This window comes from Streptomyces sp. NPDC002845, from assembly GCF_053591955.1.
In genome coordinates, this window is record NZ_JBSFUU010000023.1 from 1 (window position 1) to 56643 (window position 56643).

The following is a 56643-nucleotide window of genomic DNA, read 5'->3' on the forward strand; positions in this document are numbered from 1 at the left end:
GACGTCGCCAAACTCATGCCCGTCGCCTACGTCGTCGCCGGAGTCTTCATCTGCTTCACCCTCCTGGTACTCATCGCCGACGTAGTGAACCCGGTCAAGATCAGCTAGCCGAGCGGTTTCCCTTCGGAGCCACCAAAGCCCCGCCCTGATCAAGTAATTCGACGAAACCTTCCGTGAGACGGAAGAAGCATTGCGGCCCTGTGACGCCCTTGGGCGGGCCCGGCGCAACGCAAGGGCACCGTCGCGAAGCGCACATCCCAGTTCTCACCCGGCGTCCGAATGGATACGACGACATCCAGACTGCCGGCCTCCACCAGGGCGGCCTTCGTAGGGACTGGTCTCAGAGAGCTCCAGACCGAAGCCCAGCTCTGCGCTCCGGCCGAGGGCGGGCAGCACACAGCCCGCCATCACGGAGGGGAAGGCGCCCAGCTCGACGGAGCGCCGCCTGTTGCGTGTTCCCCCTTCGCGTCAACGGCGTGATGCCAACGCGCGGGGCGGCGAACGCCGGAGGGCATCGTCGGAGTCTGCTGCGGCAGCTCACGGGTCCCGGAACGCGGTGCCGCCAGGCCTACGCAGGCTTTGGACCCCAGGCGCCGGGCCGCTGGAGCACTGGTGTTGTGGCCGCTGTTGAGCCCTGGGCTTCGCGTTCGGCCTGGGCAGCCGGCTGGACCGTGACGACGAGGTCGGCGCGGGACCGGCCGCGGGCCACCACCTCGGCGTTGGTCTCATCGCTCCCGTGGGTCCAGGCGACGGCCAGGTCATGCGGCTTGCCGTGCGCTTCGTGGCGGGCCACGAGGCGTTGGCGTCTGAGGTCGTCGTCGGTGGCCAAGTACCAGGTCTCGTCGAGGAGTGCGGCGGCTCGGGGCCAGGAACCCTCGTCCGACAGCAGGTAGTTGCCCTCGGTGATGATCAGAGGGATCGTGCGTGGCACCGGCAGGGCAGAGCCGACGGACTCCTCGATGCCGCGGTCGAAGTCGGGTGCGTACACGACCGGTTCGGCACGGGAGCGGAGCCGGTGCATCAGGTGAACGTAGCCGTCGGTGTCGAAGGTGTCCCAGGCTCCCTTGCGGTCGTGGCGCCCCAGGGCACGGAGCACGGCGTTGGACAGATGGAAGCCGTCCATCGGGACCAGCGCGGCGGTCTCCGGCCCCAGTACCTCGACCAGGTGCCTGGCCAGGGTCGACTTGCCCGCGCCCGGTGTGCCGGTGATGCCGAGGATCCGCCGCCCACCCCGGCCGGCGAGGGTGCGGGCACGCTCGGCGAGCTCGGCGATGGACGCACGGACGGCAGCAGGCAGGGAACCGGGCTCGGCGGAAACCGTGGTCTCGCCGATGCGGACACACGGCGAGGGCGCCCCGTCGGCAGGGCTTTCGTGGGCAGCAGTCATCATCCGGCCTCCGCGGGAGCAGGGGTGCGCAGGCGCAGACCGTTCCTGCGCTGCGCCTCCGCCAGGGCGGACCAACCATAGATTCAGGAAAAATATCTCGCAAGATGTGTTAACAATGGCGCAGTCTCCTGCTAATAATTCCGCCATCGATATCGCGCCCACACCCCAGGGCCGCGTCCACGCCCCGCCTGCCCTTCCCCGCCGAGCCTCAGCCGAGGTCCCGGCGAACCCCGATGAGCGGCTGCTCCCGACGAGCGGCACCGCCGCGGGAGCCCCCTAATGCCGTTTCCCCGACCCACCCGCACGAGAGGTCCCGTCATGCCATCGACCAGATACGCCCTCATAGCCGGCGCCGCCGCCACCGCCCTGCTCGCCACCGCCTGTTCCGGAGCCGGAGCCCGCGGGTCCTCGGGCGGCGGCAAGAGCATCAATGTGCTGATGGTCGGCAACCCGCAGATGGAGGACATCGCGAAGCTCACGAAGGACACCTTCACCAAGGACACCGGCATCGAGGTGAACTTCACGATCCTTCCGGAGAACGAGCTGCGCGACAGGGTCACCCAGGACATCGCCACCCAGGCCGGCCAGTACGACGTGGCCACCATCGGCGCCTACGAGGTGCCCATCTGGGAGAAGAACGGCTGGCTGCACGAGCTCGGCTCCTACGCCGACAAGGACGCGAGCTTCGACAAGGACGACCTGCTCAAGCCGATGGTCGAATCGATGTCCGGCTCGGACGGCAAGCTCTACGCCCTGCCGTTCTACGGCGAGTCCTCCTTCCTCATGTACAACAAGGAGGTCATGGCGGAGAAGGGCATCACGGTGCCCGAGCGGCCGACCTGGCAGCAGGTCGCCGACATCGCCGCCGAGGCCGACGGCGCCCGCCCGGGCATGAAGGGCATCTGCCTGCGCGGTCTGGCGGGCTGGGGCGAGCTCGGGGCGCCGCTGACGAGTGTGGTCAACACCTTCGGCGGCACCTGGTTCACCAAGGACTGGAAGGCGCAGGTCAACAGTGAGAAGTTCAAGGAGGCGACGAACTTCTACGTCGACCTGGTGCGCAAGCACGGTGAGGCGGGAGCGGCGCAGGCCGGGTTCACCGAGTGCCTGAACGCCATGAGCCAGGGCAAGGTCGCGATGTGGTACGACGCGACCAGTGCGGCCGGGTCGCTGGAGGACGCCAAGTCCAGCAAGATCGCCGGCAAGGTCGGTTACGCCTACGCCCCGACCGTCGAGACGGACAGCAGTGGCTGGCTGTGGGCCTGGTCCTGGGCGATGCCCAAGACCACGAAGAACGCCGACGCGGCCTCGCAGTTCATGCTGTGGGCCTCCAGCAAGAAGTACGAGAAGCTCGTCGGCGAGAAGCTCGGCTGGTCGCGGGTCCCGGCCGGCAAGCGGGCCAGCACGTACGAGATCCCGGAGTACCAGACGGCCGCCGGGTCGTTCGGTGACATCACCCTGAAGTCCATCGAGGCGGCCGACCCGGCCGACCCGGGCGTCCAGCCCAGGCCGACAGTGGGCATCCAGTTCGTGGCCATCCCGGAGTTCCAGGACCTGGGCACCAAGGTCACCCAGGAGATCTCCGCCGCCATCGCCGGCAAGACCAGCGTGGACAAGGCGCTGAACGACGGCCAGAAGCTCGCCGAGGAAGTCGCCAAGAACTACCAGTGACCCGCACGAACCGCCCGGCCGGCCCTCCCCCCGGCCGGGCACCGCTTCCCCCTACCCGGGCCGTCACTGGCAGAGGAACGTCCATGACCACGCTCACCGCTCCCCCCAAGACAGCACCACCACCCGTCCGCCCTCGGACCCGCTCGGGCACAGCCAAGTGGCGGCGGCGCATTCCGCTGCTCCCGGCGCTGATCTTCACCATCGTCGTCACGCAGCTGCCCTTCGTGGCCACGCTCGTGATCTCCACCTTCCAGTGGAACATCCTCAAGCCGGGCGAGAGGCACTTCGTCGGCCTGTCCAACTTCACGTTCGTCTTCACCGACGAGCGGCTGCGCACGGCGGTGCTCAACACCATCGTGCTCACCGCGTCCGTGGTGCTCATCAGCGTGCTCCTCGGACTCGGCCTGGCCATGCTGCTCGACCGCCGGTTCGCCGGCCGCGGGCTGGCGCGCACCCTGCTCATCGCCCCGTTCCTCGTCATGCCGGTCGCCGCATCGCTGCTGTGGAAGCACGCCATCTACAACCCCGACTACGGACTGCTCAACGGCACCCTCAACGCCGTCTACCAGTTCTTCGGCGCCGACCACGGCCCCACGGTCGACTGGATCTCCTCGTACCCCATGCCCGCTGTCGTGGTCTCGCTGGTCTGGCAGTGGACCCCGTTCATGATGCTGATCCTCCTGGCCGGCCTGCAGGCCCAGCCCGGTGACGTCCTGGAGGCGGCGAAGGTCGACGGGGCATCGGCCATGGCGACCTTCCGCCACATCACCCTGCCGCACCTGCGCCAGTACATCGAGCTGGGCATCCTGCTCGGCACGATCTACGTCGTGCAGACCTTCGACGCGGTCTACACCATCACCCAGGGCGGCCCGGGCTCCCGGACGACCAACCTGCCCTACGAGATCTACCTGACCATGTTCCGCAAGTACGAGTACGGCGAGGCGGCCGCCGCCGGTGTCGTCGTCGTGCTCGGCGCGATCGTGATCGCGACGTTCGCGCTGCGCACCATCGCGTCGCTGTTCCGCGAGGAGGTATCCCGATGATCGCTGACGCAGCAGCCGGCGCCCCCGGGGCGAGGCTCAGGAAGCTCCTCCGCAGGCGCGACGACCACGGCGGTGCGCCCCGGCTGTCGCCCCTGTGGACCTTCGTCGCCTGGCTCGCCACGCTGGCCTTCTTCGCGCCGGTGGCGTGGATGGTGCTCACCTCCTTCCACCAGGAGGCGGACGCGGCCACCAACCCGCCGACCCCCTTCGCCCCGTTCACCTTCGACCAGTACGAAACGCTGTTCAGCCGGGACATCACCCCCTTCCTCCTCAGCTCGGCCATGGCCAGCATCCTTTCGACGCTCCTGGTGCTCGCCCTGGCGGTACCGGCGGCCTACGCGCTGTCCATCAAGCCGGTCGAGAAGTGGACCGACGTGATGTTCTTCTTCCTGTCCACCAAGTTCCTGCCGGTCATCGCGGCCCTGCTGCCGGTCTACCTGATCGTCAAGGACGCCGGGATGCTCGACAACGTGTGGACGCTGGTCGTCCTCTACACCGCCATGAACCTCCCGATCGCGGTGTGGATGATGCGCTCGTTCCTCGCCGAGGTCCCCAAGGAGATCCTGGAGGCGGCCGAGGTCGACGGCGCCAACCTGCTCACCGTGCTGTGGCGGGTCGTCGCGCCGGTCGCCATGCCCGGACTCGCCGCCACCTCGCTGATCTGCTTCATCTTCAGCTGGAACGAGTTCATGTTCGCCGTCAACCTCACCGCGACACAGGCCTCGACCGCGCCGGTCTTCCTCGTCGGCTTCATCACCAACGAGGGCCTGTTCCTGGCCCGGCTGTGCGCGGCCGCCACGCTGGTCTCGCTGCCCGTCCTCATCGCCGGTTTCGCCGCCCAGGACAAGCTCGTACGTGGCCTCTCCCTGGGAGCCGTGAAGTGAGAGCGGCCGTCATCACCCAGCCCGGAAGCATGGAGATCACCACCCTCGACGATCCCGCCCCCGGCCCGCGCGAGGTCGTCGTAGAGGTCGCGGCCAGCGGACTGTGCGGCACCGACCTGCACATCCTCCAAGGGGAGTTCGTACCCAAGCTGCCCATCGTCCCCGGCCACGAGTTCGCCGGGGAGGTCGTCGCGGTCGGCTCCGCCGTCACCGAACTCGCCGTCGGGGCGCGGGTCGCCGTCGACCCGTCGCTGTACTGCTTCGAGTGCCACTACTGCCGTACCGGCCGCAACAACCTCTGCGAACGGTGGGCCGCGATCGGGGTCACCCACCCGGGCGCCGGCGCCGAGTTCGTGGCCGCCCCGGTCGCCAACTGCGCGGTCCTGCCCGAGAGCGTACGGACCGAGGACGCGGCACTGATCGAACCGCTGTCCTGCGCCGTACGCGGCTACGACGTCCTGCGCAGCCGCCTCGCCTCCCGCGTGCTCGTCTACGGCGCCGGAACCATGGGGCTGATGATGCTCCAGTTCGCCAAGGCCACCGGCGCCGCGAGCGTCGGCGTCGTCGACGTGAACGCCGAACACCTGGCCACAGCACGGCAGTTGGGCTGCTCCGCCGGTGCCGCCTCCGCCGACGAGCTCGACCGGCCGCTCACGGCTGGAATCTGGTCGTCGACGCCGCAGGCAACGCCCAGGCCATCCAGGACGCCCTCGGCCGGGTCGGCAAGGGCGGCACCTACCTGCAGTTCGGCGTCGCCGACTACGCCACCCGCGCCACCATCGAGCCGTACAGGATCTACCACCAGGAGATAACGATCACCGGCTCGATGGCCGTGCTGCACAGCTTCGAACGCGCCGCCGACCTCTTCGCCACCGGCGTCATCGACCCGGACGTCTTCATCAGCGACCGCCTCCCCCTGGCGGCGTTCCCGGACGCGATCGCCCGTTTCCAGGCGGGCATCGGCCGCAAGATCCAGATCCAGCCCGGACTCAAGGACACACCCGGACTCAAGGACACATAGGACCCGCGGTCCATCCCTGCACGTCTCCCCCACCCGTCGAGCCGCGCGTCGACGCCCACCCCGCCGGCGCCGCCCGACCGCACCCGAAACGGAGCACCACCCCCATGTCCCAGCAGATCCGCCGTGTCCTCGTCCGGTCGATCGACGACATCACCGTCGAGCACATCCCCGCGCCGACCGCCGACGAGGGCGAACTCCTCGTCCGCACCGCCGTGGTGGGCGTCTGCGGCTCCGACACCCACGCCGCCCAGGGGCATCACCCGTTCATGCCCCTGCCCTACCACCCCGGACACGAGGCGGTCGGCATCGTCGCCGCCGTCGGTCCCGGCGCCGACGGGTTCGCCCCGGGCGACCGGGTGATCGTCGAGCCGAACCTCTTCTGCGGACAGTGCCCCCAGTGCCGTACCGGCCGCTACAACATCTGCGAGGAGCTGAAGGTCTTCGGCTGCCAGACCCCCGGCGCCATGACGGACCTGTTCACCATCCCCGCCGACCGCGTCCACCGCGTCCCCGAGGGCATGACCGACATCGAGGCCGCCCTCGTCGAACCGCTGGCCACTCCGGTGCACGCCGTGGCCAAGGCCGGTGACCTCACCGGACGTACCGTGGCCGTCCTCGGCGCCGGACCCATCGGTCTGCTCGTCCTCGCCGCAGCCCGGCACGCGGGCGCCGCCGCGATCGCCGTCACGGACCTGCTGCCGGGCAAGCGGGACCGCGCCCTGCGCCTCGGCGCCGACGCCGCCCTGCCCGCCGACGCCGCCGACCTCACCGAGCAGGCCAGGGAGGCGCTCGGCGGACCGGTCGACGTGGTCTTCGACTGCGTGGCCCGCGAGCAGTCCATGGCCCAGGCCACCGACCTGGTCGCCAAGGGCGGCCGGATCATCGTCGTCGGCGTCGGAACCGCCGGAACCACCCCCGTACGCCTCGACCTGATCCAGGACCGCGAGATCAGCGTCGAGGGCACGCTGATGTATACGGCCGACGACTACCGCACCGCCATCGCCCTGATCGCCTCCGGCGCCGTCGACACCGACGAGATCGTCACCGCCACCTTCCCCATGGAGGAGGCGGCCAAGGCCTTCACCGCCTCGCTCTCCCCGGAACATGTCAAGGTGTTGGTCACCGTGGAAGCACCCTAGTGGCCGGTGAGAGCGCCCGGCCGGGCCGGGCGGAAGCAGGTCGGCGTGGGCAGGCGACGGCTCCCGGCCCCTCCCGGACCGTATGCGAGACTTCGAGGTCGAAGCCTCCAGCCGTCGCCACGCACCGCGAGGCGGTCACAGCACGGCCCGCCCACAGCCGCGCCACGGACACGGAACACAAAGAGGGGGAGAGCTGTAGTGCCCGCCAGGACTCGGTCGTCGCAGGCCGCCGTGGAAGAGCGGCGTCAGTCCGTGCTGCGCCATGTCGTCGAACACGGCGAGACCCGGATCGACGAACTCGCCGACCACTTCGGCGTCAGCCTGATGACGATGCACCGCGACCTCGACGACCTCGTCCGGCGTTCCCTTCTCCGCAAGGAACGCGGCCGGGCCGTCCCCTTCCCCGCGGTCCTCATGGAAACGGCGACCCGCTTCCGTGAGAGCACCGCCCTCTCGGCGAAGGCCGCCGTGTGTCGCGCCGCGATCAGCCACATCAAGCCCGGCAGCACCGTGCTCATGGACGACTCCACCACCCTCTTCCCCCTGGCCCTCACCCTGGCGCGGCTCGACCAGCTCACCGTCGTCACCAACTCGGTGGGCCTGGCGCAGCACCTGGGGTCCGCCCGGAACGTGGACGTCACCCTGCTCGGCGGGCGCTACCACGGGGACTTCAACTCCTGCACCGGCCCCGAGGTCACCCGCACCCTCTCCCGCATACGCGCCGACCTGGCCCTGATGTCCGCCACCGCCGTCCTCTCGGGCCAGCTCTTCCACCCCCTGAGCGAGTATGTCGAGGTCAAGCTGGCCATGCTCGGCTCCGCCGAGCGGGCCCTCCTCCTCGTGGACCATTCGAAGTTCGGCAAGACCGCCACCCACGCCTACGGCACGGTGGCCGACTACCAGGCGGTCATCACCGACACCAGCACCCCCGACGCGGAGATCGCGGCCATCCGCGACCTCGGTGTCCCCGTCGAGGCGGTCGACCCCGGAGACACTTCCCCGTGATACACGCCCTGTTCGAAACCCCCAGCACCTACCGGCCCACCGCCACGGAGATGGCCGCCCCCGTCCCGCCGATCGAGGCCGTCCTCTTCGACTTCAGCAACACGATCTTCCAGATGATCGACCTGGAGATGTGGCTGCGCCGGGTCGGCGAGGCCGGCGACCGTGCCACCGTACTGAACGACGACGATGCCGTGGCCGAGATCACGCGGCAGCTGCGGGACGCCTTCCGGCTGCCCGCCGTCGTCGCCCTCCAGGAGGGCCGCGACCTCTCCCCCGAACGGCACCGCCGCGCCATGCGGGGCTGGTGGGAGCACGTGGACTTCCTGCGCGGCATCGAGGAAACCGCCTACCGGGAACTCACCGCCACCGACGCCTGGGTTCCCTACCCCGACACGGAACCCGCACTGCGTGCGCTGCGCGAGCGCGGCCTGCGCATCGGGATCGTGAGCGACTTCGCCTGGGACCTGCGGACCCACCTCGCCCATCACGGGCTGGCGGACCTGATCGACACCTGCGTCATCTCCTGCGAGGCGGGCCGCGAGAAGCCCGACCCCCACCTGTTCCTCAAGGCCTGCGCGGACCTTGGCGCCGATCCCCGCGCCACGCTCATGGTCGGCGACAACCCGGTACGGGACGGCGGCGCCACCGCCTGCGGCATGCGCGCCTACATCCTCCCGGCCGAACAGCGCACCGGCGACCGGGGCCTGGCCGAAGTCCTCCGGCTCGTGGCCTGACCCACGCCCGGCGGCGGGCGGAGACGGGGGTGGCAAACGCCACGCCACGACCGCGTCCGGGGCCCGGTACCGAAGGGGGCGGCGGCCGACCGCCGCTCCGGCACGGCACTCGCGACGTCGGGTCGGGTCGGGTCGGACTGACGGTGGTCTCGGTGCGCTCGACGGTGTGCCGGTGGGCGCTCCAGCGAGGCGAGGGCGAGCATGCTCCGGCCGGTGTGGTGACGTGCGATCGGTTCCGACGTGGACAGGCACCGGTCCGCCTTGGGACGTCCAGGCTGAGAGGGAAGCGGTCCCCGGATTCATTCCCACCGTCCCGGTTGAGGACCGTGCGGTCGGCCCGCACGGAGGCGTCAGGACGTCCCCGGCGCAGCCGGGCGGTCCCGTACCGCGCCGATGTCCCAGGCTCAGGCCGCGATCTCGACACGGTTGCGGATGCCAAGCTTGTCCTTGATGTTGGCGAGGTGCGTCGTCACCGTCCCCAGGGACACGAACAACTCGTCGGAGATCTCCTGGTTGGTACAGGTCCTTGTAGCCCAGGCACCGCAGCAGCCCGGCGCCCAGCACATGCACCTGGACCCGCAGCCGCTCCGACTCCTCCTGTCCAGGAGCCGGAGCAGTGGCGACCGCGTGGTCCGCCCTCTCGATCAGCTCCGGCAGCGCGAGAGTGTGCTCGTCGCCCGCCGTATCGGCCTGGGCGGCGGCCCGGGTCCTCGGCCAGCTCCTTCAGCAGCAGGCCGGCGGCCGTGTCCGGGTGCGGGCGGGCGATGCGGCGTCGCAGGTGGAAGGCGACCGCCCGCACCACCGCGTGCTCCGCCCCGCACGGCGGGTAGGGCTGCCCGGTCAGGTCCGCGACATCCAGCCGCAAGGCCGCGGCCAGCGCAGCCAACCGGCCGCGGCGGTCCACCCACTCCCCGCCTGCCTCCAGCCCTGCGACGTAATCGAACTCCAGACCGGTGCGGGCGGTCAGATCATCGCGGGTCAGTCCCCGGCGAAGGCGCAAGGCAGCCAGGCGGGCCCCGATGGGGCCGCCGACGTCCCTCTCGTCCAGCTCACGCATCAAACAGATTGCTCGCGCATACCCACTCACCCGGACGTCTGCTCTGCCAGGACAATGGCCCGCTCATCTCTCTCAGGGGATCTCCGTGGTGAGCGCGGATGCCCTTCGCGCGACACATTAGTCACACCGCTGAAGACCGTGCGAACCGGCAGGTGATGCGTCCGGTCAGGGCGAGGGACGGCCCGGGGCCGGCAGCACCGCGACGTTCTCGCCGGAGTGCCGCAGCCGTTCGAGTCTCGACGCCGATGATCTTCTGCTTGGTGCTGACCGCGGTGCCGGGTGAGAAGGAGCCGTGGGCGAACTGCGGCTCCTGTGCGGGGAAGTCGGCCACCCAGTCCCAGCCGTACTTCTCCACGTAGAGGACGAAGAGGTAGAGCGCCGCGTCGTCGTGCGGGTAGGTCGAGGCGATGGCCCCCTTCCAGCGCGGGTCCTCAAGGTCCAGCGGCGTCTGCGGCGCGTTCGCCCCGGCCGCCGCCACGTCGTACACGTGGCTGAAGGCGATGACCATCCCGGCCACCCAGGCACCGTCCGGGTCCCTGAACTGCTTGTGGAACCTGCGCGCGGAAGGTCTTCCGCCTGACAGAAGCCGCCTCGCCGAGCCACCGCAAGCGTCACGACCCTGGGTCCAACCACGGCACGCGGGGCGACGGCACCCCGCCGACAGGGACGGGAACCCCATGCCTCACATGACCGCCTTCGCCAGGAACCAGTGGTATAGCTAGCGCACCTTTCTGACCTGCACTTGTGTGGGGGCGATAAGGCTGTGACCTGCTAGGACGGGTTGCGGAGGCGATCGGAGGCAGTCAGAGGAATCCGCTCTGATTCGACCCCGGTTCGACCCGGGTCGCTCAGAGGCAGTCAGAGGCAGCGACCTCTGAAACTGGCCTCTGGGGGCTCTGAGTCGGCCGGTGTGGATCAGGGGTGGGGACTCTGGCGGTGCTCTGTTTCGACCTCGGTCGAGCTGCGATGGGCACGCCCGCCTCCACTCGGGGCCAGGCAAATGAGGGCCTCCAGGACGGCCATTCTGGAGACCTTTCTGGCGCCGATGGAGGTCGGTTCCGGACACCACCCATGGTTTTAGCGGGTCTGAGTGGCGTCCACGTTCTTGCGAGATGACCCCACCGTGCCAAACAGCACCCATCAAGCTCTCTCTCAACGAAACTCCACCGAATTCCGCGGCATTCTCAGCCCCGCCCCACTTCTGTCGGCCGCGACCGATCTCATTCTGCTCGGAGACCTCACCGGCCGCTACGCCACCGGCAGTTACAGCAGGATCGCCTCCGGCGGCCGGACCGTGGTCCTGCGCGCAGACCGGCAGGGGGCGGCTGAGCACGGTCACCGGATCACCGCGGCCATCGCCTGCCACGTGGCCCGCGCCGGCGGCACCGTCGACCAGCTGACGCAGCTCCTGCTGCACCCCGAGCACGAAGGCGGACGGCACACCCGCAACATCGCCCAGCGCTCCGGGCAGACACGCGCCCTGGACTACATCCGCCGGGTCTGGGCCAGCGCCTCCGAAACGGTCAGCACCACCAAGGCGCTGGACTCCCGGCACGACCCGCATGAGGTTCTCGCCGCGCTGCGCGACCGCATCGAGACCACGCCCTGGCGCGGTGAACGGGGACGGACCGCGCTGCGGGTACTGCGGGCGCATCTGACCCTCGCCGAGATCGCGGGCGGCCCCCTGCACCGCGCCAGTGAGCGGCAGACCGCCGAGGAAGCAGGCGTCTCCCGCACGACCCTTCGGGTCGTCTACGAGACGGTCCTCAAGCCACGAGGCTGGCTGCGCCGCCTGCGGGTCGGCCACGGCCGGGAGGGCTCCACCTGGTACCTCGCCGACGGCAGCGCCCACCGCCATGGCGTCCCTGCTCCGTTGTCTCGATTCCGGACCACTCAGTCCCCCCCCGACCCGGCACTTGAGGAGTGGCCCACCCCTGAGACAGGGACGGCGGCCGACATCGACTCCACCGTCATCGGCCGCCTCATGGGCCACGACGCCTTCACCCACCACGGCCTCGGCAGCTCCGCCCTCATGGTCATCGGCGCACTGCACGTCCGTCCGGCACAGACGGTCGGCGAGCTTGTCAGCTCGTCTTCGGTGTCCCGGGCCACCCTCTACAGGACCTTGCGACGCCTGGCCGACCACGGCCTCGTGCACCACAGCGGGGAGACCTGGAGCCTCGCGCCCCGCGCGCTGGAGGGCTTCGGTACCCGCCTGCCGGATGCGGTTCCCGGCCGGACCGCGCACCCGGCACAGGGCTGGGACGCGGTGGCCCGGCAGTACGGCACGGCGGGCGTCGCGGCCCGGCGCAAGGCGCTGCACGCGGTCGAGCGCGCGGCGTATCGGGAGGCGCTGGAGCGGCTGTCGGAGCACCGCAGCAAGGCCGTGGTGATCGTCCGCGACGGGCGCCAGGTCCTGGTCCCGGCACCTCGCCCCGACGAGATCCCCTCGGGCGTGGCGCGCCCCGGGCGGGCGCGTCCTCGACCCGGTCACGGGCCGCCCTGACGCCGACTGGCGGGTGGCCACCGACGGTCGGCTGATCCTCATCACCCTATCGGACCAGCGCAGTTACGACGAGCCGGCCGCCGCCCATGCCGAAGCCCTCAGCGAAAGTCGCATGAGGCGAGCAGGAATCGACGCTCACCGTGCGCCCAGCCGGGGCTGCCGTTGAGGTTGGCGCGTCGCACCAGCCCCGCGTCCAGCAGCGGCAGCCGGCTCCTGGCGTATCTCGTCGGGGTAGTCCTCGGTGGAGTTGGCGAATCACACCAGGCTGCTGCCCCGGCCCTCGAAGTCCTCGCCCTGGCAGGAGGGGTCGGGGGTGATGGTGACGGTCGAGCGGGCGGCGGCGTTGTCGGCGTTGTCGGAGTCCTCCGACTCGGCGCCGGCGGGGAGGGTGATGAGGGCGCCTGCGGCGGCGGCCAGTCGCACTCTTCGCGTTCTGCGCGGGCTCGCGTCATGACGTCTTCCTTGACTCCGGACGGCGATGTTCACGCGAATATCGATGTTGCGAGTTGTTTTGTCGTGGTGCGTGTTGTGAGTCAAGGAGCGTGCGGTGCTCGTCGCAGACCGCGACGGCAGGACGCCGGGGAATGGCTGGCGGGCGTCGGTCGGTCTGACTCGTTGGATGCGGCCGGGCGGCGCCGCGCGGCGACAATGCGGCGGCTGAGCGTAGGCCGGACGCCCTCGCCCCCGCCTCGGGGCTGTTCGTATTTGTGAATAAGAATCAAGTACAGGTTTATTGACGTGCTCTCAGCAAGCGCTTACTTTCCATGGAAAGCGCTTTCTCCCGTGCGGTATCCGGGCCATGGATGCCCCTCGAAACAACCGCTTCGTCGCACTCAGAGCCGAACACAGAAGGAGATCAGCGACATGTATCCGCTCTCCTGGCGCCGGAGCCGGACGCACCGCCGCTGGGAAGAACGCGCCGGAGCACACCGTCACGGTGGCCTCGCCGGCCGGCACCGACGACCTGGAAGCCTCCGGCGGCAGCGGAAGCACCGATCCACAACGAGAGGAGCACTCACTTCTGGGCCGGTCGGCGACCCGCCCAGCGGCAGGCCGGCGACCTCGACGGCCTGTTGGAACAACCACGGCATGGAGCGGCAGCACTCAGCGTTCGAAGACGAATGGGGAGACGAGGATGAGACGACCAGTCGGACTGCGACTCCACGCAGCGCTGGCCACGATGGCCCTCACGGCCGCGACCGGTTGGGTTCTGTCGATGCCCGGGGCGTCGGCAGCGACCGGCAGCGCCAGCGGCTACGCGACCCAGAACGGCGGGACCACCGGCGGCGCGGGCGGGCAGACGGTGCGGGCCACCACGGGAACCGAGATCAACGAGGCCCTGTGCAACCGGGCCAGCACCGATACCCCGGTCATCATCGAGGTGGAAGGGACCATCAACCACGGCAATACCAGCGACGTGTCGGGCGACAGCTGCGACGTCACCGACGACCTGATCGACCTCAAGAAGGTCAGCAACGTCACGATCGTCGGGGTCGGCAGCGGAGCCGTCTTCGACCAGCTCGGCATCCATATCCGTGAATCCCGCAACATCATCATCCAGAACGTGACCGTCCGGAACGTCAAGAAGTCGGGCTCGCCCACCTCCAACGGCGGCGACGCCGTCAGCATGGAGAGCAACGTCCGCAACGTCTGGGCCGACCACCTCACCCTGGAGGCGTCGGGTGGGGAGTCGGAGGGCTTCGACGGCCTGTTCGACATGAAGAACAACACCCAGTACGTGACGCTGTCCTACAGCATCCTGCGCAACTCCGAGCGCGGCGGTCTCATCGGATCCAGTGAAAGCGACCGGTCGAACAGCTTCATCACGTTCCACAACAACCTGTACTCGAACCTCAACTCCCGCGCGCCCCTGCTGCGCGGCGGCGTCGCCCACATGTTCAACAACCACTACGTGGGCCTCGTCGAGTCCGGCATCAACTCCCGGGCCGGGGCCCGCGCCAAGGTCGAGAACAACTACTTCGAGGACTCCAAGGACGTCCTGGGCACCTTCTACACCGACGAGCGCGGCTCCTGGGAGGTCAGCGGCAACATCTACGACAACGTGACCTGGTCGAGCGAGGGCAGCGAGAACTACCCGGCCGGCCCGAACCCGCAGTCCACCACCACGGTCAGCACTCCGTACTCCTACAGCCTCGATGAGGCCAGTTGCGTGCCGGGCATCGTGAGCGAGACGGCAGGCGCCAACAAGGGTCTGAAGGTGTCGGACGGGAACTGCACGCCGCAGAACCCGGACCCGACCGACCCGCCGGACCCGACGGACCCGCCGGACCCGACCGATCCCCCCAGCGGGACCAACCTCAGCATCGGGGCCGGCGCCGACGGCTCCAGCAAGGCCGGCGGGACCAGCTACGGCAACGTCATCGACGGCGACATGAGCACCTACTGGTCGCCGAGCGGCTCGACCGGCCGGATCTCGGTCAAGTGGGGCTCGGACACCACGGTGTCCACGACCAACGTCCGTGAGGCGGCAGGTTCCGAAGGCAACATCGGCTCCTGGCGGGTCGTCGACCACGACACCGGTGACGTCCTGGCCTCCGGCAGCGGGGCGGGAGTCATCACCTTCCCCGCGACGTCGCTGCGCAAGATCAACTTCGAGATCACCAGCTCGAGTGGCACGCCGAGGATCGCCGAGTTCGAGACCTACGCCGGATCGCCGCCGGACGACGGGACCACCGAGCCGCCGGACGACGGCGAGGCGGTGCGGTTCGAGGCCGAGTCCTCCTCGGCGACGTGCGACGGCACGATCGACTCCAACCACTCCGGCTACTCCGGCACCGGGTTCTGCAACACCGCGAACTCCACCGGCACGGCCGCGGGGTTCACCATCGAGGCGGCCAGTGCCGGCTCCGCGACCTTGGAGTTCGGATTCGCCAACGGCGGCTCCTCGGCCCGCGGCGCAGACCTGGTCGTCAACGGCTCGACGGTCCAGTCGGTCTCGTTCGAGAGCACCGGCGCGTGGAACAGCTGGTCCACCAAGTCCCTGACGGCGCAGCTGGGCTCGGGCACCAACACCGTCCGGCTGGTCGCCACCGGCTCGGCGGGCCTGCCGAACATCGACTACCTGGACTCCTCGACCGGCACGCCGGATGATGGCGGCGACAACCCGCCGCCGACCGGGGACGCGCTGCACGTGGCGCCGGGCGGCAGCGACGGCGCTTCCGGGAGCGAGTCGGACCCGACGACGCTCACCTCGGCGATCAGCCGGATCGAGCCCGGCGGGACGATCTACATGCAAGGAGGGACCTACAACTTCTCGCAGACGGTCCACATCGAGCCGGGCAACGACGGCACCTCGGGCAACCGCACCGAGTTGTTCGCCTACCCGGGCGAGACCCCGGTGCTGAACTTCTCGGCCCAGAGCGAGGACTCGTCCAACCGCGGGCTGGCGATCGGCGGCGACTGGTGGCATCTGCAGGGCCTCGTCGTCGAACGCGCCGGTGACAACGGGATCCTCCTGGGCGGGGACAACAACATCATCGAGGGGGTGGTGACGCGGTACAACCGCGACACCGGGCTGCAGCTGTCGCGCTACACCGGCGGGGCGCCTCGGGAGACGTGGCCGTCCGACAACCTCATCATCAGCTCGGAGTCGCACGACAACGCCGACTCCGACGGCGAGGACGCCGACGGATTCGCTCCGAAGCTCACCGTGGGTCCGGGGAACGTCTTCCGGTACTGCGTCGCCCACAACAACATCGATGACGGCTGGGACATGTTCACCAAGGACGACACGGGCCCCATCGGCGCGGTGACCATCGAGGACTCCCTCGCCTACGAGAACGGCACCCTCTCCAACGGCGGCCAGGCCGGGAACGGCGACCGCAACGGGTTCAAGCTCGGCGGCGAGGACATCGCGGTCGACCACACCGTGGTGCGGACCATCGCCTTCGACAACGGCAAGCACGGGTTCACCTACAACAGGAACCCCGGGTCGATGACGATCGAGAACAACCTGAGCATCGGCAACGAGGAGCGCAACTACAACTTCGACGCGGGTGACTCGACGTTCCGGAACAACACATCCTGCAACAGCGGGTCGAACGACCGAATCATCGGCGACGACGCCGGCGGAAACCAGTGGTGGTCCGGCTCCAACGGGTCCCGGTGCTCCCAGTACTCCGGATCCCTGGACTGGCAATTCGCCTCCGACGGTCGCCTGGTGGTCACCATAGGAGGCGATCCCGTAAACCTGTAACCGATCCAGCCGACGGTGCCGGCATCGATAGGACCCTGGCCGGCCCGTCCGAATAAACCGGACGGGCCGGCCATTCCACGTCTTCACCAGGCCGGGTTCGCTGACTCGCTATCGGTGCGGGGGCCGTGCCAGTCGTAACGCGGGCCCGGCTGCCGCCCGAAGCGACGCCCGAACATCCTCACAGTCGGAGCGGACCGCGACGGCACACCACTCCTGGCGGGGTCGGGACCCCGTAACAAGCAGGTAAATGCAATCGGTTGCGCAATCTCATGTCGTATAGAGGGAGGTTGTACCGAATATGCCACTCAGTGGAGTTCGAGTTTGTGGCAAGCGGTTGAGAGCGGTGCGGATCGCCTTGGCGGCGGTACTGGGCCTGCTCGCCGCCGTCGCGCTCGCGTTGCCGGCTTCGGCGCAGACCAGCACGCTCACCGTCGCGACCAACGGCGACGACGCCAACCCCGGCACCGTCGCCGCTCCCCTGCGAACCATCCAGCGCGCCATCGATCTGGCCGAACCCGGCACCGTGATCCAGATCCGCGGCGGCACCTACGACCCCAGCGTCAACATCCGCATCGAGAAGAGCGGCACCGCCTCACAGCCGATCACCATGCGCGCCTACGACGGCGAGCATGTCGTCATCGACGGCGAGAACATGCCCAACACCCCCGCCCCCTTGGGTGAGTCGTACCCGCGCATCGAGCGCGGCGCGATCCACGTCGGCGGCGACTGGTGGCGCTTTGAGGACCTGGAGATCATCAACGGACCTTATGGAATCTTCGCCATCGAGTCCAACAACAACATCTACCGGGACCTGGTCACCCGCGAGAACTACGAGACCGGGCTGCACCTCGTGCTCGACTCCAGCGACAACCAGGTCATCAACCTCGACAGCTACGGCAACCGGGACCCGCGCAAGAACGGCGAGAGCGCCGACGGGCTGGCCATCAAGCAGGGCACCGGCTCGGGCAACACCGTGGTCGGGGCCAGGATGTGGAACAACGCCGACGACGGCTTCGACTCCTGGGACTTCCTCAGCCCGATCCGCATCGAGGACTCGGTCGCGTGGGGCAATGGCGTCAACCGCTGGGGCTTCCCCGAATGGGAGGGCGACGGCAACGGCTTCAAGCTCGGACGCGGCGACGCCGACCACGTCGTGACCAACAGCATCGCCTTCGAAAACGCCGTGGGCGGATTCATCGACAACGGCAACACCGCCTCGCTGCGGCTGGAGAACAACACCGCCTGGGACAACGGCGGCAGCGGGTTCCTCTTCGACCGCTCGACCTCGACGCTGAACCGGAACCTGGCCGTGAGCAACGGCAGCGACGTCGATCTCGGGCCGTCCGGCGGCAGCGGTAACTCCTGGGACATCAAGGACGACTGGAGCAACGCCGACCTGGTCAGCACCGGCACTTCGGCCATCAAGGGCCCGCGCGAGGCCGACGGCTCGATTCCCGCCACGGACTTCCTGCTCCCGCGGGACCACCCGGACCTCGGCGCCGACTTCAGCGGCGACGGTGGCAACACGGGCGACCCTGGCCGATACGAGGCCGAGGACGCTCCGGCCGTTTGCGCCGGCTCTATCGACGCCAACCACGCCGGATACTCCGGGACCGGGTTCTGCAACACCGACAATGCCTCCGGTGCGGCCGCGCGGTTCACTGTCGAAGCCGCCGGTTCCGGCACGGCTACTGTGAAGATCCGCTACGCCAACGGTGGCTCGTCCAACCGACCTGCCGACATCGTCGTCAACGGCGCGACGGCGCAGTCGATCTCGTTCGAGGCCACCGGCGCGTGGGCCAACTGGGCGACCGCGACGGTCACCCTGCGGCTGAACGCGGGCAACAATGCGCTCTCGTTGACCGCGACCGGTTCCGACGGCCTGCCGAACATCGACTACCTGGACGTCACGACCGGCGCCGCCTGACGGTCGGGACCGGGACCTGAATCGAGAATCCGGGTGAGGAAGCCCCAGCAGGCCGAGCCTCCGGGGCCTCCTTGTCCGGGAAACCCACGCAGCTACGCCCCGAATGGACGGACAGCGTGAGCACCGGGCGCACGGAGGAAAACCGTCTATCACGTTTGCGCAGCCTCGGATTGCTCGGGAGACTCCCGAAACTCAAGAGGCCGTCGCAACGGGTTCGATCACAGATCCGCGCGCAATCACAAGCAGAAAGGTCGCTGATGAAGAAGTCGTTCGGAATCCGATCACGGCTCACGGCCGCGCTGATTGCCGCCTTCGCCACGATCACACTCGCTGTCGCTGCCGGCCCGCCGCCCGCGCCGGCACAGGCCGACGCACTTCCCAGCAGCTTCGAGTGGGAGTCGAGCGGCGAACTGGTCACACCGCAGCAGACGGCTCCGGGCCGTGAGTTGGCCTCGATCAAGGATCCGACAGTGGTCAGCGTGGGCGGCGAGTACCACGTCTACGCCACCACCGCCGATACCGGCGGCGGCTGGAGCATGACCTACTTCGGTGGGTTCTCCGACTGGTCCCAAGCCGGGCAGGCCGAGCAGTACCACCTGTCGCAGACCGCGATCGGCGGCGGCTACCGCGCCGCGCCGCGCCGCAGCTGTTCTACTTCGAACCGAGAAATGAGTGGTACCTGGTCTACCAGACCGGCCTTCCGTCGTTCTCGACCCTTTCGGACCCGAGCCGACCGCAATCGGCCAGTGCGCCGCGGAACTTCATGGGCGCTTACCCACCGATCGTCCACGACACCGCCGGAGACGCCGGATACGTGGTCGACCACTGGGTCATCTGCGACGAGGTGAAGTGCTACCTGTTCTACAACAACGACAACAACTACTTCTTCCGCTCCGAGACGACCGTCGAGGAGTTCCCGAACGGGTTCGGCGACACCGTCGTCGTGATGGCCGATCCCGGCAACAATCGCATCTTCGAGGCCATCAATGTCTACAAGGTCGGCGACACCGGCCAGTACATGATGGTGATCGAGGGCATCGGCTCCGACGGCGCGCGCTACTTCAACTCCTGGACCGCCGACAGCCTCGACGTGGTCGGTTCGGAGTGGACCCCGCTGGCAGCCACCGAGTCCAACCCGTTCATGCGGCACAACAACGTCGCTTTCGCGCCCGGTGCGCCGGCCTGGACCCGGGACTTCAGTCACGGTGAGCTGATCCGCGCCTCCAACGACCAGACACTGACGATCGACCCGTGCCACCTCCAGTTTCTCTACCAGGGGAAAGACCCGAACGTCGGCGGCGACTACTCCCAGTGGCCCTGGCGCCTAGGACTGGTCACCCAGACCAACTCTCCGGCCGGCTGCGATGACGGTGACAGTGGCGAGTTGCGGGCGGTGGCGGCGGACAACTGTCTGGACGTGCCGAATGTGTCGACTCAGCCGGGGACGCAGTTGCAGATCTGGGACTGCTGGGGAGGAGTCAATCAGCAGTGGACTCTGCCCCAGGCCGGCGAGCTGACGGTGTACTCCGGTGGCGACCGGCGATGCCTGGACGCCGCGGGCCGCGGTACCGCCAACGGCACGGCGGCGACCATCTGGACATGCCACGGCGGGGACAACCAGAAATGGAACCTGAACGCCGACGGGGCCATCACCTCGGCACAATCCAGGCTCTGCCTCGACGTCAGCAACTACTCGACGACCAACGGCGCCAAAGTCCACCTGTGGACCTGCCACGGCGGCACCAACCAGCAGTGGATCCTCGGATGAGTCGCTGACGGCACCCAATCACCCCGGCGGGACTGACCAGGCATGTTGCAGTGCCCCGCCGCAGGCCTCTCACCCTCCGCTCTTCGCCTGGCAGAGCAGCACCCAACCGCCACAGGGACCGTCACCGACGGCGGACCTGGCTGCGGCCAACGTCGATGCCCAGCCGCCGGTACCAATGTCGGCTCGGCGGGCGTGCCGGTCGGCGAGCGGACCGGGCACTGCCTCGGGATGTTTCTTCAGGGCCTGCGTGCCAGCGGAGTGGGTCGGCGCACTGGTCGGTACGCGCGATGGGTTGGGCGACGCCGCCGCTGCCGGCGCGGCTGCCTCCCACTGACGACCTCGCTGTCGATTCCCTACGGGAGCGATCATTCGCACATTCCGGGTCGGCAGCCGAGTCATCATGGGGCACCGGGGCGGCCGACCGTTGGAAGCCTCAAGCGGCAGGAGTCTGTGGCCGGGGGTTCTTGAGTGCGGTGGCACAGGACATGGAACCCGCAAGAGGGCCTCGCGGGACCATCCTGGCCCCCCTACAAGCCGTTGATCAACCAGTGCTCTGGGCGGATCTTGATGCCCCGCACAAGCACGACGCACCGTCGAGCGAGTCCCGAACGGTCGGCCGACGAACACGGCGCGGAGGCGGTGACCTGTCCGATGGCGAGGCGGGGGCCTGTGTCGTCGGCCGGCGTCCTCGGATCGCCATCGAGGCGCGCCGCGGAGTACCGCACGCGTTCATTCCACTGTCCGGTTGAACGTCATGCCTGATCAGAGCTGTGATCGTTGGTCTCGACGGGACGCCGGGCGTGGGCGGCGGGCGTCTCAGACTGGAACGACGGCCAGTCTGATGCCGAGCCCGATGAGTACGGAACCCATGAGCCGGTCGAGCACTGCCGAGAGTGCGGGCCTCGCGAGCCGGCGGCCCACCCGGGTAAGCAGGTAACTCATCCCCGGGTACCACGTCATGAGCACCGCGGTGTGAGCGGCGAGCAGCGCGGCGGCCGCCGGGACGACCGCATCGTCCGGCCCGATGAACTGGGGGAACACGGTGGTGTAGAAGATCCCCACCTTGGGATTGAGCAGGTCGCCGATCAGACCGCGGCGGAACCCGCCGACCTCGGACAGCTTCGGCGCAACACCGTCGGGCCACTGGACCGCAGACCTGCGCCGGGCCGAGCGCAGGGCCTGCACGCCCAGCCAGATCAGGTAGGCGGCGCCCGCCAGTCGGAGTGTGTCGTATGCCACGCGCGAGGTCGCCAGCAGCGTCGCGAGCCCGAGCACGGAGCCCACCGCCCAGAAGACTTTGCCGAGCGTCAAGCCGACCGTGGCGGCGACCGCGGCACGTTGGCCGCCCTGTCGCGCGCAGCCCAGCACGACCGTGAGATTGGCGCCCGGAGTCGCCGCGAGGACCAGGCACAGGGCGACGAAGGAACCCAGCTGGGCCCAGCTGAGTCCTAGCACGCCAGCTCACCGCCACCGGCTGCCAGTACGAGCGCCGTCACCGGTTCTTCAGTGGAGGGCCCGCGGGGTGGCGCGGGCCCGTCCTTTAGGACATCCCCGGCCAGCAGCACACGGAGGCGGCCGCAGGCGCAGCGCTGGTAGAGCAACCAGCCCAGGGATGTCGAGTGCTTCGACAAGGTAAGGAAGAGGCATGCAGTCATGCCGTGAGCGTGATGCAATGAGTAAGTGCATTTCAACGCTTACGGTGGCAACGCGGCCCTGCTGGCGGCGGCCCTGGCCAACCTCGACGACCGGTGCGATGCCCGCACCGTTGAGACGCTGCTGGCCGAGCACCGGGTGGCGCGCGCCCGGCTGACCGACGAACAGCTCAAGCTGCTGCGGGCGTGGCGCCTGTGCCTGTGGGAGGCGTTCGCGGCCGCCACAGCGCTGGAGCAGGTCGCCGTCGTCAACCGGTTGCTGGCCGATGCGGCGGCCCGCCCGTACGTCTCCACCCACGACGGTCAGCCGCCGCACCTGCACTACGCCGACGAGAACGCCGACATCGTCACGCGCGTACGGGCCGCCACCGCGGCCGGGCTCGCCCTGGTACTCACAGAGACCGATCCCTGCCGTCTCGGGCAGTGTTCGGCACCAGGCTGCCGCACGGTCTTCGTCGACGTGTCCCGCAACGGCCGCCGCGCATACTGCTCACGCCTGTGCGCCACACGCGTCCACGTCTCCGCACACCGCGAGCGGAAACAGCGCCGGTAGATCAGCGACCAGAAGACCGTGCACAGCGTTCCGCACCGCACCTCCTGCCGGGCACTTGGCGTGTCGGAGGCGTGGTTTTACAAGTGGCGCCGCCGGCCGTTGGAGCCGACGAAGCGCGAGGCCAGGCGGGCGGCGCTGGCCGGGAGGATCCGCTGCTTCTTCGACCGCTCGGGCCAGACGTACGGCTCGCCGAGGATCACGCTGGATCTGTGGGAGGAGGGCTGGCAGGTGTCACAGAACACGGTCGCCGAGATCATGGCCGAGCTCGGCCTGCAGGGCCGCAAGCCGCCTCGCCGACGCCGTTCGCTGACCCGCCCCGGCAAGCGGAAAGCCGCTCCTGACCTGGTACGGCGAAAGTTCGACGCCATCGCCCCGGACGTCTTGTGGTGGGGCGACATGACGGAGATCGACACCGGCGAGGGCACGCTCTACCTCGCATCCGTCCACGACGCCTTCTCCCGCCGGGCACTGGGCTACGCGATGGGCGAGCGGCACGATGCCGCGCTGGTCAGCGCCGCCCTGCAGATGGCGATCGTGACCAGAGGCGGCCAGGTGGACGGCGTCATCTTCCACACGGACCGCGGCAGCGAACCCGCCGAGGCGTTCCAGCAGCTGTGCGGCCGCTGGGGCGTGGTGCAGTCGATGGGGCGAGTCGGTTCGGCCCTGGACAACGCCGCCGCGGAGTCGTTCCACCCGGTCCTCAAGGTCGAGTACGTCCACCGGCACAGCTTCGCCACCCGCGCCGAGGCGAGGCTGAAGATCGCCACGTGGATCGCGGACTTCTACAACACGAAGCGGCGCCACAGCGCGGCCGGCGGGAACCCGCCCGTCGAGTTCGAACGGATCATCCAGGAAGCGCGAGCCCGGACCGATCAGGAAGGCCGGGCAGCATAACCAAAGTCTCTACGCAACCAGGGGATTGACAATCGTCCGCTTCCCGGCGAAACGCAACAGCGTTGGAAGCACGTCGGGTTCGGGCCGGGGCCAAGTGCGGACGCAGAGGCGTGATCGTCTCGGTCCTGTCCTCGGCCTACGGCAGGTATGAGGCAGAAGGCCGCGTCACCGTGGGGGCGGAGGTGACGTCGTGCGCTCCGCGGTGACGCCTTGTGCTCCGGGGACGAATCCACGGCAGTCCGGCAGCGTCTTCTCGTATCCCCGGGCCAGTGACCTCGGTCACGGCCGTTCATAAGGTTCCCCTACCTCGCGTTACCGGAGCATCACCGCCCGGTTTCGGCAGCCCATCGCAGCCCTGCGGCGCAGCCGCTCCCGCTTGCCGTGCCCGCAGAAGGAGAGATCGTGAACGAACCCCTATCGCTCGCCCACCTGGTGCGCAGGCGCGCCGACACCAACCGCGACCTCGATGTCCTCACCTTCGAGACCGACGGCCACACCCGGGTGCGCACCTACGGCGACCTCTGGACGAACGCACTGCGGCTCGCCGACGCCCTCTCGGCGCTCGGCATCTCCCGCTCGGACGGCTTCGGGCTGCTGCTGTACAACGAGCCCGAGTTCATCGAGTCCATGATCGCCGCGAACGTGCTCGGCGCCGTCTTCGTCCCCCTCGATCCGCGGCTGCGCGGAGACCGGCTGGCCTTCATGGTCGCCGACGCCGGATGCCGTGGCGTGGTGTGCGGCGCCGACGCCGTCGACGCCGTGCTCGCGGTCGCTCCGCAGGTGCCGAGCCTGGAATGGATCATGGTCGTCGGAGGGGCAGGCCACGAGGGCGTGCGGTCCGGTGTCCGGGTGGTTCACGCATCCGATGCCGCGCATGGGGCACCGCCCGTGCGGGACATCGCCGTACGCGATTCCGCCGACCCCATGCAGATCATGTACACCTCCGGGACCACCGGGGACCCGAAGGGGATCGTCGTCCCGCATGCCCGGTTCGTCGCCGCCACCGCATTCGGCCGGGAGCTGTTCGACTACCGCCCCGACGACCGCCCGTACACCGGGCTGTCCCTCACCCATGGCAACGCCCAGTTCGTCACCGTGGCACCGGCACTCGGCCAGGGGCTGCGGGCGGTGATCAGCCGGCGATTCACCAAGTCCCGCTTGTGGGACGTCATCCGGGAGCACGGCTGCACGACCTTCTCGCTGCTGGGCGGAATGGCCACCGCCATCTACAGCGAACCGCCATCCGAGCGGGACCGGGACAACCCGGTGCGGCACGTGGTCAGCGCCGGGATGCCCGCGGCGGTCTGGGAGGCGTTCCGTACCCGGTTCGGCGTCGACATCATCGAGTTCTACGCCGCCATGGAAGGCGGTATGGCCCTCAACCGGGCGGGTGAGGGCCCGGTGGGCAGCTGTGGCCGGGTGGTGCCCCAGCTGATCGGCCGGGTTCTCGACCCCGACGGCCAGGAGCTGCCGCCCGGCACCGTGGGCGAGCTGTGCTTCCGCTACGCGGACGGGAGCCCGATTCCCGTGCGGTACCTGGGCAACCCCGAAGCCTCGGCCGCGAAGACCGTCGGCGGCTGGCTGCACTCCGGGGACGCCGTGGTGATGGACGCCGACGGCTGGGTGTACTACCGGCACCGGATGGGCGGCGGCATCCGCCGCAACGGGGAGTTCCTCGACCCCGCCCGCATCGAGCGGACCGTGGCCGAGTGCCCCGAGGTGAGCGACGTCTTCGTCTACGGCGTCCCGGCCGCCTCCGGAGCACCGGGCGAACGCGAGCCCGTCGCCGCGGTCATCCCCGCCGACGCCGCCTCCTTCGACCCCCAGGCCGTCTTCACCTGGTGCCGCGAGCGCCTGGAGCCGAGCCACGCGCCCGCCTACGTCCAGACCGTCGACGACATCCCGAAGACCGCCTCCCAGAAGCCGCAGGAACGCTTCCTGCGCCAGATGTTCGACCAGCACCCCGACCGCGTCGAGCGCGAGATCGCGCCGGCCGGAACCGTCACTTCGACAGGAAAGTGAGCGCCACCATGCCCCAGCCAGACGTCGTCCTCTACGGAGCGAGCGGCTACACCGGGAAGCTGGTCGCCCGCCAGCTCGCCGCGCGCGGCATTCCGTTCGTGGCCGCCGGCCGCAACGGCAACCGTCTCAAGGCCGAACTCGGCGCCCTGCCCGAACTCGACGAGGCCGCGTACGAGATCGCCGAGTTTTCCGCGGACGAGGCGGCCCTCACCGAACTGCTGCGGGACCGCAAGGTCGTCTACAACACGGTGGGCCCGTTCATGCAACTCGGCGAGCCCGTCGTACGCGCCGCCCTGGCCGCCGACTGCCACTATCTGGACAGCACGGGCGAGCAGGACTGGATGCTGCACAGCCAGCGCGCGTTCGGCCGGCAGTTCGCGGAGCGCGACCTACTGCTCATCCCGGCCCTGTCGATGATGTGGACCTCGGGCAACCTGGTGGCCGAGCTGTGTCTGGAAACGCCGGGTGTAGACAGCCTGGACATCCTGTATGTGCCGCGCGGCAGCACCCCGTCGGTCGGCTCGACGCTGTCCTTCCTGCGCATGTGCTGCCAGCCGCAGTACCGGCTGGTCAACAACGAGCTCGTGCAGTGGCCCGCCGCCACCAGCTTCCAGGCCACCTCACCCGGCATCCACCGCACCCTCGACTGCCTCCCGTGGAGCGGAGGCGGCGAGCCGGTCTGGTTCGCCGAGGACGAACGGGTCCGCCACTGCGAGACCCTGGTCTCCTTCGGCGATCCCAACGCGATGGCCGCGGTCCTGAACCTCACCCGCGAATTCGCCGACAAGTACGCGCACCTGCCCGCCGAGGAGCAGGAGGCCGCCACCAACAACTGGGGCCACCAGATGGCCGCGAGCGAGCCGCCCCGCGACGACGCGAACATCAGCCGCACCATCGTCTCCTGCCAGGGGCGTGGCCTGACCGGCGGCGTCAACGCCGTGCTGTGGGGCAACTGCGGCTACGACCAGACCGGCGTGATCGCCGCCGGTGCCATCGAGCGGCTGCTGCGGGAACGCCACCGAGCCGTCGGCTTCGTCTCCCCTGCCCGCGCCTTCGGCGCCCGTCCCCTGCTCTCGGAATGGTCCGAGGCCGGTCTCGTCGAATTCGAGCTGCGCGGATGACCACCGCCGTCCGTGGAAACCTGCCCGTCCAGGAGTGGGCGGGCAGCCCCAGGACCGCCCTGGGCCCGTGGGGTGCCGAACCCCCGCTGCCCGCCGAGGTCACCGAACTCCGCGCCCCCCTGCGCCGCTTCGCCACCGAATCATGCGCCCCATCGGCCGGGAACTCGACCGCCTCACCGCCGCCGAGGTCGCCGACCCCGAGTCCCAGCCGTTCGAGTTCCACCGCCGCTACTCCGAACTCGGCATCACCATGGACTTCCTCGGCCGGATAAGTGCCGAGGAGCGCGGACTGCTCTTCCCGATCCTGTTCGGGGAACTCGGCTGGGGCGACACGGGCCTGGCCATCTCCAGCGGCGCCCGCATCGTGCCCCAATGCATGGCCGCCAGGATGGGCAACCGCTTCATCCTCTTCTGCGCGGCCGAGGGACCCGACGGCCCGGACCCCAAGCGCGGCGTCCGCGTGGTGGTACCCATGGACGCTCCCGGCGTCACCTGCGGCAAACCGCTGGAGGAACTGGGCCGGCGCGCTCTGCCGCAGGGAGAGATCCTCTTCGACAACGTCCGCGTCAGCACCGACCACCTGCTCGCCGGCCCGGGCGACTTGCAGCGGGCCGTCCACGCCATCCACTCCGACGCCAACGTGCTCATGGGCGCCGTCTTCACCAGGGTGGCCCGCGCGACCTACGACCTCGCACTGGACTACGCCCACGAGGGGCCTGAGCGCTGCGGGCGCGGCTCCGGGCGACCGGGGCCGCGCCCGGCAACCGCCGGACACCCACCGACAGGAGAGCCCGAACGATATGCAGAACGCCTATGTGGCCGGAGCGGCCACCACCCGCTTCGGCAAGTTCCCCGGCGCCACGGTCCGTTCACTGACCGAGGAAGCCGTGTCCGCCGCCCTGGCCGACGCGGGGATGACCGCCCGCGACATCGAGGCGGTCTACTTCGGCAATGCCGCCGACGGCGTGCTGAGCGGCCAGGAAATGATCCGCGGCCAGGCAGCCCTTCGGCACACCGGGTTGCTCGGAGTACCCATCGTCAACGTCGAGAACGCCTGCGCCTCCTCCTCGACCGCCTTCCACCTGGCCGTCGCGGCGGTCACGTCGGGCAGCGTGGACGTGGCGCTCGCCGTGGGCGCCGAGAAGCTCACCCACCCCGACAAGACCAGGTCCTTCGCGGCGATCGGCGCCGCCGTCGACCTCCTCCAGCTCGACGAACTCAAGGCGTGGAGCCGAAGCGGCACACCCGAGAAAGCGGACGACTCCAAGAAGTCCTTCTTCATGGACATCTACGCCGCCAACACGCGGGCCTACATGGCGCGCAGCGGGGCCACCCGGGAGGACTTCGCCGAGGTCGCGGTCAAGAGCCACCGCCACGCCGCCCTCAACCCCAACGCGCAGTACCGCACACCGGTCACCGCCGAGGAGGTCCTCACCAGCCGTATGGTGTCCGACCCGCTCACCCTCCTGATGTGCTCGCCCATCGGCGATGGAGCGGCAGCGGTCGTGGTGTGTTCGCCACGCCGGGCCCGGAGCGTGCCCGGCCCGGCGGTACGTGTACGAGCCAGCGTGCTCGTATCCGGAAGCGACCGGCCGGACGCCGAGCCGGCCGCCGCCCGCGCCAGTGCCGCGGCTTATGAGCGGGCGGGCCTGGGCCCACAAGACCTCCACGTCGTGGAGGTGCACGACGCCGCGGCCCCGGCCGAGCTGATGGTCTACGAGGAACTCGGCCTGTGTGGCCCGGGCGAGGGCCCCGCACTGCTGAAGTCCGGCGCGACCGCCCTCGACGGACGCCTCCCGGTCAATCCCAGCGGCGGTCTGCTCTCCCGCGGCCACCCCTTGGGCGCCACCGGCTGCGCGCAACTGGTCGAACTCTCCGGCCAGTTGCGCGGCCGCTGCGGACCACGGCAAGTGCCCGGGGCCCGGGTCGCGCTCGCCGAGAACGGCGGCGGGTTCCTCGGCACGGATCCGGCCGCCATGGTCGTCACGATTCTCACGGCGGACTGAGACGCCGACCGCCACTCCCCCGAGCCTCATCACCATCCCTACCGGAAGGCAGGAAGAAGGTGTCCGAGCCCAGAACAAGATCGCTCTGGTCACCGGAGCCGCCCGCGGAATCGGGGCCGCGGTGTCGGCCCGGCTCGCCGAGAAGGGCGCGGTCATCGTCCTCACCGACGTCGACGAGGCGGGCGTGCTCCTCGGCATGAAGCACACCGCTCCGCTGATGGCCGAGTCGGGCGGCGGGGCGATCATCAACCTGTCCGCCGTCGCCGGGATAATCGGATCCGCCGGCCACACGCTCTCTACGGAGCGAGCAGGGGAGCCGTGCACCACCCGTACCCCGTTTACGACGCTGCCCCGGGACCCACTCGGCCCGGGGCAGCGGTCATGCGGCCGCCGAACCAGTCGCAGGCCCGCAGGGCAAGTTCCAGATTCGCCGTGTCCTCCTCCCACGGACGGCCAAGACACTCCACCGCCTTCTGCACCCTGTACTGAACGGTGTTCTTGTGCAGCATCAGTCGCTCACCCGTCGCCGTGAAACTGCCCCGCAGCGCGAGGAAGAGGTGCAGGGTCTCCCTGAGCCGGGCGAACCGTTCGCCCTCCTGGGCAAGCGATCCGAGGACGGAGTGAACCCAGTCTCGGGCGGCGTCCGGATCGGACCACATCAGCGCCAGCGGACCCACTTCGGCGAACCAGGTGGCCTGCGCGTGCTCCGGCCCGCCGAGCGCCGCCGCCGTATGAGCCAGCTGCGCCTGCCGGTGGGTGGCCCTGAAACCCGCTACGCCGTGAGCCGGTTCACCGAACGCCACTCGCACCTGACATCGGCCCAGCACCTCGTCCAGACTGCTCCGCACCGGTGTGCGGCCACATGGCAACGCGATCCAGGCCCAGGCGAGCTGCTCGTCGCGGGGGACGAACAGGGCAGCGCCACTGCCGATGGCGCGGGCCAGTTCACCCACCACCCGCTGCGGATCCGCGACCGCTTCGACCGTGTGCTCTGGTCCGCCGCCCCAGATGACGAGCCCGAGATGATCCTGCCGCAGGGGATGGTTCAGGACGGCCTCGGCCTCGTCGATGTCGGTGCCGGAACCCGACAACAGCGCTTTGACCGTGGACAGTTGCGCCACGGCGTGGTGCCGCAGCCAACGATCCCGCTCCCGCTCGTGGGCGGCGGTGACCTGCTCGGAGACGATGTCGACATAGGAGAACAGCCGCCGGTTGAAGACCGGACCGGCGAGAGCCAGTACCTTCACGTCCGCTGCCCGCCTGCCCAGCTCGTCCAAGCAGCCGGACAGGAACCTGGCATGGGCAAGCTGGTACGCCCTGACCAGCACACTGGTCGGGAAGTCCCGCTGGGCCAACCGCCGAGCCCACTCGACCGCGGCCACCGGAGCCTCGACGCGGTCCAGGTCGATGCGGTGCTGCATCAGGTGGAGCATCAGTGCGACGTTCTCCTCGATGCTGGCGGTGAGCATGCCCTCGATGTACGGGTCCCCGCGCAGCGAGGGAATGTCCGCAAGGATCTGGGCCCGCAGCTCGTCGCTGATCTCGGGGATACGCTGGGCGAGCTCGCCGACCATGTCCCGGATGAGGAGATCGACATCGCCCTCGGTGTCCACGCTGCCTCCTTGCCCCCGAGACGGAGCGGGTGCCTACGACCAGAATCGCGCCCGGCCGTGCCCGCATGGTACTGCGACCGGCGCGTCCATGGCCCGGACATGTGCTGCAACATGGCACACCGGCTGTGTCCCGCCTCCGGGTGCGGATGACCGTGGCTCCGTGGTTGCCGCAACCGCCATCTCCCAGAGCACCGCCGACCGCTGTCCGGGCTGGTGCTGCGCGACGTACCGGCACCCCGCCCGAAACCCGGCTGGTCCCGGGTACGGGTCGTGGCCTCCTCCTTCTCCCTGGTGAGCAAGACCCACGCCACCGGCGCCGACCTGCTGTGGCGCGTCTCGGACTCCTTCACCCTACCCGTCCTTGAGGTGCTGGACGACGGCACCTACCTCTCCCACCTGCGCGAACAGCGAGGCCGACGCACCCTGACGTCCGTTTCATCGAGTGCACCGTCACCCGCGCTGACGACGACACCGCCACCTCCGAGCTGTTCTGCCTGATCACCACACTGCTGGACCCGGGGACGGCCCCGGCCGCCGAGCCGGCCGAGCTGTACGCCCGCCGCTGGACCAGCGAAACGATCTACCGCCACCACATCAAGATCGAGCAGAGGGCGGGCGCATCGCCACCCTGCGCTGCAACAGCCGCGCCATGGTCGAGCAGGAACTGTGGGCCGTACTCTGCGTCTACCAGGCCACCCGCCGACTGAGCTGACCCGAGTTTCGTAGAGTCCGGTGATCTTGTTTCAGGCGGGCTGGGGGGTGGCTTCCTGTTGTCGCCACCAGTCGCGTTCGTACTCGGCGGGCGGTACGTAGTCGAGGGCGGAGTGGAGCCGTTCCTCGTTGTAGCACGTGACCCACTGGAAGATCGCCCACTCGACCTGGTCGACGTCCTCCAGGGGCCCTGCATCTCGATTAGCTCGGCCTTGAAGGTGCCGTTCAGGGCCTCGGCCATCGCGTTGGCGTGATCCGTCGACTGCTCAGGTTCCGGACTCTGGAGATGAAGGCGGGGTGCGGGTGACGCACCCATTCCATCCGCTGTTCGGGCGGGAGTTGGAGTTCATCGAGCGCCGTCAGTGCTGGCGGGGGGACAGGGGTCTATTGAGTCGGTCAAGGCGCAGCAGACACTCATCGTCAGTCCCCGGGCCGGGTACTCGGGACTGCGGATCACAACTCGGTCCGGAGGCTGACAACCGGGGCGACCACATTCCCTCTTGCATCGCCCAGGCCGGGGCGAGCGACAGCGGCGTGCGGGCCCTGTCCGAGCGCACCCAACGGTCCAGGCCGCGCAGCGTGTGGGATCTCGTTGACGGTGAACCCGATCTCGGGGACGTATGCCTCGGCCTCGGACAGCACCTGTGACCCGCAACGGTGTTTCGCCGCAGTAGACCAGGGATGCGTTGGCAGGACAGCTGCATGGCTGATCGAAGCGGGTCTCAGTGGTGCGGGCTGTCCCCGAAGGCCGTCACGGTCAGGAAACGGATGGGCAGTTCGACGAGGGTCTCCGGACCGTGCGGGGCCTCGCCGTCGAACTGCAGGGCGTCGCCGGGGCGCAGGGTGTAGCTGGACTTGCCGTGGCCGTAGACCATCTCTCCCTCCAGCATGTAGATGATCTCCGTGCCGGCGTGCTGGAACAGCGGGAAGACCTCACTGGACTCGGTCAGCGTGACCAGCAGGGCGTCCATCCGTTTGTGCGCGCCCCGCAGTGAGCCGAGCTGGGCGTACTCGTGACCGACGCGGGTGCCACGCCGCGCGATCCGGGCGCCGTGCCCCGCGGGGACGAAGACGGCCTCGCGTTCGTCGTCCATACCTCGAAACAGGGCGGTGACCGGGACGTCCAGTCCGCGCGCGAGCCGGGAGAGCGTGGTGAGGCTGCATGCGGTCTGGGCGTTCTCGATCTTCGACAGCATGGCCTTGGAGATGCCGACCCGCTGCGCCATCTCGCCCACCGAGAGCCCGGCCGCCTGCCGGTACTCGCGGGCTCGGATCGCGATGATGCGCTCCAGCGCCTTGTCATCGGAGTTGGAGTCCGCTGCGGGTTCGGGCTGCTCGGCGTGCTCGGTCACCGGCGCATCCTACGCCGGGCGTCCCAGGCGAAAGCGGGGGTGGGGCTCGGCGCGGCCGGTGGCGAGGTCGGCGGCCATGGCGCCGATGAGCGGGGCGAACTTGGCGCCGTGGCCGGAGCACGGGGAGACGACGACCAGCGGGCCGTGGCGGTCGAGGACGAAGTCCTCGTCGGGGGTGGTGGTGTAGAGGCAGGTCGCTTCGGCCACCGGGTCGGGATCGAGGCCCGGGAGCCGGTCGTGGACGAAGGTGCTCAGCCGGGTGCGCGACGACGGGTCGACAACCCCGTCGCGGGTGCGGGCGGTGGTGGGGGTGCCGCGGTCGTGCTCGGCGACCTTGACCGCGGGGAGCGGGCCGCCGTCGGCGCCGGACGGGAGTCCGAAGACCTGCATCGCCTCGTCCTTGGAGACCAGGGTCGGCCACTGCACGTGCGGCTCCCGTTGCCGGAAGTGGAAGACCTGTTGCTGGGTGACGCGCAACGGCGGCAGGGGTACGGGCAGCCGGAGGTCGGGCAGCCAGGGACCGGCCGCGATCACCACGGTGCCGGCGGTGAGTTCACGGCCGTCGTCGGTGCGCACCAGCGCCTTTTCCCGTACCCGTGCCCGTACGTCGATATCCGTCACGCGTACGCCGGTCAGCACGTCCGCGCCGTGCTCGACGGCCCGGCGTATGCATGCCGCGACGGTCTGGTCGGCGTCGATGACACCCGCGTCCGGGTGGTGGAGCGCCGGTCCGGTGAAGCGGATGTACGGCCAGCGCTCCGCGGCGGCTTGAGCGCCGAGGAGTTCGTACGGCACTTTGGCCGCGCCCAGCACAGCGGCCAGCCCCTCCGGGTCGCGCCCCTCCCCCAGGTCGAGGCCACCGGTGATGCCCAGCAGGGGGGTCGAGCTGTCGTGTTCCAGCTCGCGCCAGTACTCGTGCGCCTGCCCGGTCAGCCGTACGTAGAAGGGGTCGGCGTACGCCCGCCGGAAGATCCGGGAGGTGCCGTGCGAGCTGCCGTGCCGGTGGCCGATGTCGTACCCCTCGATCAGGGTGACCTCGTGGCCCTGCCGGGCGAGCTGCCAGGCGGTGGCCGCGCCCATGAGTCCGGCGCCGACGACGGCGATCACAGGCCCGCTCCGGGGATCCAGTCGGTGCCGGCGAGCGGGATGCGGGCCATGGCGGCGGACTCGATGGTGAGGGCGACGAGGTCCTCGGGTTCGAGGTGGTGGAGGTGGGCCTTGCCGCAGGCGCGGGCGAGGGTCTGGGCCTCCATGGTCATCACCCGGAGGAAGTTGGCGAGTCGGCGGCCGGCGTCGACGGGGTTGAGGCGGGAGGCCAGTTCCTCGTCCTGGGTGGTGATGCCGGCGGGGTCGCGGCCGTCCTGGTAGTCGTCGAAGTACCCTGCGGCGGAGCCGAGTTCGCGGTACTCGGCGTCGTACTTCGGGTGGTTGTCGCCGAGCGCGATCAGCGCGGCCGTGCCGATGGCGACCGCGTCCGCCCCCAGGGCGAGGGCCTTGGCCATGTCGGCGCCGGAGCGGATGCCGCCGGAGACGATCAGCTGGACCTCTCGGTGCACGCCCAGCTCCTGCAGCGCCCGCACGGCCTGGGGCAGAGCGGCCAGGGTGGGGATGCCGACCTGTTCGATGAAGACGTCCTGAGTGGCGGCCGTGCCGCCCTGCATGCCGTCGACGACCACGACATCGGCGCCGGCGTGGACGGCAAGCTTGACGTCGTAGTACGTCCGGGTCGCGCCGACCTTCACATAGACCGGCTTCTCCCAGTCGGTGATCTCGCGCAGTTCGAGGATCTTGATGGCGAGGTCGTCGGGACCGGTCCAGTCGGGGTGGCGGCAGGCGCTGCGCTGGTCGATGCCGACGGGCAGGGTGCGCATGCCGGCGACCCGGTCGGTGATCTTCTGGCCGAGCAGCATGCCTCCGCCGCCGGGCTTGGCGCCCTGGCCGAGGACGATCTCGATGGCGTCGGCGGCGCGCAGGTCGTCGGGGTTCATGCCGTAGCGGGACGGCAGGTACTGGTACACGAGGTGCTTGGAGTGGCCGCGCTCCTCGGGGGTCATGCCGCCGTCGCCGGTGGTCGTGGAGGTGCCCGCCTCGCTGGCACCGCGGCCGAGGGCCTCCTTGGCCTGGGCGGACAGGGCGCCGAAGCTCATGCCGGCGATGGTGACGGGGGTGTCGAGCCGCAGGGGGTGCTTGGCGTGCCGGGTGCCGAGGACGACGTCCGTGTCGCAGCGCTCGCGGTACCCCTCCAACGGGTAGCGGGACATGGAGGCGCCAAGCAGCAGCAGGTCGTCGAAGTGCGGGAGCTTCCGCTTGGCGCCCCAGCCGCGGATGTCGTAGACACCGGTCTCGGCGGCGCGCTGGATGGCGTGGATGGTGGCGCGGTCGAAGGTGGCGGACTCGCGCAGGCCAAGGGATGCAGGTTCCAAGATGAACTCCTCCAAGAGGGCGAGGCGTAGCGCCCCTTAAGGGGCGCGGGGCTGTGTCGATATGCGGCTCCGCCGCGCGGGCGCGACCAGCCACATCCAGCCCGCGGTGTGGGGACGACCTCCCAGCGGAGCTAATACGCCGCCGAGTTGTCGACCTCGAAGTGATACAGCTCGCGTGCTGACCCGTAGCGTCGGAAGTCGGCGGGGTCCTCGTCGCGCTCTGCCGTCTTGAGCAACTCGGCCAATTCGACGAAGTGTTCCGCGCGCATCTCCTTCTCCACGCAGTCGGCGCCGAGCGACTTGACCATGCCGCGGACGTAGATGCGGGCCTCGTAGAGGGAGTCGCCGAGGGCGTCGCCCGCGTCGCCGCAGACGACCAGGCGTCCGGCCTGCCCCATGAAGGCGCTCATGTGGCCGACGTCTCCGCCGACGACGATGTCCACGCCCTTCATGGAGATGCCGCAGCGGGCGGACGCGTCACCGTCGATCACCAGGAGCCCGCCGTGGGCGGTGGCACCGGCGGACTGGGAAGCGTTGCCGCGGACCCGGACGGTGCCGGACATCATGTTCTCGGCGACTCCGGTGCCGGCGTTGCCGTGGACGGTGACCGTGGCGCGCTGGTTCATGCCGGCGCAGTAGTAGCCGACGTGACCTTCGATGTCCACGGCGAGGTCCTCGCGGATCCCGCAGGCCACGGCGTGCGCACCTCGCGGGTTGAGGACCCGCCAGGAGGTCGCCTCCGGGGCGTGCAGCGCCTGGTTGAGCTCCCGTACGGGGGTCTCGGCCAGGTCGATCAGCGTCGCCATACGTACACCTCTTCCGGCTCGGGTTCGAAGATGCGGGCGTGCTCGATGCCCGGCAGGACGTCCAGCGCCCGGTACTCGGAGGCCATCGCCACCCATGCGGCCGTCTCCGCGACCAGTGCCGGTTTGCAGGCGATGGCGTCGCGGACGACCGCGAAGGAGTCGCCAGTGGACACGAGCAGCGTGTAGAAGCCGTCGAACCGCTCGCACAGCAGCGTCAGCGCCTTCTCCAGGTCGGCTCCCTGAGCGAGCTGGTGGGCGATGAAGCGCGCGCCGACCTCGGAGTCGTTCTCACTGTCGAACTCGACTCCCTGGGCGCGTAGTTCACGCCGGATGGTGGCGTGGTTGGCGAAGGAGCCGTTGTGCACCAGGCACTGTCCCGGGCCCACGGAGAAGGGGTGGGCGCCCTCAGGGGTGACGGCCGACTCGGTGGCCATCCGGGTGTGGCCGACGCCCTGCCGGCCGGTGGCACCGGCGAGCCCGAAAGACTCGGCCAACCGCACCGGATTCCCGATGCCCTTGAGTACGGCCATGTCCGTGCCGGAGCCGATGACGGTGGCCTTCGGCAGCGCGGCCGGGACGGCCGCGAGCAGGCCGGCGACCGAAAGAGCCGCGTGCACGACCGTGGTGGCGTCGGCCGCGACGGCCTCGGCGCCGGGCAGTGCGGCTTCCGCCTCGGCCGGCGTGACCCCGAGCAGCGAGACGACGGCACGTCCCGGCGGGGACAGGCGGGGGTCGCCGTAGACCGCGACCCCCGCCGAATCCGGGCCGCGTTCGACGACCTGCTCCAGCATGGCGGTCAGCAGTTCGCCGAGCCGTGGTTCGAGGGAGGGCTCACGCAGGTGGAGCCCCACGATTCCGCACATCTCAAGTCCCTTCGGAAGGCGGTCGGAAGGCGGTCAGAAGGCGGTCAGATAGCGGTCGAGCTCCCAGGGGCCGACCGTGGCGTGCCAGTCGAAGAACTCCTTGCGTTTGAGGTCGGCGAAGTACCGGCTGACCCCGGTCCCGGCCGCGTCCAGGGCGCCGCTGATGACGTCGTCGGCCTGCAGGGCCTCGACGGCGTGCAGCAAGGTGGGCGGGAGTTCCGGGCCCTTGCCCGCCGCGCCGGGCTCGCCCGGGTCGAGGTCGCGTTCGACGCCGTCGAGGCCCGCGGCGAGGGCGGCGGCAGCGGCGAGGTAGGGGTTGGCGGCGCCGTCGCCGCCGCGCAGCTCGATGCGGTTGCCGTCGGGAACGCGGACGAAGTGGGTGCGGTCGTTGCCGCCGTAGCCCGCCACGCTCGGCGACCAGGTGGCGCCGGAGCGGGTGGAGACCGCGCGGGTGCGCTTGTAGGAGTTGACGGTCGGCGCGATGACGGCCTGCAGCGCCCGCGCGTGCTCGACGATCCCGGCGACGAAGGAGTAGGCGAGCGGGGAGAGACCGAGCCCGCGCCCGTCGGCGGCGTCGGGGAAGGCGGGTTCGTCGCCCCGCCACAGCGACATGTGCAGGTGCATGCCGGTGCCGGTGCGGTCGGTGAACGGCTTCGGCATGAACGTGGCGGTCATGCCGCGCTGTTCGGCCAGCACCGACACCAGGTAGCGCATGGTGATGACCCGGTCGGCGGTGGTGAGGGCGTCGGCATGCTTGAAGTTCTGTTCGAACTGGCCATTGCCGTCCTCGTGGTCGTTGGCGTAGTTGCCCCAGCCGAGCGCGTTCATGGCGCTGGAGACCGCGGTGAGGTGGTCGTACATCCGGGTCAGGCCGCGTGCGTCGTAGCAGGGCTGGGCGGCGGTGTCCTTGGCGTCGGCGACGCTGAGCACGCCGTGCTCGTCCCGGTTGACCAGGAAGTACTCGACCTCGGCGCCCACGGACATCGACAGCCCCTGGGCCGCCGCTCGCTCCAGCAGCCGGCGCAGGATGACGCGCGGGGCGTAGGGCCAGGGTTCGCCCTCCACGTACGGGTCGCAGTGGACGAGGGCGAGGCCGGGCTTGACGAAGGGGACGGGTGTGTACGAGCGGGCGTCGGGCCGGGCGATGACGTCGGGGTCGCTGGGCTGCTGGCCGAGTGCGCCGGCCGCGTATCCGGCGAAGCCGACGCCCTCGTCGCGGAGTTCGTCGACAGCCTGGGCGGGGACGAGCTTGGCGCACGGCTTGCCGGTGAGGTCGACGAAGACGGCGAGCACGAACTCGATGCCGTCGGCGCGGACCAGTTCGGCCAGGTCGGTCGTCATGGGGTCTCCTAAGAGGTGTCCACTGACATGAACCAATGTTGCACATAAGTAGACAGACGCTTCGTTACGGCGGGATTTCCGTGCGGGAAGGTCCGGGTAAGCCGAAGGGCCGGGCACCGCCTCCGAAGAAGCAGAACCCGGCCCTGACCATCCGCCAGGAGACGACGTATCAGGACCCCGCCGCACCGAACCTCTCGTTCGGACCGCCGATGGGCAGCCCCGCCAGCAGCGCACGTCGGCTGGCCCGAACGTGCTCACGCATCACGTGCTCGGCGCTGTCGCCGTCCTTCTCCAGGATCAGCTCCAGGACGAGGTGGTGCTCACGGTCCGACTGCAGGGCCCGGCCCGGCTGGCTCAGCGACGTGTTCACCAGCCGGGAGTAGGCCAGCTGATTCATCAGCATCCGGTAGTGGGATTCCAGCTTGCTGTTGTCGGCACCGGCTATGAGCAGGTCGTGGAACTCCTGGACCAACTCCGCGTACCGCTCCCGGTCGTCCCGCGCCACCGCTTCGTCGGCCTCGCGCAGGTTCCGCTCCAGCAGGTCGATCTCCGCGACGCGGCCGCGCCGGGCGAGGAGGCGGGCGGCCGCGCCCTCGAGGAGTTCCTTCATCTCGAAGAGTTCCGTGATCTCGCGGCGGGAGGGGGTGGTGACGAACGTCCCGACGCGGGGCCGGATCTCGACCAGCCCTTCGGTCTGCAGCTGCTTGAGGGCCTCGCGTACCGGCGTACGGCTGACGCCGAACTCTTCTGCGAGGGCGAGCTCCGAGAGCGGTGCCCCGGGATCGATGTCTCCTTTGATGATTCGCCGGCGCATTTCGGCGATCACCCTGGCCTGCATCGACCCGTTCTTCGGTTCGCTTTTTGCGCGATTCACCGAACCCTCCTCCGTCTCCCGAGCCACCCGCCGGTCATCCCAGCGGCGCGAGCGCGCCACCGTCGAAGAACTTACCCGCGCTGTAGACCATCGGATGGCGCTCGGCGACCGCGGCGTGCACCACGCGGCAGATGAACACGGTATGGGTGCTGGCCTGCAGCCGCTCGCGGATCTCCACCTCCATCTGCGCACTGCTCCGAGCGATCAGCGGACTGCCGAACGGGCCGCCCTCCCATTCCACCTCCTTGAACTTGTCCCCGGCCTTGCCCGCGAACGTACCGACGACGTCGAGTTGGTCCGTGGACAGGATGTTGATCGCGAGGTGGTCCGCCCGGAACAGACAGTCGTGGGTGGACGAGGTGCGCTGAACGCACACCATCACGGTGGCGGGATCGAGCGAGATACTCGAGAACGCGTTGACGGCCAGCCCTCTGGGGGTCTCCCCGTCCATCGCGGTCACGACCGTGACACCCGTGACGAACTGCCGGTTGACCTGCTTCATCACGTCGATGTCGGGCTTCGAGGCCGGCGAGGCCATGGAGGTGCTCCTACTCATCTTGATCGTCAGTCCTGTCCCACCCGGATGACGCCCAGCGCCGCCAGCAGCGCCCGGGGATCCCACGTCACGTGCTCCTCGACGATCCGGTCCCCCTCGAAGCGGGCGAAGGTGGCGCCGCTGACGTCGACCTGCCGGTTGGTGGGAGGAACACCGAGGAAGGAGTTGGTATGCGTGGCCCTGCTGTGCCAGCGGATCGCGGCGCGATCGCCCTCGACCACGATGTCGTCGATGTTCGTGACCAGGTCCGGGAACGCCGCACGGGTGGAGACGATCGCCGCCTTGAAGGCGTTCAGGTCCTGCGGGTGCGGGTCCTGGCCGTGGCGGAGGTAGGCCGGGCTCAGCAGCTCGTCGAGGGCATCGACGTCACCGTGGCCCCAGGCCGCGGCCCACGCCTTCTCGATGAGCCCGCGACGGGCGTCAGGGTGCGACATCGGTCTTCACCTTTCGGTCTGCGCGGTCTGCTTGGTCTGGGTTTGGGTCTGCGTTTCGGTCTGCGTTTCGGTCTGCGTACAGCTCCTTCCAGAAGGACACCGCGAGGGCCGCGATGATCACCAGGAAGGGCAGCGACGTGACGATGACGGTGTTCTGCAGCGCGCTGAGGCCGTCGGCGAGCATCAGCGCGATCGCGGTGACGCCGGTGAGGACGCCCCAGAGGACGAGAACAGGGCGGCGGGGATTCAGCGAGCCGTCGGACGTCATCGAACCCAGCACGTAGGTGTTGGAGTCGGCACTCGTCACGAAGAAGATCAGTGCGAGCAGGACGGCGATCGCCGAGGTGACGGTTGTCAGAGGGAAGTGCTCCAGAGTCGCGAAGAAGGCGTTGCCGAAGTCGGCCGCAGTCTGCTCGGCGATGTCTCCGCCCTTGAACAGGTCCACGTTGATGGCCGAGCCGCCGAACACCGCGAACCAGGTGAAGAAGGCGATGCTCGGAACGACCAGGACACCCACGATGAAGCCGCGGATCGTGCGGCCACGGGAGATCCGGGCCAGGAAGATGCCGACGAAGGCACCCCACGACACCCACCACGCCAGCATGAAGTAGGTCCACCACTGCATCCACTCCAGCCCGCCGAAGGCGGTGCCCTGCAGGCTCATCCGGAAGAAGTCGGTGGCCCAGAGACCGATCGACTCGATGTAGAGGTTGGCGATGAAAACCGTCGGTCCCACGATGAGCATGAACACGAGCATCGCGATCGCCAGGGTGCCGCTGGTGAAGCTCAGCCGCTTGATCCCCTTGTTGATCCCGGTGACGGCCGACAGGGTGAAGACCGCGGTGATGGCCGCGATGATGAGGACCTGGGCGACGGAGTTGACGGGCACGCCGAACAGCCGGCCCATCCCGTTGTTGATCTGGAGTGCGCCCAAGCCCAGTGACGTGGCCGTGCCGAAGAGGGTCGCGAACACCGCGAGCACGTCGATCGCCTTGCCGATCGGCCCGTTCACCCGATCGCCGAGGAGCGGCACGAACAGCTGGCTGACCAGGGGGCGGCGGCCCTTGCGGTAGGTGGAGTAGGCGATGGCGAGACCGAAGACGGCGAAGACCGCCCAGGCATGCAGACCCCAGTCGAAGTAGGAGTACTGGAGGGCTCTCACCGCTGCCTCGGGAGTGTTCGGGTCGGCTAGGCCGTGCGGAGGCGTCGCCAGATGCGAGATCGGCTCGGCGACGCCGAACGAGACCAGGCCGATGCCCATCACGGCGCCGAGGAGCATCGCGAACCAGGCCGGAGTGGAGAACTCCGGCCTGTCGGTGTCCTTACCGAGCCGCATGTTGCCGGCGGGGCTGAAGGCAAGGAAGACCAGGAAGATCAGGATGCCGAGGGTGACGACCAGGAAGGCCCAGCCGAAGGTCGAGGTGACCCAGTTCAGCGAGGACGTCGTGACCTTGTTGAGGTTCTCGGTGAAGACGGTCGCCCAGGCGACGAAGATCGCGGCAACGCCGACCGAAGCCCAGAAAACGGAACCGAGCTTGCCGCCGCCACGACCTGCTCCTGTGCCATCAGTGGTGCTTTTCCCACCGCTCCCCGAGGGCGTCGCGGGCGTCGCTTCCGCGCCCGTTCCAAGGTGACTGGACATAGAACTCCTTGGGTCGGCGGGGCCAATGGCCACCCGGTCTGGCATACAAGCAGCAGTAAGGCATGTCATAGATGGAGCGTCAAGGGTTCGATGGCTGGAAATCATCCTCCGACTGTGAGCGCCACTCATAGTTACAGGTCAGAGGCTACTTATTGGTCTCGATGAGGAGGTTGACCGACCATCAGACCGACCATGAGAAGCCCTCCCGCTACCCCCTTGACCGGCATAAGAAGCGACTCCTACCATCATGTGCCATGCAAGAGCGCATGGATCACCCTGACGAGAGCCTCGGCCTGAGGAAGCTCGTGCTCTACCGCGACGTCGTCCTGACCGAGGCGGGAACGGCACCCGCTCAGCCCGCGCGGCGAGCCAGCGTCGCCGCGGTCATACGGAACCCATGGGCGGGCACCGACCCATCGGCTGATCTGTCGATGGAGCAGAGCCGCATCGCCCCGGTGCTCGCCAGGTTGCTGACCGATCGGCTCATCGCTTCCCTGGGCGGCGTGGACGAGATCGAAGCGTTCGGCAAGGCCGCCATCGTGGGTACGGCGGGCGAGATCGAGCACGCCGGGGCCCTCATCCACACCCCGTACTTCGGCAACCTGGTGCGGGAGTTCCTCCACGGCGAGTCGATCATCTGCTTCGTCGACACACGTGCCGAAGCGGGCGAGACGCTGGTCGTCCCGCTCTGGCACAAGACACATGCCTCGACGCGCAGTCACTACCAGACCATCAGTGCCCGCGTTTCCGACGCCCCGCGCGCGGACGAGATCGTCGTCGTCGCGGCCGCGTCGACGGGGCCGCGTCCGCACCCCCGTATCGGGGACCGCAGGACCGACCCCGTCGTCATCACCGAAACTCTGGAGGTTGTTCCCTCATGAGCGTCCGCAAGATCGTGACCGTCGTCGAGGAGATCCGCGCCGAAGGCGGCCGCGCGGTCGAACGCCCCGCCCGGGTCGCCGTCGTCGCGGCGGTGATCGAGAACCCCTGGGCCGGTCAGGGCTTCGTCGAGGATCTCGCTCCCGGCATCGAGGCGAACGCCTCCGACCTCGGCGCGCTGCTGGCCCCGGCGGTGCTCGACGCGCTCGGGGCCCCCGCCGAGGCATACGGCAAGGCGGCCATCGTCGGCCTGGACGGCGAGATCGAGCACGGCTCGGCCCTGATCCACACGCTCAGGTTCGGCGACCACTTCCGCAAGGCCGCGAACGCCACCACCCTGCTGCCCGCGGTCGAGAAGCGCGGGCCCGCCGGCGTGGTCTTCGACATCCCGCTGAAGCACATCACCGACGCCACGATCCGCTCGCACCACCAGAGCATCGAGGTCCGCATCAGCGACGCTCCCCACCCGAACGAGATCGTCATCGCGCTTGCGGCGGCCTCCCAGGGGCGCCCCCAGCAGCGCCTGGCGCCGCTCACGACCGAGCAGTAGGCATACATGAACAAGCCCACCGTGGTGTTGCTGCACGGCGTCGGGCTCGACCACACCATGTGGGAGCCCACCGCCGCGCTCCTGGCCGACCGCTTCGCCGTGATCACCCCCGACCTGCCGGGCCACGGCACCCGCCCGCCGGTGCGCGACGGGGTGACGCTCGCGGACCTGGCCGACGGGGTCGTCGGTGAGATCCCGGCAGGCTCGCACCTGGTCGGATTCTCGCTGGGCGCACTGGTCGCCCAGCATGTAGCGCTGCACCACCCGGCGCTGGTGGCCACACTGACCTCGGTCAGTTCGGTGTGCCGGCGTACCGCCGAGGAGCGGGCGTCCGTACTCGACCGGCTGCGCACCGCGGAGGCCGACTTCACGGCGAGTGCGGCCGCATCCCTGAAGCGGTGGTACGACGGCACCGACGTCGGCCCCGACCGGGTGGCCCGCACCAAGGCCACGCTGCTTGCCAACGACGTCAGGTCCTTCCTGAACTGCTATCGGGTGTTCGCCACGGCGGACGCCGAGATCGCGCCGGACCTGGCCGCCATCGCCGTACGGGCACTGGCGGTGACGGGCGGGAACGACCCCGGGTCCACGCCCGAGATGACCCACCGGCTCGCCGCGGCGCTCCCCGACTGCCGCGCGGTGGTCATCCCCCAGGCGCGTCACATGCTGCCCGTCGAGCGCCCCGAGGCGTTCACCGACTCCCTCACCACCTTCATCGGAGAGTGCGCGCATGTCTGACCTCACCACGTTGCAGCACTTCATCGGCGGGGCATGGGTCGAGCCCGCGTCGGGCGAGTACTTCGAGAGCACCAACCCGGCCACCCGCGAGGTCCTCTACCGGGCCGCGCGCGGGAACGCCGCCGACATCGCGAACGCCGTGGCCGCCGCGAGGACGGCGTTCGAGGACCCGCGCTGGCGCGACCTCAGCCAGACGCGACGCGGACACCTGCTGCGGCGCCTGGGCGACCTGATCGCCGCGAACGCCGAAGACCTGGCCCGCATGGAGACGCAGGACAACGGCAAACTGCTGCGCGAGATGCGCGGGCAGCTCGCCACCCTGCCGGAGTATTACTACTACTACGCCGGACTGGCCGACAAAATCCACGGCGACTTCATCCCCACCTCCGACCGGCAGGTACTCAACTACACGGCCCGGGAGCCCCTCGGCGTGGTCGGAGCGATCACCCCCTGGAACTCTCCGCTGACACTGACCAGCAGCAAACTGGCGCCCGCGCTCTGCGCCGGCAACACCGTCGTGATCAAGCCCTCGGAGTACACGTCGGCCACGGTGCTCAAGCTCGCCGAACTGGCACTGGAGGCAGGGTTCCCGCCGGGTGCGGTGAACGTCGTCACCGGGTTCGGCGCCGAGGCCGGGCAGGCCCTGGTCGACCACCCCGACCTCGCGAAGATCTCCTTTACCGGCAGCACCGCCACCGGGGCGCGCATCGCCGCCGCGACGGCGAGCCGATTCATCGGCTCCACGCTCGAACTCGGCGGCAAGTCACCCAACATCGTCTTCGAGGACGCGAACATCCCGAACGCCGCGATGGGCGTCGTCGCCGGCATCTTCGCCGCCGCCGGACAGACCTGCATCGCCGGCAGCCGGGTGTTCGCGCACCGGTCCGTATACGACGAGCTCCTCGAACGAGTCTCGGAACGCGCCAGGACCATCGTCATCGGCGACCCCCTGGACGAGAAGACCGAACTCGGTCCCCTGGCCTTCGCGGACCAGCGCGACAAGGTGGCCGGCTACGTCGACCTCGGACGCGGCGAAGGCGCCCGGGTACTGACCGGCGGACACCCCACCGACGGCGGCGGCCTGGGCGGCTACTTCTACGAGCCGACCGTCCTCGTGGACGTCGACAACGGTATGCGCGTCGTGCGCGAGGAGATCTTCGGCCCCGTCCTGGCGATCATGCCGTTCGATACCGAGGACGAGGTCGTACGCCTGGCGAACGACACCGACTACGGACTCGCGGCCGGCGTGTGGACCACGAACCTCGCCCGGGCACACCGGATGGCAGCGCGCCTGGACGCCGGGACCGTGTGGGTCAACACCTATCGGGCCATGTCCCCGATGTCACCGCGCCAGGGCTTCAAGACCAGCGGCGTCGGCGTCGAGCACGGCACCGAGACGATCAAGGAATACACGCGGCTCAAGAGCGTCTGGATCAACACGAGCGAGGAACCAGTGGCCGACCCGTTCACCATGCGGGGCTGATGTCTGACATGCCACAGGTCGCCATCACCCTCGCCGAGGGCCGCACCCCGGCGCAGATCCGGGACCTGATGCACGAGGTGCACGCCGCGGTCCTGCGCACCGTGGACACACGGCCCGAGTACATCCGCATCGTCGTCCACGAGGTCCCCCGGACGCACTGGGCCACCGGTGACGTCACCCTCACCGAGATGGACGCCGCAACAGCAGTGGAGGAGCAGTCATGAGGTTTTCGTTGTTCGTGCACATGGAGCGCTGGGACGAGGAGGTCAGCCACCGGCAGCTCTTCGAGAACCTCTCCGAGCTGGTCCTGATGGCCGAGGCCGGCGGGTTCAGCACCGTATGGATCGGGGAGCACCACGCGATGGAGTACACGATCTCCCCCAGCCCGATGCCGCTGCTCGCCCACCTGGCCGCGAAGACCTCGACCATCCGCCTGGGTGCCGGGACCGTCATCGCCCCGTTCTGGCACCCGCTCAGGGTCGCCGGTGAGTGCGCGCTGCTCGACGTCATCAGCAACGGCCGGATGGAGGTCGGACTGGCCAGGGGTGCCTACCAGTTCGAGTTCGACCGACTGGCGGGCGGGCTGCCTGCCGCCGACGGCGGAGAACACCTGCGGGAGCTCGTGCCGGCCGTCCGGGCGCTCTGGCAGGGCGACTACGCCCACGACGGCGAGATCTGGCAGTTCCCGACCTCGACCAGTGTGCCGAAGCCGGTGCAGCAGCCCACACCGCCCATGTGGATCGCCGCTCGCGACCCCGCCTCCCACGACTTCGCGGTGGCGCAGGGCTGCAACGTCATGGTCACCCCGCTGATGAAGGGCGACGAGGAAGTCGCCGACCTCAAGCGGAAGTTCGACACCGCCGTGGCGAACCATCCGGAGGTCCCGCGTCCCGACCTGATGGTGCTGCGGCACACGCACGTCCACTCCCCTGACGAGCCCGACGGCTGGCGCCCGGCCGCGGAGGCGATCAACCGCTTCTACCGGACCTTCGACGCCTGGTTCGGCAACAAGACCACCCCGCAGAACGGGTTCCTGCCGCCCAGCCCGGAGTCGAAGTTCGAAGGCCGACCGGAGTTCCAGCCGGAGTCACTGCACAGGACCGCGATGATCGGCACTCCGGCCGAGGTCATCGAGCGGCTGCGCTCCTATGACGAACTCGGCGTCGACGAGTACAGCTTCTGGATCGACAACAGCATGTCGCACCAGGCGAAGCTCACGTCGTTGGAGCTGTTCATCAAGGAAGTCATACCGGCCTTCCAGTGAACCGACGCGGACGGCAACAGCCGTATCTCGTAGGCGGACTTCGTATGAGGACCACGCACACACCGGGGAAATAGGGCTCTCCTGCCGTATGAGTGGGTCACTCTGTGGTGGGTTGGCGGCCGGGGAGGGTGGGTCTGTCTCCGGCGAGGGTGAGCATGACGAGGGCGATGATGGCGTCGGCGGTGTGGAAGCCGAAGCCGCGGCGGATGATCAGGCGGGTCTTGGTGTTCGTGGTCTCGATGAGTCCGTTGCTCATGCCGGTGGTCAGGGCGGCGCGGATGGCGTCGTAGTGGCGGCGGATACGGCGAGCCCGCCGTCTGCTCGCGCTGGCATGGTGCTATGGAAGTCCTGACAGGCTCGACCAGTGGTGTCTTCCCGAGAAGGACGTCTACGCCGTCGACATCCATGACCACACCTCTACGTTGTTGCTCCGTCTGCCGAACACCACCCAGATCACCGGATTCGCCCACGGGCCCGACGACACGGTGTATCTCCTGACCGACATCCGTGGCAACAACCAGACCCCGCGGCCGCACCTGCTGCAATTGGAGCTCCCAGCCGCGATGCTGCGTTGATCTCCGGTGGGGCCCCACTCTCCCCGTCGATCACCGCCCCGGCAGCCGAGCCCTCCGTTGTTTCGGCTGCAGCCCGCAAGCGGTCGCGGCAGTGGCCGATCTGATCACCCGCCGCTTCAGCGGGACGGCCGTCAGCGTGCTACTGGTAGACGGTGGCGATCGATGTGGAGACGCTGGCTCCGCTGCCGGGGGGCGGCGTAGGAGATCGTCCACGGGGCGGCGGTCTTGTTCGGGTAACCGTACAGATAGCCGCCATTGTCGTAGCTGTAGTTGAGGCGCTGCCCCGCCAGCGTCAAGGTGCCGCCACCAGCGAACGAGCAGCGGGCGCCGTTGGCCAGGACAAGGATGATCGGCTCGATGTCGGGTCCGCCGGCATGTGGTTGTTGTTGCCGGGAAAGCCCTCAGGGACCGACAGTTCGACCATACGGTCGGGGCCCCGTCCAAACACAGGGCGCTGGTGTCCGCGGGGTTGGAGTCCGGGGAGAAACACGGGTCGAGGATCCGGTCGCCGACTGTGCAGCGCCAGGCGTCCGTGCGCATAGTGGATTCGGCGGTCCCGAAGCAGGAGCCCCTGGCCCGGTCGGTGATGGTGACACCGGTTGCTGGGGTGCCGCTCGGTGACCAGGGGCTGAGAGTGACCACCTGTCTGCGTCGGCGCGGACGAGGCCGCGGCGGTCGGGGTCTGTGACTCGGTGGTGACTGGACGGGCATGGGGTGACGTGGTCGCTGCCGGTTCGGCGGCAGGGGTGGAGCGAGCCGCAGTTGCCTGCGGAGAGTGAGTGCCGCGCGCTGGGGCGTGGCCCGGGGTCAGCGCGAACCAGGTGCCCGTGGCTGCTGCGACAAACACGGCGGCCGCGGCGGCGATGAGCCGGGCGCGCCTGCCGGGACGACGTATGGCCGGAGCGGGCCAGGCGGGGCCAGTGCCGGTGGACACAACGGGTCAGCGCCTCGTAGGCATCCCGGCAGTCCGGGACGTTGTCCGACCTGATGTCGAGGAAATGAGCACCACCAGCCTCAAGCCCGTACCACTCACCCTGCCATCGGAGGGGCAGAGGCCCTGAGAGTGCCGGTCGGCGCCTCCCTCAAGATCCGGACCACACGCGGGACAGCACCGCTCATCGAGCCTCAGCCTCCGCTGTTTTCGCAGGTCTCTGACTCTGGCAGGTCGAGTCTGTACCACCAGCAGACGAGGAACCCGATGGCGACCGCGGCTCAGGGCCCACAGGTTCAACGGACGCTCTCACAGCCGTGCCGCTGCCCTTCTGATCACGCCGTTGACCTGCAACAACACCCTGAACGAGGCGAGATGAAGGCGGATTCGACCCGAATTCGACCCGGAAGCCTCTCATCACGGCAACAACCCTTCTTGAGCTGCGGCTATACAACTTCTGCCGCTGTACCAGTCATATACGGCCAAGAAGTCGCCACAAAGGCACTGAATAGGTCATTCATTGCAAATCATCGACGCTGCCACGACGCGAGCCGTCAGTTGAGAACAGGAAACACGACTGCCCTTTCAGCAGGGTTGCGCTCTCAGTGCGCGTATCGCTCAACCGTCCGACCAGGAGCTTTACATCGATCCTTCCGCGAGACGGAAGCGGTATTGCGCCCCCGCGAAGCCCTTCCCGACGATGACGCCACCACACAGAGACGGGAGCCAGCCCCCATGCCTCACATGACCGCCTTCGCCAGGAACCAGTGGTACGTCGCCGCCTACGCCCACGAGGTCGGGCGCGAGCTGCTCGGCCGTACGATCCTGGGTGAGCCGCTCGTCTTCTACCGCACCGAGGGCGAGGGGAAGCCGGTCGCCCTGCACGACCGCTGTGTGCACCGTCGCTATCCGCTCTCCGAGAGCGGGCTCGACGGCGACCGCATCGTGTGCGGCTACCACGGCTTCACGTACGACACGACCGGCACCTGTGTGTACGTCCCGGGGCAGAAGCGGGTTCCGCGCACCGCGCGCGTCACCTCGTACCCGGTGGTCGAGCAGGACTCCCTGATCTGGGTGTGGATCGGCGACCCGGCGCTCGCCGACCCGCAGACGATTCCGCGGGCGAAGCACCTCGACTCCCCCGGCTGGACCACCGTCCGCGGTATGGAGCCCATCGACGCCGACTACGGACTCCTGGTCGACAACCTCCTCGACCTCTCCCACGAGACCTATCTGCACGGCGGCTACATCGGCACCCCCGAGGTCGCCGAGACGCCGATCACCACCGAGGTCGACGAGGGCGCGGGCATCGTGCGGGTGAGCCGGCACATGGACGACGCCGAGTGCCCGCCGTTCTACGCCAAGTCGACCGGCATCAAGGGTCGGATCACCCGCTGGCAGGACATCGAGTACCACGCGCCCTGCCTGTACCTGCTGCACAGCCGGATCGCCCCGGTCGGCGTGGTGCCCGAGCCGGACGGCAGCGACCCGAACGGCTTCCACACCGAGATCACGTACGCGATCACGCCGTCCGGCGACGGCAAGGTGTACGACTTCTGGATGGTCTCGCGCGACTGGGCGACGGACGACGACGAGGTCACCGAGTTCCTGCGGGGCAACAACCACACCGTCGTCATGCAGGACGTCGTCGCGCTCAACCTGCTGCAGAAGACGCTCGGTACCGAGCGCACCGGCTATCAGGAGCTGAGCATCAACATCGACACCGGCGGTCTCGCCGCCCGCCGTATCCTCGCCCGGCTGGTCGAGGAGGGCGACAAGCCCATGGAGAAGGTCCAGTGAGCACTCCTTCCCGCTTTGCTCGAACTGGCGAGATCTACCGCATCGACTGGCTGCCGGGCACCGACATCCTGCACGGCACCTGTCACTGCGGCGCCGAGCAGACCGCCCAGGACCCGATCGAGATGTGGGAGTGGATGCTCGCCCACCCCGAGGGCCACCAGCCACGAGGAAACCAGTCATGACCTTGTACGAAGCCGAACTCGTCGTCGACCGCCGGGAGTCCGCGGCCGACGGCGTACTCGCCCTCACCCTCCGCCATCCGCTGGGCGAGGACCTCCCGGCCTGGGAGCCCGGGGCGCACATCGACGTCGTCCTCGGACCCGGCCTGGAGCGGCAGTACTCCCTGTGCGGGGACCCCGCCGACCGGAGCACCTGGCGGATCGCCGTGCTCGACGAGCCCGAGGGGCGGGGTGGGTCCGCGTATGTGCACCGGGAGTTGAAGGAGGGCGACAAGGTGCGGGTGCGCGGGCCGCGCAACCACTTCGCGCTGGAGGCCGCCCCCCGCTACCGGTTCATCGCGGGCGGCATCGGCATCACCCCCGTCCTGCCGATGCTGGCCGCGGCAGAGGCGGCGGGCGCTCAGTGGACGCTGCTGTACGGCGGGCGGACGCGCGACTCCATGGCGTTCACGGAGGAGTTGAGCGCGTACGGGGACAAGGTCACGATCGCTCCCCAGGACGAGACCGGTCTCCTCCACCTCGGCCCGGTCCTCGACGGGGTCCCCGAGGGCACGCTCGTCTACTGCTGCGGCCCCGGCCCCCTGCTGGACGCGGTCGAGGAGCGCTGCCCCAAGGGTGTGCTGCACGTCGAGCGGTTCGAGCCCAAGCAGCAGGAGACCGGCCCGGACAGCGAGTTCGAGGTGGTGCTGGAGCGCACCGGCCGCACGGTCACCGTCCCGGTGGGCGTCTCCGTGCTCGACACCGTGCGGGCCGCGGGTGTCGAGGTGCTCTTCTCGTGCACGGAGGGTACCTGCGGGACCTGTGAGACGGACGTCCTCGACGGCGTCCCGGACCACCGGGACTCGGTGCTCACGGACGAGGAGCGGGAGGCCGGGGAGACCATGCTCATCTGCGTGTCCCGGTGCCGGGGACCGCGACTGGTCCTCGACCTGTAGCGACCCTCAGGTCCGCTTCGATCCGCGCGACCGTGGCCAGCAGGTGGGGCAGCAGGTCACGGCGCACGGAGTCCACCGAGTTGCGGCTGGCGTGCACGGGGATGTTCACGGCGGCCACCACGTCGCCGTCCCGGCCCCGCACCGGGGCGGCGACCGACCTGAGCCCCTCCTCCAGCTCCTGGTCGACGATGGCGTACCCCTGACGGCGTACCCGGCGGAGTTCGGCCGTCAGGGCGTCCGGCGAGACGATCGTGCGCGCGGTCAGCGGGATCGGGTCGGCGCGGGAGAGCCGCTCCGCGATCTCCTCCTCCGGCAGATGCGCGAGGATCACCCGGCCCACGGAGGTGACGTGGGCCGGGAAGCGGGTGCCGACGGTGATCGTCGCGGTCATGATGCGCCGGGTGGGGACGCGCGCCACGTACACGATGTCGTCGCCGTCCAGGACGCACAGTGAGCTCGACTCTCCCACCTCGGCTGCGAGTTGCTCCAGATGTGGTTCGGCGAGGTCCGGCAGGGTGACGCTGGACAGGTACGAGTAGCCGAGTTCGAGCACGCGCGGAGTGAGCCGGAACAGTCGGCCGTCGGTGTGGACGTAACCGAGGTCGACCAGCGTGAGCAGGAAACGGCGGGCGGCCGCACGCGTCAGCTCGCAGGTGCGGGCGACCTCGCTCAGGGTGAGTGAGGGGTGTTCGGCATCGAAGGCGCGGATGACGGCGAGGCCGCGCTCGAAGGACCGGACGAAGTGCGGTTCGCGGGTTTCAGCAGGCATCGTCGCCTCCACACAGTACGCACGAGAGTGCGCTCCGCGCACGCTAAGAGCACGCTTCGGCAACTGTCAACGACCTTGCGCGTCCTGGGCGTTGACCGTCACGATGCAGCCCTCTACGTTCCCGCTGTGCACCACTGTGCGCTCTGCGCACTTGTGTACGCGTGACCTGTCGGAACAACGCAGTCCCCACAGGAGGAGCCATGCGTCGTCTGCTCACCGGTCTCATGGCCGGTGCTTTCCTGGTTGCCGCGTCGGCCTGCGGTTCGTCCGACTCCTCCGGGGCGTCGGACAGCGACGGTACGTCGTCCGACGGCATCACCACCCTCAAGGTCGGCATCATCCCGATCGTCGATGTCGCGCCCCTCTACCTGGGGCAGGAGAAGGGCTTCTTCAGCGAGCGCGGGATCGAGCTGGAGCTCACCACCGCGCAGGGCGGTGCGGCGATCGTGCCGGGCGTGGTCAGCGAGCAGTTCCAGTTCGGGTTCTCCAACATGACCTCGCTGATGATCGCCCAGACCAACAACGTGCCCGTCCAGGCCGTCGCCAACGGTGCCGCCTCGACGGGCGTGGACGGTGAGGACTTCGGCGCCATCACCGTCAAGGAGGGCAGCGACATCAAGTCGGCTCAGGACCTGGAGGGCAAGCGGGTCGCCGTCAACACGCTGAAGAACATCAACGAGACCGCGGTGCGCGCCTCGGTCCGAGGCGCGGGCGGCGATCCGGACAAGGTGAAGTTCGTCGAGCTCGCCTTCGACCAGATGCCCGCGGCCCTCGACGGCGGCCAGATCGACGCGGCGATGGTGGTCGAGCCGGCCCTCGCCACGATCAAGGGCCAGGGCGGCACCGAGATCGCCTCCGCCCTCGTGGACGTCGCCGAGGACCTCACCGTGGCGATGTACTTCACGTCGACGAAGTACGCGCAGGAGAACCCGGAGATGGTCGCGAAGTTCCAGGAGGCCACCGCCGAGTCCCTCGCCTACGCCGACGAACACCCGGACGAGGTCCGCGAGATCGTCACCACGTACACGAAGATCCCGGCGGAGACGCTGGAGCAGGTGACGCTGCCCAAGTGGCCCGCAGAGGCGAACCGTGAGTCGATCGAGGCGCTCGCCGAACTGGGCGAACAGGACGGCCTCTTCAAGTCCGCGCCGGATTTGGACACCCTGCTGCCGTGAGCCGCCCCTCACTGACGAACGTCGCCCTCGGCGCCACCGGGCTCGCGGCCTTCCTCGCGCTGTGCGAGGCGGTGCCGCGGCTCGGCCTGGTCAAGGAGGACTACTTCCCGCCGGTCAGCCGTATCGCCGACGCCCTGGTCACCGAGCTGGGCGACGACACGTTCTGGACCGCGCTCGGCGACACGCTGACCGGCTGGGCGCTGGGGCTCGTGATCGCCGTGACCGCCGGGATTCTGGCGGGCGTCGTCATCGCGGTCGTCCCGTATCTCCGCGAGGCGACGGCCTCCACGATCGAGTTCCTGCGCCCGATCCCCTCGGTCGCCCTGATCCCCCTCGCCGTGCTCCTCTTCGGCAGCGAACTCCGCTCGGTCCTCCTCCTGGTCGTCTACGCCTCGTTCTGGCAGGTTCTGATCCAGGCGCTGTACGGCGTCCAGGACGTCGACCCGGTCGCCGAGGAGACGGCGCGCAGTTACGGCCTGGGCGCCTGGGCACGGGTCCGGCACGTGCTGTGGCCCACGGCGCTGCCGTACGTCATGACGGGGGTCCGGCTCGCAGCGGCCGTGGCGCTCATCCTGGCCGTGACCGCCGAACTCGTCATCGGGGCCCCGGGGTTGGGTGCGCGCATCGCGGTCGCCCAGGCCTCGCAGGCGGTGCCCGAGATGTACGCGCTGGTGGTGGTCACCGGTGTGCTCGGGCTGCTGATCAACGTGGGGGCGCGTACGGTGGAGCGGCGGGCGCTGGCCTGGCACCAGTCGGTGCGTGGGGAGGTGGCGGTGTGAGACTCGTCCTGGTCCGCCTCTTCTTCGTCCTCGCGCTGCCCGCGCTGCTGGTGGCCGCCTGGTGGGTCGCCTCCGACGACAGCACCGACGTGTTCTGGCCGCCGCTGCGCACGATCCTCACCACGTTCCCGGACGTGTGGACGGGCGAGCGGCTGCGCGACGACGTGCTGCCCAGCGTGCTGCGGCTGTCGGCCGGTTACGCGTCGGCGGCCGTGGTGGGTGTCGCGCTCGGCACGGTCGTCGGCTCGTACCGCCGGGTCCGGGCCGTGTGCGAACCGGTCTTCGAATTCCTGCGCGCGGTGCCGCCGCCCGTCCTCGTCCCGGTCATCATGCTCTTCGCGGGCTTCGGCCACACGATGAAGATCGTCGTGATCGCGAGCGGCTGTGTCTGGCCGATCCTGCTCAACACGGTCGAGGGCGTCCGGGCGGTGGACTCGGTGATGTCCGAGACGGCACGCTCGTACGGTGTCACGGGTCTCGCGCGGCTGCGCCATGTGGTCCTGCCCTCGGCGGGCCCGCAGATCTTCGCGGGGCTGCGCCAGGCGCTGTCGATCGGCATCATCCTGATGGTCATCAGCGAGATGTTCGCGGCCAGCAACGGGCTGGGCTTCACCATCGTCCAGTTCCAGCGCGGCTTCGCGATCCCCGACATGTGGACCGGGATTCTCGTCCTGGGCCTGCTCGGGTTCCTGCTCTCGGTCGTGTTCCAGCTGGTCGAGCGGCGCGTGCTCGGCTGGTACCACGGTCTGCGCGCATCCTCCCGGCGGTCACCGTGAGCTTCACGAAAGGGCAATCCATGCACGCGCTTCTCGCCGTATCCGGCCTCAAGAAGGTCTACGAAGGCTCCGGGCGCCGGGTGGAGGCAGTGCGCGACCTCACCTTCACCGTCGACGCGGGCGAACTCGTCTGTCTGGTCGGCCCGTCGGGCTGCGGCAAGACCACGCTGCTGAAGTGCGTGGCCGGGCTGCTGACGCCGACGTCGGGCGAAGTCCTCCTGGGGCAACGGCCGGTGAGCGGGCCGCCGCCGGGGATGGCGGTGGTCTTCCAGGAGTACGGGCGCAGTCTGTTCCCGTGGATGCGGGTGCGCGAGAACGTCGAACTCCCGCTCAAGCAGAAGAAGCTGCCCAAGCAGCGGCGTCGTGAACTGGTCACCGACGCCCTGGAGTCGGTCGGCCTCGCCGACGCGGCGGGCGCCTACCCCTGGCAGCTCTCGGGCGGCATGCAGCAGCGTGTCGCCATCGCCCGCGCGCTCGCGTACGAGCCCGATGTGCTGCTGATGGACGAGCCGTTCGCGGCGGTGGACGCCCAGACCCGCGCCGATCTGGAGGACCTCGTGCGCGGCCTGTGGCGGGACCGCGGTATCACGATCCTGTTCGTCACCCATGACATCGACGAGGCGGTCTACCTCGGCGAACGTGTCGTGGTCCTCTCCGCCTCCCCCACCGTCGTCCAGGAACAGCTGAAAATCGACCTCCCGCCCGACCGCGACCAGCTCCACACCCGCGTCGCGCCACGCTTCGCCGAGCTGCGGACCCATGTGTACGAGCAGATCCAGGCGGCCAAGCGGGGAGTACCCGAGCCCGAGGATGCCCCGGCGGGCGTCAAGGCGGACACGCCTCCGTCGAAGTGAGTGACAGTGGACGACCGGACAGCAGTGATCCCCGGTGCCGTCGGCGACCTGAACGCCGGCGGCACCGGGGATCGGTGCGCCTCACTCGGCCGGTGAGGGCACCACACTGAGATGGCTCGTGGTGCGCCGGGCGGCGCGGCGCGGTTTGCGGAGGCCGTCCGCCGCGCGGCGGGTCTCCCGCAGGACCAGCGTCATACGGGAGTAGCCCATGTGCTGGAGGGTCTTGGGGGTCTCGCCCACCACGCGGCAGTCGGTACGGCCCCAGCGTGGGTCGGGGTGGACCAACGGCCGTACGGAGCCGTCGTGTTCGGCGGCGGCCGGGCCGACCGTGCGGATCCAGTGGGGCAGGCCGTGGCGGTAGGCGGCGTCCATGATGGGGTCCTGGGCGATCTCCCGCCGGATGGACTGCAGGCCCCGGTCCTGGCCGTGCCGCTCCACGGCGGCGGCGAAATCGGCCAGCATCGGCAGACACCAGCTCGACTCGTGCTCCCCGAGGACGGTGGCGGCGTCGGGGTGGAAGAGGACGAACCGGAGGAAGTTGTCGCCGGGCATGGCGGTGGGGTGGGGTCCCACGGTGCGGAAGAGCTTCTCGTAAGCGCTGTTGGACAGGACGACGTCCCAGCGGTGATCGAAGACGACGGACGGGAAGGGCACTGCCTCCAGCATCGTGGCGTAGTCCTGCAAATACGCCTGAGCTTCGAGAGTCTCGGGAACGGGTCGCGGCTCGGACCGCTGCCCTCCTGCCTGATACGCCATCGGGAGGTCACCCCTCTTGCCTGTGCGGGCCTTCACGCGGCGTCTTGATCCTCCTGCCCCCGGTGGAGCCGTGTCAACTATCGTGGCATTTGGCGCCCATTGACGGCTGAATCTCGCCACAGTTGTGGCGAGACCTGGATGTGGGTTCACGTCAGGGGCTAATCTCCGTGCAGTTCACGGAGGTTGTCGGTGCCGGGGCCTCGCGTCCCACAGGTTGCCGGGCCATCATGAGATTGGCCTGAGAGAGACGTAGGAGATCTGTCGGTGACGGAAGGCTTCGAGGTTCCGGACGCCACGGCGACGGTTCTGCTGCCGGCCGTCGTGGCCCGAGTCACCGCGCTCGCCGACCGGCTGGGCGTGCCGCACGCCGAGGTCTTCGACGTCCAGCGCCTCTCGGTCGCGTCCGGTGTGCCGGAGCCCGTGGTACGGGCACTGCTGAGTGGCATCCCCGCCGGAGAGCCGGATCTGCAGGCACGTTTCCTGCAGCGCCTGGACCTGCTGCGGCGCACCCGGCTCAAGCCGAACGGGCGCAGATACACCCAGCAGGAGATCGCCGACGGCGCGGGCATGTCGCGCCAGCAGGCGGGCGCCCTCATCAATGGCGACCGACGGCCCACCATGGAGCACTGCGACGCCATTCAGCGCTTCTTCCGCGTACACGCCGGGTTCCTCACGGCCGAGGACCCCGAGGCACTGTCGAGCGTACTGATCCGTACCGAGCAGGAACTCCTCCAGCAGCTCGCCGACCGCGAGCGCGCGGCCGCCCGTGCCGCCGACGACCCGCTGGAGCGGCTGCTGCAGGACCATGGCGTGCGCGGCATCGCCTGGCGGGCAGCCCAGTTGCCCACCGACCAGCACCGAGACAAGGTCGCGGAGTGGCTCGACATGCTCCTGGAGAGCGTCAAGCGGCCCGAGTCCTGACCCGGGGGAGAACTGTGGGCATCGGAAAGGAAATGCGCCGCCTGTGCGGCGGGTTGGTCGG

At 69.3% G+C, this 56643-nt stretch carries 54 protein-coding genes and 4 pseudogenes (1 of these 58 only partly in view); 36 read left to right on the top strand and 22 right to left on the bottom strand.

Annotation, left to right across the window (positions count from 1 at the left end; genetic code table 11):
* Nucleotides 1–568: 568 nt before the first annotated feature.
* On the bottom strand, nucleotides 569–1390 hold the full coding sequence (locus ACWD3C_RS18355) for a nucleoside/nucleotide kinase family protein (protein WP_451145069.1): 822 nt from the start codon (nucleotides 1388–1390) through the stop codon (nucleotides 569–571).
* Nucleotides 1391–1666: 276 nt separating this feature from the next.
* Between ACWD3C_RS18355 and ACWD3C_RS18360 the strand changes: the two genes are divergently transcribed.
* The 7 genes and pseudogenes from ACWD3C_RS18360 (at nucleotide 1667) to ACWD3C_RS18390 (ending at nucleotide 8881) form a co-directional block, all read left to right on the top strand.
* A complete protein-coding gene (locus tag ACWD3C_RS18360) occupies nucleotides 1667–3055 on the top strand; it encodes an ABC transporter substrate-binding protein (RefSeq protein ID WP_451145071.1) in 1389 nt (462 codons plus the stop codon).
* 83 nt (nucleotides 3056–3138) lie between these two features.
* Nucleotides 3139–4098 carry a carbohydrate ABC transporter permease gene (locus ACWD3C_RS18365; RefSeq protein WP_451145073.1) on the top strand — a complete coding sequence of 320 codons (960 nt, stop codon included), beginning with the start codon at nucleotides 3139–3141 and terminating at the stop codon, nucleotides 4096–4098.
* Nucleotides 4095–4982 (top strand): carbohydrate ABC transporter permease, encoded by an 888-nt coding sequence (locus ACWD3C_RS18370; protein ID WP_451145075.1) that lies wholly within the window; start codon nucleotides 4095–4097, stop codon nucleotides 4980–4982. The genes ACWD3C_RS18365 and ACWD3C_RS18370 overlap by 4 nt, the downstream gene beginning before the upstream one ends.
* Nucleotides 4979–6003, top strand: a pseudogene (locus ACWD3C_RS18375) (zinc-dependent alcohol dehydrogenase family protein). The gene ACWD3C_RS18370 and the pseudogene ACWD3C_RS18375 overlap by 4 nt, the downstream one beginning before the upstream one ends.
* A gap of 104 nt (nucleotides 6004–6107) precedes the next feature.
* Complete coding sequence (locus tag ACWD3C_RS18380) at nucleotides 6108–7142, top strand: zinc-dependent alcohol dehydrogenase (RefSeq protein WP_451145077.1); 1035 nt, start codon at nucleotides 6108–6110, stop codon at nucleotides 7140–7142.
* A gap of 198 nt (nucleotides 7143–7340) precedes the next feature.
* Nucleotides 7341–8147 carry a DeoR/GlpR family DNA-binding transcription regulator gene (locus ACWD3C_RS18385; protein ID WP_451145079.1) on the top strand — a complete coding sequence of 269 codons (807 nt, stop codon included), beginning with the start codon at nucleotides 7341–7343 and terminating at the stop codon, nucleotides 8145–8147.
* Nucleotides 8144–8881 (top strand): HAD family hydrolase, encoded by a 738-nt coding sequence (locus ACWD3C_RS18390; RefSeq protein WP_451145081.1) that lies wholly within the window; start codon nucleotides 8144–8146, stop codon nucleotides 8879–8881. Before ACWD3C_RS18385 ends, ACWD3C_RS18390 begins: the two co-directional genes overlap by 4 nt.
* A gap of 404 nt (nucleotides 8882–9285) precedes the next feature.
* Here the strand turns inward: ACWD3C_RS18390 and ACWD3C_RS18395 are convergent, their stop codons facing one another.
* From ACWD3C_RS18395 to ACWD3C_RS18405, 3 genes are all read right to left on the bottom strand, one after another.
* Nucleotides 9286–9369: a LuxR C-terminal-related transcriptional regulator gene (locus ACWD3C_RS18395; protein ID WP_451145262.1), complete on the bottom strand. Its 84-nt coding sequence runs from the start codon at nucleotides 9367–9369 to the stop codon at nucleotides 9286–9288.
* A complete protein-coding gene (locus tag ACWD3C_RS18400; RefSeq protein WP_451145083.1) occupies nucleotides 9351–9938 on the bottom strand; it encodes a helix-turn-helix domain-containing protein in 588 nt (195 codons plus the stop codon). Before ACWD3C_RS18400 ends, ACWD3C_RS18395 begins: the two co-directional genes overlap by 19 nt.
* 121 nt (nucleotides 9939–10059) lie before the next feature.
* Nucleotides 10060–10617 (bottom strand): ABC transporter substrate-binding protein, encoded by a 558-nt coding sequence (locus ACWD3C_RS18405; RefSeq protein ID WP_451145085.1) that lies wholly within the window; start codon nucleotides 10615–10617, stop codon nucleotides 10060–10062.
* Nucleotides 10618–11061: 444 nt separating this feature from the next.
* On the opposite strand from ACWD3C_RS18405, the gene ACWD3C_RS18410 reads away from it, so the two are divergent.
* Nucleotides 11062–12444 (top strand): helix-turn-helix domain-containing protein, encoded by a 1383-nt coding sequence (locus ACWD3C_RS18410; RefSeq protein WP_451145087.1) that lies wholly within the window; start codon nucleotides 11062–11064, stop codon nucleotides 12442–12444.
* 255 nt (nucleotides 12445–12699) lie between these two features.
* On the opposite strand, the gene ACWD3C_RS18415 is transcribed toward ACWD3C_RS18410, so the two are convergent.
* Nucleotides 12700–12867 (bottom strand): hypothetical protein, encoded by a 168-nt coding sequence (locus ACWD3C_RS18415; RefSeq protein ID WP_451145089.1) that lies wholly within the window; start codon nucleotides 12865–12867, stop codon nucleotides 12700–12702.
* 712 nt (nucleotides 12868–13579) lie between these two features.
* Here ACWD3C_RS18415 and ACWD3C_RS18420 point away from each other — a divergent pair.
* The 4 genes and pseudogenes from ACWD3C_RS18420 (at nucleotide 13580) to ACWD3C_RS18435 (ending at nucleotide 20355) form a co-directional block, all read left to right on the top strand.
* Nucleotides 13580–16660 (top strand): pectate lyase family protein, encoded by a 3081-nt coding sequence (locus ACWD3C_RS18420; protein WP_451145091.1) that lies wholly within the window; start codon nucleotides 13580–13582, stop codon nucleotides 16658–16660.
* Nucleotides 16661–17003: 343 nt separating this feature from the next.
* The gene (locus ACWD3C_RS18425; protein WP_451145093.1) at nucleotides 17004–18587 is read left to right on the top strand and encodes a right-handed parallel beta-helix repeat-containing protein; all 1584 of its coding nucleotides are present in this window, start codon (nucleotides 17004–17006) and stop codon (nucleotides 18585–18587) included.
* 257 nt (nucleotides 18588–18844) lie between these two features.
* Nucleotides 18845–19138: pseudogene (locus ACWD3C_RS18430) on the top strand (non-reducing end alpha-L-arabinofuranosidase family hydrolase); the annotation flags it as partial.
* Nucleotides 19139–19266: 128 nt separating this feature from the next.
* Nucleotides 19267–20355, top strand: coding sequence for a non-reducing end alpha-L-arabinofuranosidase family hydrolase (locus ACWD3C_RS18435; protein WP_451145264.1), 1089 nt, complete (start codon nucleotides 19267–19269; stop codon nucleotides 20353–20355).
* Nucleotides 20356–21171: 816 nt separating this feature from the next.
* Here ACWD3C_RS18435 and ACWD3C_RS18440 read toward each other — a convergent pair.
* Entirely contained in the window at nucleotides 21172–21810 is a 639-nt protein-coding gene (locus ACWD3C_RS18440) for a LysE family translocator (RefSeq protein ID WP_451145095.1), read from the bottom strand.
* Nucleotides 21804–22010: a hypothetical protein gene (locus tag ACWD3C_RS18445; RefSeq protein ID WP_451145097.1), complete on the bottom strand. Its 207-nt coding sequence runs from the start codon at nucleotides 22008–22010 to the stop codon at nucleotides 21804–21806. The genes ACWD3C_RS18440 and ACWD3C_RS18445 overlap by 7 nt, the downstream gene beginning before the upstream one ends.
* 25 nt (nucleotides 22011–22035) lie before the next feature.
* On the opposite strand from ACWD3C_RS18445, the gene ACWD3C_RS18450 reads away from it, so the two are divergent.
* The 6 genes and pseudogenes from ACWD3C_RS18450 to ACWD3C_RS18475 all read left to right on the top strand — a co-directional run.
* The gene (locus ACWD3C_RS18450) at nucleotides 22036–22560 is read left to right on the top strand and encodes a CGNR zinc finger domain-containing protein (RefSeq protein ID WP_451145099.1); all 525 of its coding nucleotides are present in this window, start codon (nucleotides 22036–22038) and stop codon (nucleotides 22558–22560) included.
* 18 nt (nucleotides 22561–22578) lie between these two features.
* A complete protein-coding gene (locus ACWD3C_RS18455; protein ID WP_451145101.1) occupies nucleotides 22579–23454 on the top strand; it encodes an IS3 family transposase in 876 nt (291 codons plus the stop codon).
* A 402-nt stretch (nucleotides 23455–23856) separates the two neighbouring features.
* On the top strand, nucleotides 23857–25476 hold the full coding sequence (locus tag ACWD3C_RS18460; protein WP_451145103.1) for an AMP-binding protein: 1620 nt from the start codon (nucleotides 23857–23859) through the stop codon (nucleotides 25474–25476).
* Between the two features lie 8 nt (nucleotides 25477–25484).
* Nucleotides 25485–26597 (top strand): saccharopine dehydrogenase family protein, encoded by a 1113-nt coding sequence (locus ACWD3C_RS18465; protein WP_451145105.1) that lies wholly within the window; start codon nucleotides 25485–25487, stop codon nucleotides 26595–26597.
* A gap of 800 nt (nucleotides 26598–27397) precedes the next feature.
* Complete coding sequence (locus ACWD3C_RS18470; RefSeq protein WP_451145107.1) at nucleotides 27398–28603, top strand: thiolase family protein; 1206 nt, start codon at nucleotides 27398–27400, stop codon at nucleotides 28601–28603.
* Between the two features lie 85 nt (nucleotides 28604–28688).
* A pseudogene (locus ACWD3C_RS18475) lies at nucleotides 28689–28769 on the top strand (oxidoreductase); the annotation flags it as partial.
* Between the two features lie 172 nt (nucleotides 28770–28941).
* On the opposite strand, the gene ACWD3C_RS18480 reads toward ACWD3C_RS18475, so the two are convergent.
* Entirely contained in the window at nucleotides 28942–30216 is a 1275-nt protein-coding gene (locus ACWD3C_RS18480) for a PucR family transcriptional regulator (RefSeq protein WP_451145109.1), read from the bottom strand.
* Nucleotides 30217–30507: 291 nt separating this feature from the next.
* Between ACWD3C_RS18480 and ACWD3C_RS18485 the strand changes: the two genes are divergently transcribed.
* Nucleotides 30508–30714 carry a hypothetical protein gene (locus tag ACWD3C_RS18485; RefSeq protein WP_451145111.1) on the top strand — a complete coding sequence of 69 codons (207 nt, stop codon included), beginning with the start codon at nucleotides 30508–30510 and terminating at the stop codon, nucleotides 30712–30714.
* 245 nt (nucleotides 30715–30959) lie between these two features.
* On the opposite strand, the gene ACWD3C_RS18490 is transcribed toward ACWD3C_RS18485, so the two are convergent.
* Complete coding sequence (locus tag ACWD3C_RS18490) at nucleotides 30960–31112, bottom strand: integrase core domain-containing protein (RefSeq protein WP_451145266.1); 153 nt, start codon at nucleotides 31110–31112, stop codon at nucleotides 30960–30962.
* A gap of 118 nt (nucleotides 31113–31230) precedes the next feature.
* Here ACWD3C_RS18490 and ACWD3C_RS18495 point away from each other — a divergent pair, with 118 nt between their 5' ends.
* Nucleotides 31231–31575, top strand: coding sequence for a DUF5372 family protein (locus tag ACWD3C_RS18495; protein ID WP_451145113.1), 345 nt, complete (start codon nucleotides 31231–31233; stop codon nucleotides 31573–31575).
* A 74-nt stretch (nucleotides 31576–31649) separates the two neighbouring features.
* On the opposite strand, the gene ACWD3C_RS18500 is transcribed toward ACWD3C_RS18495, so the two are convergent.
* The 10 genes from ACWD3C_RS18500 to ACWD3C_RS18545 form a co-directional block, all read right to left on the bottom strand.
* A complete protein-coding gene (locus tag ACWD3C_RS18500) occupies nucleotides 31650–32279 on the bottom strand; it encodes a helix-turn-helix domain-containing protein (protein WP_451145115.1) in 630 nt (209 codons plus the stop codon).
* A 9-nt stretch (nucleotides 32280–32288) separates the two neighbouring features.
* The gene (locus tag ACWD3C_RS18505) at nucleotides 32289–33386 is read right to left on the bottom strand and encodes an FAD-dependent oxidoreductase (RefSeq protein WP_451145117.1); all 1098 of its coding nucleotides are present in this window, start codon (nucleotides 33384–33386) and stop codon (nucleotides 32289–32291) included.
* A complete protein-coding gene (locus ACWD3C_RS18510) occupies nucleotides 33383–34702 on the bottom strand; it encodes an FMN-binding glutamate synthase family protein (RefSeq protein WP_451145119.1) in 1320 nt (439 codons plus the stop codon). The genes ACWD3C_RS18505 and ACWD3C_RS18510 overlap by 4 nt, the downstream gene beginning before the upstream one ends.
* A 131-nt stretch (nucleotides 34703–34833) precedes the next feature.
* Nucleotides 34834–35508 (bottom strand): GltB/FmdC/FwdC-like GXGXG domain-containing protein, encoded by a 675-nt coding sequence (locus ACWD3C_RS18515; protein ID WP_451145121.1) that lies wholly within the window; start codon nucleotides 35506–35508, stop codon nucleotides 34834–34836.
* Nucleotides 35496–36371 (bottom strand): glutamine amidotransferase, encoded by an 876-nt coding sequence (locus ACWD3C_RS18520; RefSeq protein ID WP_451145123.1) that lies wholly within the window; start codon nucleotides 36369–36371, stop codon nucleotides 35496–35498. The genes ACWD3C_RS18515 and ACWD3C_RS18520 overlap by 13 nt, the downstream gene beginning before the upstream one ends.
* A gap of 33 nt (nucleotides 36372–36404) precedes the next feature.
* Nucleotides 36405–37712, bottom strand: a complete 1308-nt coding sequence (gene glnT, locus ACWD3C_RS18525; RefSeq protein ID WP_451145125.1) for a type III glutamate--ammonia ligase — start codon at nucleotides 37710–37712, stop codon at nucleotides 36405–36407.
* A gap of 169 nt (nucleotides 37713–37881) precedes the next feature.
* Nucleotides 37882–38586, bottom strand: coding sequence for a GntR family transcriptional regulator (locus ACWD3C_RS18530; RefSeq protein ID WP_451145127.1), 705 nt, complete (start codon nucleotides 38584–38586; stop codon nucleotides 37882–37884).
* Between the two features lie 34 nt (nucleotides 38587–38620).
* A complete protein-coding gene (locus ACWD3C_RS18535; RefSeq protein ID WP_451145129.1) occupies nucleotides 38621–39124 on the bottom strand; it encodes a flavin reductase family protein in 504 nt (167 codons plus the stop codon).
* A gap of 26 nt (nucleotides 39125–39150) precedes the next feature.
* The gene (locus ACWD3C_RS18540) at nucleotides 39151–39576 is read right to left on the bottom strand and encodes an ester cyclase (RefSeq protein WP_451145131.1); all 426 of its coding nucleotides are present in this window, start codon (nucleotides 39574–39576) and stop codon (nucleotides 39151–39153) included.
* Complete coding sequence (locus ACWD3C_RS18545) at nucleotides 39563–41251, bottom strand: BCCT family transporter (protein WP_451145133.1); 1689 nt, start codon at nucleotides 41249–41251, stop codon at nucleotides 39563–39565. The genes ACWD3C_RS18540 and ACWD3C_RS18545 overlap by 14 nt, the downstream gene beginning before the upstream one ends.
* 221 nt (nucleotides 41252–41472) lie before the next feature.
* On the opposite strand from ACWD3C_RS18545, the gene ACWD3C_RS18550 reads away from it, so the two are divergent.
* Genes ACWD3C_RS18550 through ACWD3C_RS18575 form a run of 6 tightly spaced genes read left to right on the top strand, consistent with a single transcriptional unit; the run spans nucleotide 41473 to nucleotide 46132 of the window.
* Nucleotides 41473–42099, top strand: coding sequence for an amino acid synthesis family protein (locus ACWD3C_RS18550; protein ID WP_451145135.1), 627 nt, complete (start codon nucleotides 41473–41475; stop codon nucleotides 42097–42099).
* Nucleotides 42096–42647: an amino acid synthesis family protein gene (locus ACWD3C_RS18555; protein WP_451145137.1), complete on the top strand. Its 552-nt coding sequence runs from the start codon at nucleotides 42096–42098 to the stop codon at nucleotides 42645–42647. The genes ACWD3C_RS18550 and ACWD3C_RS18555 overlap by 4 nt, the downstream gene beginning before the upstream one ends.
* Nucleotides 42648–42653: 6 nt before the next feature.
* The gene (locus ACWD3C_RS18560; protein WP_451145139.1) at nucleotides 42654–43385 is read left to right on the top strand and encodes an alpha/beta fold hydrolase; all 732 of its coding nucleotides are present in this window, start codon (nucleotides 42654–42656) and stop codon (nucleotides 43383–43385) included.
* Nucleotides 43378–44868, top strand: coding sequence for an aldehyde dehydrogenase (locus ACWD3C_RS18565; RefSeq protein ID WP_451145141.1), 1491 nt, complete (start codon nucleotides 43378–43380; stop codon nucleotides 44866–44868). The genes ACWD3C_RS18560 and ACWD3C_RS18565 overlap by 8 nt, the downstream gene beginning before the upstream one ends.
* Complete coding sequence (locus ACWD3C_RS18570) at nucleotides 44868–45092, top strand: tautomerase family protein (protein WP_451145143.1); 225 nt, start codon at nucleotides 44868–44870, stop codon at nucleotides 45090–45092. Before ACWD3C_RS18565 ends, ACWD3C_RS18570 begins: the two co-directional genes overlap by 1 nt.
* The gene (locus tag ACWD3C_RS18575) at nucleotides 45089–46132 is read left to right on the top strand and encodes an LLM class flavin-dependent oxidoreductase (RefSeq protein WP_451145145.1); all 1044 of its coding nucleotides are present in this window, start codon (nucleotides 45089–45091) and stop codon (nucleotides 46130–46132) included. Before ACWD3C_RS18570 ends, ACWD3C_RS18575 begins: the two co-directional genes overlap by 4 nt.
* A gap of 97 nt (nucleotides 46133–46229) precedes the next feature.
* On the opposite strand, the pseudogene ACWD3C_RS18580 reads toward ACWD3C_RS18575, so the two are convergent.
* Nucleotides 46230–46442, bottom strand: a pseudogene (locus tag ACWD3C_RS18580) (transposase); the annotation flags it as partial.
* A gap of 112 nt (nucleotides 46443–46554) precedes the next feature.
* On the opposite strand from ACWD3C_RS18580, the gene ACWD3C_RS18585 reads away from it, so the two are divergent.
* The 4 genes from ACWD3C_RS18585 (at nucleotide 46555) to ACWD3C_RS18600 (ending at nucleotide 50552) form a co-directional block, all read left to right on the top strand.
* On the top strand, nucleotides 46555–46707 hold the full coding sequence (locus ACWD3C_RS18585; protein WP_451145147.1) for a hypothetical protein: 153 nt from the start codon (nucleotides 46555–46557) through the stop codon (nucleotides 46705–46707).
* Nucleotides 46708–48373: 1666 nt separating this feature from the next.
* Entirely contained in the window at nucleotides 48374–49438 is a 1065-nt protein-coding gene (locus tag ACWD3C_RS18590) for an aromatic ring-hydroxylating dioxygenase subunit alpha (RefSeq protein ID WP_451145149.1), read from the top strand.
* The gene (locus ACWD3C_RS18595) at nucleotides 49435–49620 is read left to right on the top strand and encodes a hypothetical protein (RefSeq protein ID WP_451145151.1); all 186 of its coding nucleotides are present in this window, start codon (nucleotides 49435–49437) and stop codon (nucleotides 49618–49620) included. Before ACWD3C_RS18590 ends, ACWD3C_RS18595 begins: the two co-directional genes overlap by 4 nt.
* Entirely contained in the window at nucleotides 49617–50552 is a 936-nt protein-coding gene (locus ACWD3C_RS18600; RefSeq protein ID WP_451145153.1) for a PDR/VanB family oxidoreductase, read from the top strand. The genes ACWD3C_RS18595 and ACWD3C_RS18600 overlap by 4 nt, the downstream gene beginning before the upstream one ends.
* Here the strand turns inward: ACWD3C_RS18600 and ACWD3C_RS18605 are convergent.
* The gene (locus ACWD3C_RS18605) at nucleotides 50503–51321 is read right to left on the bottom strand and encodes an IclR family transcriptional regulator domain-containing protein (RefSeq protein ID WP_451145155.1); all 819 of its coding nucleotides are present in this window, start codon (nucleotides 51319–51321) and stop codon (nucleotides 50503–50505) included. The genes ACWD3C_RS18600 and ACWD3C_RS18605 overlap by 50 nt on opposite strands.
* A 200-nt stretch (nucleotides 51322–51521) precedes the next feature.
* Here ACWD3C_RS18605 and ACWD3C_RS18610 point away from each other — a divergent pair, with 200 nt between their 5' ends.
* The 4 genes from ACWD3C_RS18610 to ACWD3C_RS18625 are packed head-to-tail and all read left to right on the top strand — an operon-like array spanning nucleotide 51522 to nucleotide 54905.
* Nucleotides 51522–52496, top strand: a complete 975-nt coding sequence (locus tag ACWD3C_RS18610) for an ABC transporter substrate-binding protein (protein WP_451145157.1) — start codon at nucleotides 51522–51524, stop codon at nucleotides 52494–52496.
* Nucleotides 52493–53275, top strand: coding sequence for an ABC transporter permease (locus ACWD3C_RS18615; RefSeq protein WP_451145159.1), 783 nt, complete (start codon nucleotides 52493–52495; stop codon nucleotides 53273–53275). Before ACWD3C_RS18610 ends, ACWD3C_RS18615 begins: the two co-directional genes overlap by 4 nt.
* On the top strand, nucleotides 53272–54051 hold the full coding sequence (locus tag ACWD3C_RS18620) for an ABC transporter permease (RefSeq protein ID WP_451145161.1): 780 nt from the start codon (nucleotides 53272–53274) through the stop codon (nucleotides 54049–54051). The genes ACWD3C_RS18615 and ACWD3C_RS18620 overlap by 4 nt, the downstream gene beginning before the upstream one ends.
* Nucleotides 54052–54071: 20 nt before the next feature.
* Entirely contained in the window at nucleotides 54072–54905 is an 834-nt protein-coding gene (locus tag ACWD3C_RS18625; RefSeq protein ID WP_451145163.1) for an ABC transporter ATP-binding protein, read from the top strand.
* Between the two features lie 81 nt (nucleotides 54906–54986).
* Here ACWD3C_RS18625 and ACWD3C_RS18630 read toward each other — a convergent pair whose 3' ends face one another.
* Nucleotides 54987–55661 carry an MmyB family transcriptional regulator gene (locus ACWD3C_RS18630; RefSeq protein ID WP_451145268.1) on the bottom strand — a complete coding sequence of 225 codons (675 nt, stop codon included), beginning with the start codon at nucleotides 55659–55661 and terminating at the stop codon, nucleotides 54987–54989.
* A gap of 264 nt (nucleotides 55662–55925) precedes the next feature.
* Between ACWD3C_RS18630 and ACWD3C_RS18635 the strand changes: the two genes are divergently transcribed.
* Together ACWD3C_RS18635 and ACWD3C_RS18640 are read left to right on the top strand one after the other, a co-directional pair.
* On the top strand, nucleotides 55926–56582 hold the full coding sequence (locus ACWD3C_RS18635; RefSeq protein ID WP_451145165.1) for a helix-turn-helix domain-containing protein: 657 nt from the start codon (nucleotides 55926–55928) through the stop codon (nucleotides 56580–56582).
* Nucleotides 56583–56614: 32 nt separating this feature from the next.
* Nucleotides 56615–56643, top strand: the beginning of a protein-coding gene (locus ACWD3C_RS18640; protein WP_451145270.1) for a toxin-antitoxin system, toxin component. 502 nt of this gene lie beyond the right edge of the window; only the first 29 of its 531 coding nucleotides appear in the window; it begins with the start codon at nucleotides 56615–56617; its stop codon lies off the right edge, out of view.

What these genes read in the sequence shown, in the direction of transcription:
- ACWD3C_RS18565 (WP_451145141.1), top strand. Translation starts at nt 43,378, where the DNA reads ATGTCTGACCTCACCACGTTGCAGCACTTCATCGGCGGGGCATGGGTC.
- ACWD3C_RS18370 (WP_451145075.1), top strand. Translation starts at nt 4,095, where the DNA reads ATGATCGCTGACGCAGCAGCCGGCGCCCCCGGGGCGAGGCTCAGGAAG.
- ACWD3C_RS18405 (WP_451145085.1), bottom strand. Translation starts at nt 10,617, where the DNA reads ATGGGGTTCCCGTCCCTGTCGGCGGGGTGCCGTCGCCCCGCGTGCCGT.
- ACWD3C_RS18605 (WP_451145155.1), bottom strand. Translation starts at nt 51,321, where the DNA reads ATGCCTGCTGAAACCCGCGAACCGCACTTCGTCCGGTCCTTCGAGCGC.
- ACWD3C_RS18515 (WP_451145121.1), bottom strand. Translation starts at nt 35,508, where the DNA reads ATGGCGACGCTGATCGACCTGGCCGAGACCCCCGTACGGGAGCTCAAC.
- ACWD3C_RS18465 (WP_451145105.1), top strand. Translation starts at nt 25,485, where the DNA reads ATGCCCCAGCCAGACGTCGTCCTCTACGGAGCGAGCGGCTACACCGGG.
- ACWD3C_RS18380 (WP_451145077.1), top strand. Translation starts at nt 6,108, where the DNA reads ATGTCCCAGCAGATCCGCCGTGTCCTCGTCCGGTCGATCGACGACATC.
- ACWD3C_RS18400 (WP_451145083.1), bottom strand. Translation starts at nt 9,938, where the DNA reads ATGCGTGAGCTGGACGAGAGGGACGTCGGCGGCCCCATCGGGGCCCGC.
- ACWD3C_RS18540 (WP_451145131.1), bottom strand. Translation starts at nt 39,576, where the DNA reads ATGTCGCACCCTGACGCCCGTCGCGGGCTCATCGAGAAGGCGTGGGCC.
- ACWD3C_RS18600 (WP_451145153.1), top strand. Translation starts at nt 49,617, where the DNA reads ATGACCTTGTACGAAGCCGAACTCGTCGTCGACCGCCGGGAGTCCGCG.
- ACWD3C_RS18355 (WP_451145069.1), bottom strand. Translation starts at nt 1,390, where the DNA reads ATGATGACTGCTGCCCACGAAAGCCCTGCCGACGGGGCGCCCTCGCCG.
- ACWD3C_RS18560 (WP_451145139.1), top strand. Translation starts at nt 42,654, where the DNA reads ATGAACAAGCCCACCGTGGTGTTGCTGCACGGCGTCGGGCTCGACCAC.
- ACWD3C_RS18630 (WP_451145268.1), bottom strand. Translation starts at nt 55,661, where the DNA reads ATGGCGTATCAGGCAGGAGGGCAGCGGTCCGAGCCGCGACCCGTTCCC.
- ACWD3C_RS18365 (WP_451145073.1), top strand. Translation starts at nt 3,139, where the DNA reads ATGACCACGCTCACCGCTCCCCCCAAGACAGCACCACCACCCGTCCGC.
- glnT (WP_451145125.1), bottom strand. Translation starts at nt 37,712, where the DNA reads ATGACGACCGACCTGGCCGAACTGGTCCGCGCCGACGGCATCGAGTTC.
- ACWD3C_RS18535 (WP_451145129.1), bottom strand. Translation starts at nt 39,124, where the DNA reads ATGGCCTCGCCGGCCTCGAAGCCCGACATCGACGTGATGAAGCAGGTC.
- ACWD3C_RS18555 (WP_451145137.1), top strand. Translation starts at nt 42,096, where the DNA reads ATGAGCGTCCGCAAGATCGTGACCGTCGTCGAGGAGATCCGCGCCGAA.
- ACWD3C_RS18575 (WP_451145145.1), top strand. Translation starts at nt 45,089, where the DNA reads ATGAGGTTTTCGTTGTTCGTGCACATGGAGCGCTGGGACGAGGAGGTC.
- ACWD3C_RS18590 (WP_451145149.1), top strand. Translation starts at nt 48,374, where the DNA reads ATGCCTCACATGACCGCCTTCGCCAGGAACCAGTGGTACGTCGCCGCC.
- ACWD3C_RS18470 (WP_451145107.1), top strand. Translation starts at nt 27,398, where the DNA reads ATGCAGAACGCCTATGTGGCCGGAGCGGCCACCACCCGCTTCGGCAAG.
- ACWD3C_RS18445 (WP_451145097.1), bottom strand. Translation starts at nt 22,010, where the DNA reads ATGACTGCATGCCTCTTCCTTACCTTGTCGAAGCACTCGACATCCCTG.
- ACWD3C_RS18550 (WP_451145135.1), top strand. Translation starts at nt 41,473, where the DNA reads ATGCAAGAGCGCATGGATCACCCTGACGAGAGCCTCGGCCTGAGGAAG.
- ACWD3C_RS18420 (WP_451145091.1), top strand. Translation starts at nt 13,580, where the DNA reads ATGAGACGACCAGTCGGACTGCGACTCCACGCAGCGCTGGCCACGATG.
- ACWD3C_RS18625 (WP_451145163.1), top strand. Translation starts at nt 54,072, where the DNA reads ATGCACGCGCTTCTCGCCGTATCCGGCCTCAAGAAGGTCTACGAAGGC.
- ACWD3C_RS18520 (WP_451145123.1), bottom strand. Translation starts at nt 36,371, where the DNA reads ATGTGCGGAATCGTGGGGCTCCACCTGCGTGAGCCCTCCCTCGAACCA.
- ACWD3C_RS18360 (WP_451145071.1), top strand. Translation starts at nt 1,667, where the DNA reads ATGCCGTTTCCCCGACCCACCCGCACGAGAGGTCCCGTCATGCCATCG.
- ACWD3C_RS18570 (WP_451145143.1), top strand. Translation starts at nt 44,868, where the DNA reads ATGTCTGACATGCCACAGGTCGCCATCACCCTCGCCGAGGGCCGCACC.
- ACWD3C_RS18610 (WP_451145157.1), top strand. Translation starts at nt 51,522, where the DNA reads ATGCGTCGTCTGCTCACCGGTCTCATGGCCGGTGCTTTCCTGGTTGCC.